Consider the following 44,908-nt stretch of genomic DNA (forward strand, 5'->3'; position numbering starts at 1 on the left):
TCGTGCGCGCCGACGGCGACGAGGTGGTGCTGCGCGGCACCCTCGGCGCCGCCGCGGCGTGGCCGCCGGCGCAGCAGACCGTGCGCATCGCCGATTTCTCCGCGTTGCGCACGCCGGGCCGCTACCGCCTGCAGGTCGTCGGCCTGCCGCCCTCGGATAGCTTCGCCATCGGCGAAGACGCCTACAACGCGCTGTCGCGCGCCGCGCTCAAGGCCTACTACTACAACCGCGCCAGCACCGCGCTGGACGGCACTTACGCCGGCCGCCACGCGCGCGCTGCCGGCCATCCCGACGACCACGTGCTGGTGCATGCCTCGGCGGCCTCGCCGGAGCGCCCGGCCGGGACCGTGATCGCCGCGCCCAAGGGCTGGTACGACGCCGGCGACTACAACAAGTACGTGGTCAGCTCCGGCATCACCGTCTATACCCTGCTGGCCGCCTACGAGCAGTTCCCCACCTACTTCAGCACGCACCCGGAAGGCATTCCCGACAGCGGCGGCGACGTGCCGGACATCCTGCGCGAGGTCGACTGGAACCTGCAGTGGCTGCTGGCGATGCAGGACCCGCACGACGGCGGCGTGTACCACAAGCTGACCAACCTGGACTTCGCCGGCATGCAGATGCCGGACCAGGCGCGCGCGCCGCGCTACGTGGTGCAGAAGAGCACCGCGGCCACGCTCGACTTCGCTGCGGTGATGGCCCAGGCCAGCCGCATCTACGCGCCGTACGACGCGCAGTTCGGCGGCATCTCCACGCGCATGCTGGAGGCGTCGCGGCGCGCGTGGACCTGGGCGCAGGCGCATCCGGACGTGGCCTACACGCAACCGGCCGACGTGCATACCGGCGCCTACGAGGACACCCGGTTCGACGACGAGTTCGCCTGGGCCGCGACCGAGTTGTATCTGGCTACCGCCGACGACGCCTTCTACGAGGCGGCGATGGCGCGCAAGGTGCCGGCCAGCGTGCCCGACTGGCGCCAGGTCGGCGGGCTGGCGTGGATGTCGCTGGCGCAGCACCGTGCGCGGCTGACCCCGCGTGCCGACCAGGCGCGCATCGCCGACGAGATCGAGGGCCTGGCCGATCACCTGGTGCAGGTGTGGCAGGGCTCGGCCTGGCGCGTGACCATGCGCGACGCCGATTTCCACTGGGGCAGCAACGCCACCGCGATGAACCAGGCGATGATGCTGCTGCAGGCCTACCAGTTGCAGCACAAGCCCGAATACCTGCAGGCCGCGCAGTCGCAGCTGGACTACGTGCTCGGCCGCAACCCGCTGGGCATGTCCTTCGTCACCGGCATCGGCGCGCGCTCGCCGATGCACATCCACCATCGCATCTCCATCGCCGACGGCGTCGCCACGCCGGTGCCGGGATGGCTGGTGGGCGGTCCGCAGCCGGGGCAGCAGGACGCCGACGCGTGCAAGCACGCCTACACGTCGTCGCTGCCGGCGCTGTCGTACCTGGACAAGGAATGCAGCTACGCCACCAACGAAGTGGCGATCAACTGGAATGCGCCGCTGGTGTACGTGAGCGCCGCGCTGCAGGTACTGCAGCGCTGATGCCGGACGGCGCGGATGGCGCCGCTTAGGGCGTGTCACCGATTCCCGAGTATGCCGCGTTGGGTCTGGCAGGCGCGCTGCCGGCGTTGCGTGGCGCAGCGCCTGACTGGCCGTCAGGTCAAGCCGCGCGGCGCCGGCCGCGCGCCTGCCAGGCCCAACCCGAAGGGCCGCGATTGCGCGCGCCCATGGCCGCGTTATCGCTCGGGCGTGGACGCGCATCCACTTCCTCGTTCTTCCTTGCCACAGGCATGCGTAACCGCGGCGCGGCATGCTCGGGGATTGATGACACGCCCTAGCCCAGACGGGTGCCGAAGATGCGGTCGCCGGCGTCGCCCAGGCCTGGCAGGATGTAGCCCTTCTCGTTGAGATGGTCGTCGATGGCGGCGGTGTACACCTCCACGTCCGGATGCGCCGCTTCCAGGGCCTGCAGGCCTTCCGGCGCGGCGACCAGGAAGATGCCCTTGATCCGCCGCGCACCGGCGCGCTTGAGCATGTCCACGGTGGCGATGAGGGTGCCGCCGGTGGCCAGCATCGGATCCAGGATCAGCGCGTCGCGCTCCTCCAGTCGTCCGGTGAGACGTTCGAAATAGGGCACCGGCTGCAGCGTCTCCTCGTCGCGCTGCAGGCCGACCACGCTGACCCGCGCCGCGGGAATCAGCGCCAGCACGCCCGGCAGCATGCCCAGTCCCGCGCGCAGGATCGGCACCAGGGTGATCTTGGCGCCGGCGATGCGCTGTACCTGGGTCGGGCCGGCCCAACCCTCCATGGTGTGGGTCTCGGTCTCCAGGTCGGCGGTGGCCTCGTAGCCGAGCAGGGTGCCCAGCTCGGTGACCAGTTCGCGGAAGCCCTTGGTGCTCAGCGCCGCGTCGCGCAACAGGCCGATCTTGTGCTGTACCAGCGGGTGACGGACTTCGACGATCTTCATGGGCGCGCTCGCAAGGGGGAGGCGCACAGTGTGCCGCAGCCGGCTCCGACGCCGCCAGGTGTGGGCGGCAGCGCACGGCCGGTGACGCGCCGGGAAGGCGCATCACCCGCCGTGCCGAGGCGACTCAGGCCGCGGGGTCGAGCACTTCGGCCGCGCGCGTGCGTGGCGCTGTTGCGCTGCGCGTCGCGGTACTGCGGGTGTCGATCTTGAACAGCGCCACCGCCTGGGTGAGTTGGCCGGCCTGGTCTTCCATCGAACGCGCCGCGGCGGTGGCTTCCTCCACCAGCGCCGCATTCTGCTGGGTGGCCTCGTCCATCTGGGTGACGGTCTGGTTGACCTGCTCGATGCCCGCCGACTGTTCCTGCGACGCCGCCGAGATCTCGCCCATGATGTCGGTCACCCGCTGCACCGAGCCCACGATCTCCTGCATGGTCTTGCCGGCCTGGTCGACGAGAGCGGACCCCTCGGCGACGCGGCCGACCGACTCGTCGATCAGCGTCTTGATCTCCTTGGCGGCGTTGGCCGAGCGCTGCGCCAGGGTCCTGACTTCGGTGGCGACGACCGCGAAGCCGCGGCCCTGGTCGCCGGCGCGGGCGGCTTCGACCGCGGCGTTGAGTGCCAGGATGTTGGTCTGGAAGGCGATGCCGTCGATCACCGAGATGATGTCTGCGATCTTCTTTGACGAGGCCTCGATGCCGCTCATGGTTTCGACCACCTGGCCCACCACCATGCCGCCCTGCGAGGCCACCGAGGCCGCACCGACCGCCAACTGGTTGGCCTGGCGGGCGTGTTCGGCGTTCTGGCGCACGGTCGAGGTCAACTCTTCCATCGAGGCCGCGGTTTCCTCCAGGCTGGCCGCCTGCTGCTCGGTGCGGCGCGACAGGTCGTCGTTACCGCTGGCGATCTCGCCGGCGGCTGCGCTGATGCTGCTGGCCGCGGTCTGGATGCGCGCGACGATGCCGGTCAGCTGGTCGGTGGTGGCGTTGGCGTCCTCGCGCATCCGTGCGAACACGCCGTGGAAGTCGCCATGCATGCGGGTGGTGAGGTCGCCGGCAGCGATGGACTGCAGCAACGCCGACAGCTTGCCCAGATTGACGTCGCTGACCTCCATCATTGCGTTGAGGTCCTGCACCATCAGCCGGAAGTCGTGCTGGAAACTGGTCGCATCGCCGCGGGCGCTGAAGTCGCCGGCCGCCGCTGCGGCGGCCAGGCGCTTGATCTCGGTATTGATCGCCAGCAGGCTGGCTTTGGCCGCATCCATCGACTCGTGCAGCACCGCACGGCTGCCGGGCAGCCGGCGCGCATCGCGGCGCAGATCGCCGTTGGCGTATTCGTTGAGGATCTCGACCGCCTCGACGATGGCGTCCAGGTGCTCGAACATCATGGTGTTGATGCCCTTGCTCAGTTCGCCGTACACGCCGGGGAAGTCCTGCGGCATGCGGTGGCTGATGTCCTTGTCGGCATGCAGCTCAATCATCAAGGCGGTTTCGCGGGAGAAGCGCTGCAACTGGGTCTGCATGCGGCCCATCGCGACCAAAAGGCGGCCGGGCTCGTCGCGCGCGTCGGTGGTCACGTCGTTGTCCAGGCGGCCCTCGGCGATGGCTTCGGCGGCGCGGGTGGCGCGGGCCAGCGGCACGGTCAGGCTGCGGGTGATCAGCCAGGCCAGCAGGCTGCTGACCAACACCACGGCCAGGCCGCCGGCGATCAGCAGGAAGCGGCCGCGCGCCATCACCGCGGTCGCATCGGCGTAGGCTTGTTCACCGTTGTTGCGTTGCCAGCTGGCGTAGGCGCTAATCGCCTCGCGCCAACGTTGAGTCGCCGGCGCGGCCTGCTGCAGCAGCACCTTCATCGCGTCGTCGGACTTGTAGGTCAGGCCCAGTTCCAGCACTTTCTGGTTGACCTCGCTCGCCTGCGCGTAGGTCCGGTTCATCTGCTCGCGCAAGGCGCGATCGCGCGCGCTGGTGGCGGGGATGGCGAACAGCTTGGTGCAGTATTCGCGATAACGGCGCAGTTCCGTCACCATGATCTTGGCGAAGGCGATGTTCTCTTCCTGCGTGGTCGGCAGCACGATGTTGCGCAACTGGATGCCGATGTCCGAACTGGCATCGAGCATTTCGTTGGTATAGACGATGCTGGACACGGTGCGGCGGGCGACGGTGTCCAACTGGCTGCGCGCCTGCGAAAGGGTGACCAGGCCGCCGACCACCAGCCCGCAGGACAGCAGGATGAGCAGGCCGAACGCGATGGAAAGGCGTCTGGAGACGTTAAAGCGGTGCAGAAGAGCGGTCATGCTCTGGTCCTAGCAAGGGGGATGGGAGTACCAGGGGTGTCGCTTAACTAACCGATACGAAATGCAATGGATATTTCACGTAATCGTGACGAAGTTGCATATTCGTCTACATGGTCTCCCCTTAGCGGCCGAGAAATCGGGATCTTGAATCGGATTGATCGAGATGGTCTTTCCATCCGGTTACCGCCTTGCGGACGCGCACGCGCAACGTGCCAGCAAGCGTTGCGCTTGCTGCAGGTAAGGGAGCTTGATGTGGCGATCGCCGTGAGCGGCGCTGCAGAGATGACGAAGGACGCGGTTAGCGCCGGTTCGCGACGAAGACGCGTGGCCTCAACCGCGGTCGTCGCGCGTCCACAGCCCGCCGTGTTCAGACTTCACCGGGAACTTCGGCACCGGGCCGTAGGCCGGCGCGCACAGGGCGCGGCCGTCGCGCACGTCGAAGCGGGCGCCGTGCAGCACGCATTCGATGCTGCCGGCAGCAGGGTCGAAGGTGCCGGGGGACAGCTCGTAGTCCTCGTGGCTGCAGCGGTCTTCCAGCGCATAGAACTGACCATCGAAGTTGAACACCACGATCGGCGTGTCGGTCACTTCGTCCCACACCGTCTTCATTTCGCCGGGCGCTAGTTCGCCGTCGGCGCAGACGAAGGTCCAGGTCTCGCTCATGCGGCACCGCCCAGCGGCTTTTCCAGCACCTCGAAACGCAGGTCGTCGCGCTTTGGTAGGCCGAAGCGCGCGTCGCCGTACGGAAACGGCTTCTTGATGCCGGTGCGACGATAGCCGCGGCGCTCGTAGAAGGCGATGAGTTCCTCGCGCAGGTCGATCACGGTCATCCGCATCAGCGGCAACCGCCATTCCTGCCAGGCGATGCGCTCGGCCTCGGCCAGCACGGTCTTGCCCAGACCGCTGCCCTGCGCCTGCGGCTGCACCGAGAACATGCCGAAATAGCCGGCACCGTCCTCGTCGGCGACATGCGCGCAGGCGATCAATTCGCCATCGCGCTCGGCCAGCAACACCAGGCTGCGCGGACGCAGGATGTCGGCGCGCAGCACCTCGCGGTCGATGCGGTTGCCGTCGAGCAGGTCGGCTTCGGTGGTCCAGCCGACGCGGCTGCTGTCGCCGCGATAGGCCGAGGTGACCAGCGCGGCGATGGCGTCGAGATCGTCGACGGTGGCGGTGCGGAAGGTGAGCGTGTGCATGGGCCGATTCTAGGGCGTACCGCCGGCAATGGGGAATGGTGAATCGGGAATCGAAATGCGCGCTCTCAAGGAGGCGAGGACACCTCTTGCCCGCTAGGCACAGTCCGTGCGTGGAGCGCTTTGCCGATTCCCGATTTCCTACTCCCGATTCCCAGCTTCAATCACCCCAACAGCGCCCGCACCTTCCGCAACGCCGCCACGAAACGCTCGATCTCGGCATGCGTGTTGTAGAACGCCAGCGAGGCGCGGCAGGTGGCGGCGACGCCGTAGAACTGCAGCAGGGGGTGCGCGCAGTGCTGGCCGGAGCGCACGGCCACGCCTTCCAGGTCGAGCAGGGTGGCCAGGTCGTGGGCGTGCGCGCCCTCGATCAGGAACGAGACCACCGCGGCCTTGCCCGGCGCGGTGCCGAACAGGCGCAGGCCGTCGATCCGCTGCAGTTCCTCGGTGAGGTGCGCGAGCAGTTCGGTCTCGCGCGCTTCCACGTGCTGCAGCCCGATCCCCTGCAGATAGTCCACCGCCGCGCCGAGGCCGACGAAACCGGCGATGTTGGGGGTGCCGGCCTCGAACTTGTGCGGCGGGTCGTTGAACACGGTGCCGTCGAAGCTGACTTCCTTGATCATCTCGCCGCCGCCCAGGAACGGCGGCATCGCCTGCAGGTGCTCGCGGCGCGCCCACAGCGCGCCGGTGCCGGTCGGGCCGCACATCTTGTGGCCGGTGATGGCGTAGAAGTCGCAGCCGATCGCGGCCACGTCCAGTGGTCGGTGCGGGGCGGCCTGCGACCCGTCGATGACGCTGACGATGCCGCGCTTGCGCGCTTCGCGGCAGATCTCGCGCACCGGGTTGACCGTGCCCAGCACGTTGGAGACGTGCGCCAGGGCCAGCAGCTTGACGTCGGCGGTCATCGCCGCGCGCAGCGCGTCCAGGTCCAGCGCGCCGTCGGCGGTGATCTCGGCGACCTTGACCGTGGCGCCGGTGCGTTGCGCGACCAGTTGCCAGGGCACGATGTTGGCGTGGTGCTCCATGCGCGACACCAGGATGGTGTCGCCGGCGCGCAGCCGCGGCAGTGCCCACGAGTACGCCACCAGGTTCAGCGCGAAGGTGGCGCCGCTGCACAGCACCAGCTCGTCGGCGCGCACGTTGAGGAAGCGCGCCAGCCGGGTCCGTGCGCCTTCGTAGGCCTCGGTGGCCTCGCTGCCGAGCGCGTGCACCGCGCGGCTGACGTTGGCGTTGTGGCGGCGATAGAACGCGTCGGTCGCCGCGATCACCTGCAGCGGCTTCTGCCCGGTGTTGGCGTTGTCGAAGTACACCAGCGGCTTGCCGTGCACTTCCCGCATCAGCAGCGGGAAGTCGCGGCGGACCGTATCCCAGTCCGGCGCCTGCGGCGCGGCGCTGTGCGCGGCGGGCCCGTTCATGCCACGCCCGCGTCGCTCAGCGCCCGCTCCAGCCGCGCCAGCAGGCCTTCGCTCAGCGCCGGCTCCAATGCGCGCAGCGGTTCGCGGCAGAACGCGGCGGTCAGCAGTTGCTGCGCGCGTTCCTGCGGCAGGCCGCGCGAGCGCAGGTAGAACAGCGCATTGGCATCGAGCTGGCCAACGGTGGCGCCGTGCGCGGCCTTGACCTCGTCGGCATCGATTACCAGCACCGGCTGGGTGTCGATCTCGGCGTCGGCGGAGAGCAGCAGGTTCTTGTTCGACAGCGCCGCGTCGGTGCCGTCGGCGCCGTGGCGGATATGAATGCCACCATGGAAGGCGACGCGGCTGCGCCCGGTGGCGACACCGCGCCACAGCAGCTCGCAGGCGGTGTCGCGGGCGATGTGCTCGATGCCCAGGCGGGTGTCGAGCTGGCGCCGGCCGTTGCCGAGCAGCACGCCGTTGGCGACCAGTCGGGCGTTGTCGCCCTCCAGGCGCACGTTGAGTTCGTGCCGGGCCAGCGCGCCGCCCAGTTCGAGGTCCACACGCCGGTACTGCGCGTCGCGCGCCAGCACCGCATCGGTACGCAGCAGCGCGGTGACGCCCGCCGCCTCGTCCTGCACGCGGGCGTGGGTCAGTTGCGCACCGGCGGCCAGGTGCACGTGCGCCAGGCTGTTGCTCAGGTGCGCGGCATCGCTGCCATGCAGATGATGCTCGACCAGTGCCAGCGTCGCGTCCTGGCGCAGTTCGATCAGGTGGCGGTGGTGCCAGGCCAGGTCGGCCTCGGCGGCGGTGGAAACGAAGACCAAGTGCAGCGGCTGCTCCACGCGCACGCCGGCGTCCACCCGCAGCACGCAGCCTTCGTCGGCGAGGGCGGCGTTGAGCTGGGCGAACACCTCGTCGCTGCGTTCGAAGCGGCGGCCGAGGAAGCGCATGGCATCGTCGCCGCTGCGCAGGATGGTCGACAGCCGCTGCAGCTCCACCCCGGCCGGCAGGCCGCTCAGATCCGACAGCGCATCGCTGGCGCGGCCGTTGACGAACACCAGGCGCGGCGCCGGGATACCGTCGAGCAAGGCCGCGTCCACCGCCGGCGCGTTCTGCGGTGCAGGCGCGAAGCTGCGCCGTTCCAGTGCGCGCAGCGAGGTGTACTTCCAGGCTTCGCTGCGCGTGCCGGGCAGGCCGTCGCGCAGCGCCTGCTCCAGCGGCGCGCGGCGTGCGGCATCGCCGTGGAACGCGGCGGCCAGCGAGTCGAGCAGGGCGCTCATTGCACGGCCGCCTCGGGCGCCACGCGCTCCTTCAGCCAGGCATAGCCGTGCGCTTCCAGCTCCAGCGCCAGCTCGGGGCCACCGGTCTGCACGATGCGGCCGTCGGCCAGCACATGCACCACGTCCGGCTTGATGTAGTCGAGCAGGCGCTGGTAGTGGGTGATCACCACGAACGCGCGCTCCGGCGAGCGCAGCGCGTTGACGCCTTCGGCCACGGTCTTGAGCGCGTCGATGTCCAGGCCGCTGTCGGTCTCGTCGAGGATCGCCAGCTTCGGCTCCAGCACCGCCAGCTGGAAGATCTCGTTGCGCTTCTTCTCGCCGCCGGAGAAACCCTCGTTGACGCCGCGATGCAGCAGTTCGTCCTTCAGGTGCAGCACCGCCAGCTTCTGCCGGACCAGCTTGAGGAACTGCATCGAATCCAGCTCGGCCTCGCCACGCGCCTTGCGCTGCGCATTGAGCGCGGCGCGCAGGAAGTAGGTGTTGTTCACGCCGGGGATTTCCACCGGGTACTGGAAGGCCAGGAACAGGCCGGCAGCGGCGCGCTCCTCCGGTTCCAGTTCGAGCAGGTCGGCATCGTCGAAGCGCACGCTGCCGGCGGTCACTTCGTAGCCGTCGCGGCCGGCCAGCACGTTGCCCAGGGTGGACTTGCCGGCGCCGTTGGGGCCCATGATGGCGTGCACTTCGCCGGGCTTCACCTGCAGCGACAGGCCCTTGAGGATGTCCTTGCCGGCGACGGAAGCGTGGAGGTTTTCTATGGTGAGCATGGGATGGTCCGTCAGAATTCTTTGATGTAGCCCCTCTCCCACCGGGAGAGGGGTTGGGGTGAGGGTGCGGTGCGAAGCATCTCGCGGGTTTGGGTGTGCGAGGTTGCGCACGTACCCTCATCCGGCGCTTCGCGCCACCTTCTCCCAGAGGGAGAAGGAAAGGCGTCAGCCGACCGAGCCTTCCAGCGACACTTCCAGCAGCTTCTTGGCTTCCACTGCGAACTCCATCGGCAGTTCGCGGAACACCTGCTTGCAGAAGCCGTCGACGATCATCGACACCGCGTTTTCCTGGTCGATGCCGCGCGCACGACAGTAGAACAGTTGGTCGTCGCTGATCTTGGAGGTGGTGGCCTCGTGCTCGACGGTCGCGGTCGGATGCTTGACCTCGATGTACGGGAAGGTATGCGCGCCGCACTGTTTGCCGATCAGCAGCGAGTCGCACTGGGTGTAGTTGCGCGCGCCCTCGGCACTGCGCTCCACCTTGACCAGGCCGCGGTAGGTGTTCTGCCCGCGGCCGGCGCTGATGCCCTTGCTGACGATCTTGCTCTTGGTGCGCTTGCCGACGTGGATCATCTTGGTGCCGGTGTCGGCCTGCTGGCGGTGATGGGTCAGCGCCACCGAGTGGAACTCGCCCACCGAATCGTCGCCCAGCAGCACGCACGACGGGTACTTCCAGGTGATCGCCGAACCGGTCTCGACCTGGGTCCAGGTGATCTTGCTGCGCGCGCCGCGGCATTCGCCGCGCTTGGTCACGAAGTTGTAGATGCCGCCGCGGCCTTCCTCGTCGCCCGGGTACCAGTTCTGCACGGTGGAGTACTTGATCTCCGCGTCTTCCAGCGCCACCAGCTCGACCACTGCCGCGTGCAGCTGGTTCTCGTCGCGCATCGGCGCGGTGCAGCCTTCCAGATAGGACACGTAGGCCTTGTCCTCGCACACGATCAGGGTGCGCTCGAACTGGCCGGTGTGGCCGGCGTTGATGCGGAAATAGGTGCTCAGCTCCATCGGGCAGCGCACGCCCTTGGGGATGAACACGAAGCTACCGTCGGAGAACACCGCCGAGTTGAGCGCGGCGAAGAAGTTGTCGCCGACCGGCACCACGCTGCCCAGGTACTGCCTGACCAGCTCCGGATGTTCCTTGATCGCCTCGGACATCGAGCAGAAGATCACGCCCTTCTCGGCGAGTTCCTTGCGGAAGGTGGTGCCGACCGAAACGGAGTCGAACACCGCGTCCACCGCCACGCCGGCCAGCTTGGCGCGCTCGTGCAGCGGCACGCCCAGCTTGTCGTAGGTGTCCAGCAGCTCCTTGGGCACCTCGTCCAGCGAGGCGTACTTCGGGCCCTTGGGCGCGGAGTAGTAGCTCAGCGCCTGGAAGTCGATCGGCGCGATGTCCAGCTTGGCCCAGTGCGGCATCGGCATCTTCAGCCAGTGCCGGTAGGCGGCCAGGCGCCAGTCGGTCATCCATTCCGGCTCGTCCTTCTTCACGGACAGGGCGCGCACGACGTCCTCGTTCAGGCCGGGCAGGAACGAATCGGATTCGATGTCGGTGACGAAGCCGGCGTCGTAGCGACGTCCCAGCCGTTCCAGGATTTCAGCGTTTTCGGTGGCCATGGGGCTGCCTACAGGTCAGGTGGTCGCGAACCGCACGGCAATGGAACGCCGTTTCGGATCGCCGGAGGGGGGGAGGGGATGGAGCATCTGCGCCAGGGTCACGCCGCGCAGCGCGTCGGCGACCACGTCGTTGATCAACCGCCAGTTGGAGCGCACGCCGCAGGTCTGGGCGATGCTGCACTGGCTGCCGTGGTGGCTGCATTCGGTGATCGCCAGCGGGCCTTCCATCGCCTCGACGATCTGGATCAGGGTGATGGCGTCGGCCGGGCGTGCCAGCCGGTAGCCGCCGCGCACACCGCGCAGGCCCTCGACCAGGCCGGCCTGGGCCAACGGCTTGAGCAGCTTGCTGACCGTGGGCGGCTCCAGCCCGGCCTGTTCGGCCAGTTCGGTCGCGCTCAGCACTTCGTTCGGACGCGCGGCGAGCACGGTCAGCACGACGGTGGCGTAATCGGTGAGCTTGGTGACGCGGAGCATGGCGACGCGGTGGTTTTTCAATGCGGACCGAAATTGTACTCTTTTGCGCCGCAGCGTCCAACCGGGCCATTCATCTTTTCTTTCGATCGCGGCGATTGGGCGATCGCGGCGGCCGCGGTCGCCGGACCGGGAGGCGCGGACTTGGGATCGCGGGCGATGTGCGCCAGAATCTAGGCTTTCCTGTCCGGATCGCCGCATGCCCCGCAAGATCGCCGCCCGCAAGTCCCGCATCCATGGCAACGGCGTATTCGCCGTGCTGCCGCTCAAGAAAGGCGAGCGGGTCATCGAGTACAAGGGCCGCCGCCGCAGCCATGCCGAGGTCGACCGCGACGAGGCCGGCGACGTCGAGACCGGGCACACCTTCCTGTTCACCCTCAGCGACGACTACGTGATCGACGCCAACTACGAGGGCAACGACGCGCGCTGGATCAACCACAGCTGTGCGCCGAACTGCGAGGCGGTGATCGTCGAGGCCGAGGGCGATGACCGCCGCAAGGACAAGGTGGTCATCGAGGCGCTGCGCGATATCAAGCCCGGCGAAGAACTCACCTACAACTACGGCATCACCCTGGCCGAGCGTCACACGCCACGGCTGAAGAAGATCTGGGAATGCCGCTGCGGCGCCAAGAACTGCACCGGCACCATGCTGCAGCCCAAGCGCTGAGGTCGCGTCCAGCCGTGCACGCCGCGCCGACGCGCGGTTCACGGCACTGCCACCGGCGCGTTTCTACGGTGGGACTCCCCCTACTCGAGGAGTGTCCCGTGAGCGCAATGCCTTCCCTTGCCGGCAAGCAGGTGGCTGTCCTGGCCACCGACGGTTTCGAACAGTCGGAACTGCAGGAACCCAAGCGCCTGCTCGAATCCTGGGGCGCCCAGGTCGACGTGATCGCGCCGGGCGACGCCAGCAGCATTCGCGGCTGGAACAAGAAGGACTGGGGCGACAGCGTGCCGGTGGACAAGCGCCTGCAGCAGGCCCAGGCCGGCGACTACGACGCGCTGGTGTTGCCGGGCGGCGTCATCAACCCGGACAGCCTGCGCACCGAGCCGACCGCGATCGCCTTCATCCAGTCCTTCGCGAGCGCCGGCAAGCCGGTGGCGGCGATCTGCCATGGCCCGTGGCTGCTGGCCGAGAGCGGGCTGGTGCGCGACCGCCAGGTGACCTCGTGGCCGTCGCTGAAGACCGACCTGTCCAATGCCGGCGGGCGCTGGGAGGATCAGGAAGTGGTGGTGGACGGCAACCTGATCACCAGCCGCAAGCCGGACGACATCCCGGCGTTCGCGCAGGCGGTGGCCAAGGCGCTGGGCTGAGGCCTGGCGATTCGCCTGCGCCGCTGCGATGGTGGCGGATGTGGGAGCACCTGGGAACAGAAACGGCGGCCGAGGCCGCCGTTTCGGTGTGCGCTGCTGGTGGCGGCTGCCGCCGCACCCCGGACGTCGCGTGGGTTACTGCGCGGGAAGCATGCCCGCCGGCACCAGCTTGCCGATGTCCTGGTTGAAACGCACCACCAGCGAACCGTTCTCCACGCCGGCCGACTGGATCTGCACGTCGCCCAGCATCGCGGTCAGGCGCGGATCGAGCTTGTAGATCGGCTCCTTGCGCGCGTAGTCCTCCAGCCAGGCATTGAGCAGCTCACGCGTATTGGCGTCGAGCTTGCCGCCATTGGCAGCCGGGCGGAAATCATCGATGGTCGGGGACTGCAGGTGGAAGCTCTGGCTCTGCTGGTCGTAGCGCAGGGCGCTGGTCAGCAGGACCTGGCCCAGTGGCGTCGGCGTGCCGCCGCCGGTGGCCATGCTCAGGTCGAACTGCATCTTCAGGCGATCGCCCGGCGGCAGGCTCAGCTTCGGGTCGCGGACGGTCATCTTGAGCAGCCCGCCCAACGCCTTGTGCGTCTGCGGGAAGCTGCTGTCCAGGTAATGCTGCACGTCGGCGGCACCGACGCTGACCTGGTGGCCCTGGATGGTCGGCTCGGCCTGGGCCTGGGTGGCGGTGGCGAGCGCCAGCAGCGCCGCAGCGCGCAGGGTGAACTTGCGGAAGATCATCGGGAAGCCCTGGGCGAACGAGAGGAATTCACCATAACGGTGGCCGGTGAATGCGCGATTAGCGGAACCGGCGGCGCGGGAGTCGTCGCTCAGGCGGCCGGCAGCGCCAGCCGTGCCAGTAGCGCGTCCAGCGCCGGCTGCAGCGGCGCCAGCAGTTCACGCGCCTCTCCCTCGCTGCGCTCGCCCAGGCCGCGCAGCAACTGCGTACCGACGATCAGTGCGGCGCGCTCGTCGCCGCGCAGTCCGGGCTGGCGCTGTGCCGCCTCGAGCAGGCGCATCCAGTCCTGCCGACAGCGCGCCTCCAGTTCGATGGTGCAGCGGCCCTGGCAGGGCAGGCCGTCGTCCTGGATCGGGGTGACGGTGACGCGGTAGCGTTGGGAGGCAGTCATGGCAGTGGCGCACGCGGGGTGTGCCTCCAAGATAGGCGCGCGCGAGCGGCACCACGAGCCTGTCGCTCGCGACGCTCTGTTCCAGTGCGTCCGTTCAGCGTGCCGCGCGCAGCAGCGGCAGCGGATCATAGGCGCCGCCCTCGGCGTAGACGCCATAGTGCAGGTGCGGCGGCGTGCCGCGCGCGTTGCCGCTGTCGCCCACCGCGCCCAGCGGGTCGCCGGGCTGCACCAGGTCGCCGACCTGCAGCCCCGGTGCCCACGCCTGCAGGTGCGCGTAGTAGTGCCGCTGCCGGGCTGGGCCCAGCACCCAGACCTGGCGGCCGCCGAGGCCGCGGTCGGCGATGGCCACGACGATGCCGCGTGTCGCCGACACCACCGGCGTGCCGCGTCTGGCGAAGATGTCCACGCCGGCGTGCTGGCGGTCGCGGCCGCGCGGCGCGCCAAAGGTGGCCGCGATGCGACGGGGATCCACGCCTTCGACCGGCATGTGCAGGGCCGTCGGCGCCGGCGCGCGCGCCAACTCCCAGCCGACGCGTAGGCGCTGCGCCCACGGATGCCGCCAGGCCCAGGCGGCGGCGAGCGCCAGCGCAGCCAGCAACGCCGCGCGCAGCACGTCGCGGCGCAGGCGCTGCGCTGGCGAAAGCGTGGGCGTCGCGGCCATGCGCTCAGTCCGCGTGCAGGGCAGCCGCCTGTTGTTGCAGGCGCTGCTTCAGGGCGTCGTCGATGCCGAGCTGCCGCGCCAGTTCGTCCAGGTAGCTGCGCTCCATGAAGCCTTGTTCGTCGGCGGCGAGCAAGCTGGCCAGGTACATTTCCGCGGCCATCTCGGGACTGGTCGACGCGCGCGCCACCTCGGCCGGATCCAGCGGCTTTTCCAGTTCCGCATGCAGCCACTGCTGCACGTCGGCATCGTTGCCGTGGAGGCGGGCGAACTCGCCTTCGATCAGGCGGCGCTCGTGCTCGTCCAGATGGCCGTCGGCCTTGGCCGCGCCGACCAGCGCGCGCAGCACCGCCTGGCTGTGCTGCTCGACTTCCAGTGGCGGCAGCCGGTCCAGGGTCTGCGGTTCGGGCGCGGCGGCGCCGAGTTGCTGACGGCGGTAGTCGCCGTAGGCGCGATAGGCCATCAGCCCCAACGCGGCCAGGCCGCCGTAGGTCGCCAGCTTGCGGGTGGTGCGGTGTTTGCCGAGCAGCAGGCCGAGTGCGCCGCCGCTGAGGGCTCCCTTGCCGAAGTCGGCGTTGAGCAGGCCGCCCAGGCCGCCGGCGCCGGCGTGCGCCGGTGCGGCAGGAGCGGCGGTGCCGGTCTTGCCCATGGCCTGGCCGGCGGCACCCTGCGCCGATTGCAGCAGTTGGTCGAGAAAGCCCTGTAGTTTCATGCAGGTGATCCTGTCGAAGGGAATCACCGGTATAGCGGCCGTCGCCTTAGCGGGCCGTCAACCCAAATGCGCAGCAGACACAAAAAAAACGAGACGGCCGGGGCCGTCTCGTCGGTGTGCTTGCCTGGATCAGGCGACGCTGCTCAGAGCGCGGCGTCCTTGAGCTTCTTCAGCGGGCGCACCTTGAGCTTGGTGGTGGCCGGCTTGGCGGCGAACCACTGCTCTTCCTTGGTGAACGGGTTGATGCCCTTGCGCTTCGGCTTGGCCGGCACGCTGACGGCGGTGATCTTCAGCAGGCCCGGCAGGGTGAACGAGCCAGCGCCCTTCTTGCTGACCGAACCGGCCACGGCGTGCTCCAGCGAGGCCATCACGGCGCGCACGTCCTTGGCGATCACGCCGCTGGTTTCGGCGATGTGGGCGACGAGCGCGGACTTGCTCAGCACGTCCTTGATCGGCTTGGGAGCGGCCGGCTTGGCGGCAGCCTTGGTCGCTACCTTCTTCACTGCCTTCTTCGGGGCAGCCTTTTTTGCGGTCTTTGCCATGATGTCCTGATTCCGTATTTGGTGGTTTGGGTCGCGCCGACCCCGTCGGCATGGCGAAATGTAGGGCATGTGCTACGCCGCGCCAATAGGCCGGAAGCAAAAAACGCGAATATTCGCCGCGACCGACGCCTTTTTTGCCGAGGACGGCGCCGATGCCGGCACATCCGCGGCGATGCGCCAGGGCATTTTCGCTGTCGCGCGCCGCCGCCGCCGCCTTCGCGCGGAAGCACAAGCCCGTAACGCCGCCTCCCCTATGGTCCGCGCTCCACTCACCGACAGGAGCCTCGCATGGGCATTTCGCGTCACGCCACCGCGCATTGGGAAGGCGATCTCAAGACCGGCCAGGGCCGGTTGAACACGCCGCAGAGCGGCCTGCTGGAGAACACCCGCTATGCGTTCAACAGCCGCTTCGGCGACGAGAAGGGCACCAATCCGGAAGAACTGATCGCCGCCGCGCACGCCGGCTGCTTCACCATGGCGCTGTCGGCCAAGCTGACCGAAGCCGGCTTCCCGCCGACCGCGCTGGACACCCGCGCCGATGTCGACCTGTCGATGGAAGGCGGTCCCCAGCTTTCGCAGATCCGGTTGAAGGTCAAGGCCGTGGTGCCCAACATCGACGCCGCGCGCTTCCGCGAAGTGGCCGACGACGCCAAGCAGAATTGCCCGGTGTCCAAGGCGCTGAGCGCGGTGCCGATCAGCCTGGAAGCGGAACTGGGCTGAGGAATCCCCGGCGCGGCCCGGCGGCATGCCGGGCCGCGCGTGTGCGGCGCACCTGCGGCGTCGCCGATGGCGGGCCAGGACGCGTTGCGCCTCTGCACCGTCCCGCGTGGCTCGATCGATCGCTAGCTGTCGCGCCACTAAATGCGCGCGCCACAGCCGTCCCTATTCAGTCTGGTTTCACCGCATCGGATCGAGCATGCAGTCGCGCGATCCACGCGCTTGGAACCATCGCCATGAACAAGCTCTCGACCCGTCTGTTGACCGCTGCGCTCGCTGTCGGCGTCATCGGCTCCGCCGCTGCGCAGGATTACGGTTACACCCGCTACGACGACTACCGCGACCGTGGCTACGCGTCCGGCACCTACGAATATGCGCGCGTGGTGCGCGCCGATCCGATCATGGTGCAGGTCAACGGCCCGCGCGAGACCACCGAGCGCTGCTACGACCGCCCGGCGTCGGGCAGCTACGCCAGCGACTACGGCTACCGCGGTACCGATGGCGGCCGCACCGCCTCGTCGGTGGTCGGCGGCATCGCCGGTGCCGTGCTGGGCAGCCGCGTCGGCGGCGGCAATGGCCGTTTCGTCGGCACCGCCGTCGGCACCATGCTCGGCAGCCTGGCCGGCCGCTCGATCTACGACAGCAATACCCGCGGCTACGGCGGCGGCTACGGTGGCGGCGTGGTCCGCGAATGCGACCCGGTGTCGTATCGGACCGAACGCTACGACCGCGTCGACGGCTACGACGTGACCTACGAATACGGCGGCCGCTACTACCACACCCGCACCGCCTCGCCTCCGGGCGATCGCATCCGCGTCCGCGTCGACGTCCTGCCCGACTAAAACAAAGGGCGCCTCCTTGCGAGGCGCCCTTTGTTGTTGCGCGTGCGTTCGCGTCTGCAGTGCCGGGCGGCGGCCGGCGATCAGGGCCAGTCGATGTGGCCTTCGATCACCGTCTGCACCTGTCCGCCGGACCACACCTCGCCGGCCTCGTCGACGCACAGCGTCAGCAGCGCATCGTGGCCGACTTCGCGGCCCTGGCTGGCGACGTAGCGGCCGCCGTGGCCGGGCAGGGCCTTGCTGTGATCCAGCCATGCCGCCAGCACTGCATTGGCCGCGCCGGAGGCCGCATCCTCGAAGCGCCGGCCGTTGCCGACGAAGGCGCGCACGGCCACTGCATAGGCCTGGCCGCTGGCGCGCGCGTAGGCGAACACGCCCATGCTGGCGGTGCTTTCGGCCAGGGCGGCGATCGCATCCCAGTCCGGCGCCAGCGCGCGCAGCGCGGCTTCGTCGGCCACTTCGACCAGCCACCAGCAGCGGCCGCCGTCCATGCGCACCGGCGGCAGCGCGCCCAGCGTCCAGCCGCGCAGCGCCGCCTGCAGGCGTGGATCCGCGGCATCGGCGATCTCGGCCACCTGCGCGCGCGGGGTGCGGATGGCGATGCTGCGCACTCCTGCATCCACGTCGACCCGCAGCGGCAGCAGGCCGGCGATGCCGTCCTGGGTCAGGACGCCGTCGCGCGGGCTGGCGATGCCCGCTTCCAGCGCGACGTGCGCGGTGCCGACGCTGGGATGGCCGGCGAACGGCACTTCCTTCTGCGGGCTGAACATGCGCAGGCCGTAGCTGGCATCCGGCCGCGTCGGCGCGAACACGAAGGTGGTTTCCGGCAGGCGCGTCCAGCGCGCGATGGCCTGCATCGTGGCGGCGTCCAAGCCATCGGCATCGAGCACGACGGCCAACGGATTGCCGTTGCCGGCGCGGGCGGAGAAGACATCGACCTGGAAGAAGCGGCGTGCGGCCATGAGGGGAAACTCCGGACTGCGGTGGGGGAGGCCGGAGCTTACCAAGCGATCTTGCCAGCGATCACCGCTTGCACCAGGCCGCCACTCCACACGTCTTCGCCATCGACCAGGAGTTCGACGCGGCTATCGCGCCCGAGTTCGCGTCCATGGCTGGCGACGTCGCGCCCGCCGCCCAGGCGGCGCCGACGCTGGGGTGGCCTGCGAATCGCAGTTCGCCCTGGGGGTGAAGATGCGAATACGGTGGTCCGCGCCCGCGTCCGGCGGCGGGAAGCTCACCGTCTCCGGGAGGTTCGGCCACGCCGCAAGGCGCTGCAGGCGCGGTGCGTCCTGGTCGGCGGCATCGAGCACCACGCCCTGGCGCCGGGCTGGTGGAAAAGACGTCCAGATGCAGGTAGCGGCGCTCGCTCATCGGCGCTCGGTTGGCAGTAGAATCGGGGGTTCCGCCCGCGCATGCAGGCGTTTTCCCCACCTTCCAGACACCCCCACTCCATGTCAGCTTCCTCTCCTGTCGATCGCTGGATCGTCCTCAAGTTCGGCGGCACTTCGGTGTCGCGTCGTCATCGCTGGGACACGATTGGGACGCTGGCGAAAAAACGCGCGGAGGAGACCAGCGCGCGGGTGCTGGTGGTGGTGTCGGCCTTGTCCGGGGTCACCAACGAACTGACCGCGATCGCCGACGGCAGCGCCGACAGCGCGCAGCGCGTGGCCGCGCTGGAGCAGCGCCACCGCGAGTTCCTGGCCGAACTGGAGCTGGATGCCGAGGCGGTGCTGGGCGAACGCCTGGCGGCGCTGCGCGGCCTGCTCGCCGATCCGCGCGCCGCCGAGCGCACGCTGGACTGGCAGGCCGAGGTGCTGGGGCAGGGCGAACTGCTGTCCTCCACCCTCGGCGCGGCCTACCTGCGCGCCAACGGCCTGGACATGGGCTGGATGGACGCGCGGCAATGGCTGGACGCGCTGCCGCCGCAGCCGAACCAGAGCGCCTGGTCGCGGCGCCTGTCGGTGTCGTGCCAGTGGCAGTCCGATCCGCAGTGGCGCGCGCGCTTCGTCGCCCAGCCCACGCGCATGCTGATCACCCAGGGCTTCATCGCCCGGCATGAGGACGGCGGCACCGCCATCCTCGGCCGCGGCGGCTCGGATACCTCGGCCGCCTACTTCGGCGCGCTGCTCGGCGCCAGCCGCGTGGAGATCTGGACCGACGTGCCGGGCATGTTCAGCGCCAATCCGCGCGAAGTGCCGGACGCGCGCCTGCTGACCCGCCTGGACTATTACGAAGCGCAGGAAATCGCCACCACCGGCGCCAAGGTGCTGCACCCGCGCTCGATCAAGCCGTGCCGCGACGGCGGCGTGCCGATGGCGATCCTGGACACCGAGCGCCCGGAGCTGCCCGGCACCAGCATCGACGGCAACGCCCGCACCGTGCCCGGGGTCAAGGCGATCAGCCGCCGCAACGGCATCGTGCTGGTGTCGATGGAAGGCATCGGCATGTGGCAGCAGGTCGGCTTCCTGGCCGACGTGTTCGCGCTGTTCAAGAAGCACGGGCTGTCGGTGGACCTGATCGGTTCGGCCGAGACCAACGTCACCGTGTCGCTGGACCCGAGCGAGAACCTGGTCAACACCGACGTGCTGGCCGCGCTGTCGGCCGACCTGGCGGAGATCTGCCGGGTCAAGATCATCGTGCCGTGCGCCGCGATCACCCTGGTCGGGCGCGGCATGCGCTCGCTGCTGCACAAGCTCTCGGACGTGTGGGCCACGTTCGGCAAGGAGCGCGTGCACATGATCTCGCAGTCGTCCAACGACCTGAACCTGACCTTCGTCATCGACGAGACCGACGCCGACGGGTTGCTGCCGATCCTGCACGCCGAACTGATCGACAGCGGCGCGATGCCGGTGGAAGAGACCGAGGTGTTCGGCCCGCGCTGGCGCGAGATCGCCGGCACGGTGCGGCCGCGGCCGGTGCCGTGGTGGCAGGGCGAGCGCGCGCATCTGCTGCGTCTGGCCGAGGCCGGCACGCCGCGCTACGTCTATCACCTGCCGACCCTGCGCGAGCGCGCGCGTGCGTTGAAGGCGATCGCGGCGGTGGACCAGCGCTACTACGCGATCAAGGCCAACGCGCATCCGGCGATCCTGCAGACCCTGGTCGAGGAAGGCTTCGGCCTGGAGTGCGTCTCGCACGGCGAACTGCGCCGGGTGTTCGAGATCGTGCCGGAGCTGTCGCCGCGCCGCGTGCTGTTCACCCCCAGCTTCGCGCCCCGCGCCGAGTACGAAGCCGCGTTCGCGCTGGGCGTGACCGTGACCGTGGACAACGTCGAGGCGCTGCAGCGCTGGCCGGAGCTGTTCCGCGGCCGCAGCCTGTGGCTGCGCATCGACCTGGGCCATGGCGACGGCCACCACGAGAAGGTCAACACCGGCGGCAAGGCCTCCAAGTTCGGCCTGTCGGCGACCCGCGTCGACGAGTTCGTGGAGGCCGCGCGCGCGCTGGACATCCGCATCGTCGGCCTGCACGCGCACCTGGGCAGTGGCGTGGAGACGGCGCAGCACTGGCGGCGCATGTGCGACGAGCTGGCCGGCTTCGCGCGGCGCATCGGCAGCGTGGAGATCATCGACATCGGTGGCGGCCTGCCGATCCCGTACAGCGCCGACGACGAACCGTTCGACCTGGAGACCTTCGCCCAGGGCCTGGCCGAGGCCAAGGCCGTGCATCCGGCGTTCCGCCTGGCGATCGAACCGGGCCGCTACCTGGTCGCCGAGTGCGGGGTGCTGCTGGCGCGCGCCACCCAGGTGATCGAGAAGGACGGGATCCGCCGGGTCGGCCTGGATGCCGGCATGAACACCTTGATCCGCCCGGCGCTGTACGACGCCTGGCACGACGTGGCGAACCTGAGCCGCCTGGAGCAGCCGGCCGAGACCGTGTTCGACGTGGTCGGGCCGATCTGCGAATCCAGCGACGTGTTCGGCAAGCGCCGGCGCCTGCCGGCGGGCACCGCGCCCGACGACGTGATGTTGATCGCCGACACCGGCGCCTACGGCTACAGCATGGCCAGCACCTACAACCAGCGCGAATTGCCCCGCGAGGAGGCGATCGATGCGCGCACGGACTGAGTTCGTCGCGGGCAGCGCCGCGGCTGGCGCGCTTGCGATGGTGGCTGCCACCGCGGTGGATCAGTCCGGCACGTCGCTGCCGTGGACCGACAGCCTGAAGTGGGCGTTGCCGGCGTTGGCCGCCGCTGCCATCGGCGCATGGCTGGCGGTGCGCTGGCAGCGCCGCGGGCCCGCGGCGAGCACCGGCGCGCTGGCCCTGCGCACCTCGCTCCTGGCCGCGTTGGCCTACCTGCCGGCGCTGGCGCTGTATGTGCTGGTCGCCGTGCTGGCCTCCGCCGCGTCGGTGCCGGCCGGACAGCACTGGCAACTGCTGCTGATGGCCTTCGTGTTCGGCTGCCTGCCGCTGCTGTGGGCCGCCTTGCCGTTTTCGATGCTCGAATTTCTTCTGTGCCGCCGCTATCTGCGGCACACCCGTGTGCTTGCAGGACGTCCATGACCGCTTTCGACAAACAGCAGATCGCCACCTTCCGCTTCGTGCGCTGCGGCTTCGACGCCGACAGCGGCGTGGCGCGCCTGGTCTATGCGTTCGACGACGGCCCTGAGCTGGTGGAGACCATCACCGTGCCCGGCGCGCCGTTCGCGCTCGACCCGGCGCGCGCGCAGGCGGCGCAGCGCGCCCTGCGCCTGCTGCACCTGATCGCCGGCGTCAGCTACTACAAGGCGGCGGTGCCGCCGCGCATCGTCATCGACGACTACGCCATCGATGCCGAGACCGCCGCGTTGCTGGACAGCGTGTACCTGCATGGCCTGGGCGAGTTCGCCTATCGCAACGGCCTGGACCTGCGCGGGCGCATCCGCTTCCCGGCCGCGGACGCCGAGGCGGCCGACGCCACGGCGCTGGGGCTGCGCGACCAGGCGCTGGTGGCGATCGGCGGCGGCAAGGATTCGCTGGTCAGCATCGAAGCGTTGCGCGCGGCCGGCGTGGCGCAGACGGTGACCTGGATCGGCGGCTCGCAGTTGATCCGCGCCTGCGCCGAGCGCACCGGCCTGCCGACCTTGAACATCGGCCGCACGCTGGCGCCGGAGCTGTTCGAGCTGAACCGGCAGGGCGCGTGGAACGGGCATATCCCGGTGACCGCGGTGAACTCGGCGATCCTGGTGTTCACCGCGGTGCTGCACGACGCCGGCCAGGTGGTGTTCTCCAACGAGCACTCGGCCAGCTATGGCAGCCAGATCGCCGGCACCGGCGAGGTCAACCACCAGTGGTCCAAGGGCTGGGCCTTCGAGCAGGCGTTCGGTGAGCAGGTGCAGCGCTACGTGGCCGCGGACCTGCGCTATTACTCGCTGCTGCGTCCGCTGTCGGAACTGGCGGTGGCGCGGCAGTTCGCCAAGACCGATCACTACGACGCGCATTTCTCCAGTTGCAACCGCAATTTCCACATCCTCGGCGAGCGCCCGGCGCACCGCTGGTGCGGGGTCTGCCCGAAGTGCCATTTCGTGTTCCTGGCGCTGGCGCCGTTCATGCCGAAGACGCGGCTGGTGCGGATCTTCGGCCGCAACCTGCTCGACGACGCCGGCCAGGCCGGCGGCTTCGATGCGCTGCTGGAGTTCCAGGACCACAAGCCGTTCGAGTGCGTCGGCGAAGGCCGCGAGTCGCGCGCGGCGATGGCGGCGCTGGCGGCGCGCGCGGAATGGAAGGAGGACGCGCTGGTGGCGCGCTTCATCCGCGAGATCCAGCCGCAGCTCGACCCCGCCGACCTGCGCGTGGAGCCGCTGCTGGAACTGGACGCGCAGCACCGCATCCCGGCCGACCTGTGGGAACGCGTGCGTGCGAATTTCGCAGCTTGAGTCGCAGCGCGTCGCGCTGTGGGGCTGGGGTCGCGAGGGCCGCGCGGCGTATGCGGCCGTGCGTGGCTGGGAAGCGGGAATCGGGAACGGGGAATCGCCACGCGCGCTGCCGCTGACGGTGTTCTGTTCGGCTGAGGAGGCCGCGGAGATCGCCGCGCTGCACGATCCTGCGTTGCATGTCGAGACCGAGGCCAGCGCCGAGCGCCTGGCCGCGTTCGATGTGGTGATCAAGTCGCCCGGGATCAGTCCTTACCGGCCCGAGGCGCAGGCTGCCGCGGCGCGCGGCACCCGCTTCATCGGCGGCACCGCGCTGTGGTTCGCCGAACACGCCGGTGCCGACGGGGAGGTACCCGGCAGCGTCTGCGTCACCGGCACCAAGGGCAAGAGCACCACCACCGCGCTGCTGGCGCACCTGCTGCGCGCCGGCGGCCACCGCACCGGCCTGGTCGGCAACATCGGGGTGCCGCTGCTGGAAGTGCTGGCGCCGATGCCGCCGCCGCAGTATTGGGCGATCGAACTGTCCAGCTACCAGACCGGCGACGTGGCCCGCAGCGGCGCACGGCCGCAGCTGGCGCTGGTGCTGAACCTGTTCCCCGAGCATCTGGACTGGCACGGCAGCCAGGCGCGTTACATCGCCGACAAGCTCGAGCTGGTCACCCATGCGCAGCCGCGCATCGCCCTGCTCAATGCCGCCGATCCGCAACTGGCCGCCCTGCAGCTGCCCGACAGCGAGGTGCGCTGGTTCAACCGCGAGGACGGCTGGCACATGCGCGGCGAGGTGGTCTACCGCGGCGACAGCGCGGTGTACGACAGCGCGCAGGCGCCGCTGCCGGGCCGGCACAACCGCGGCAACCTGTGCGCGGTGCTGGCCGCGGTGGAGGCGCTGGGCCTGGATGCGGCGGCGTTGGCGCCGGCGGCCGATCGTTTCCGGCCGCTGCCGAACCGGCTGCAGACCCTGGGTACGCGCGACGGCGTGACCTATGTGAACGACTCGATCAGCACCACCCCGCATGCCAGCCTCGCGGCGCTGGAGTGCTTCCGCGGGCGGCGCATCGCGCTGCTGGTGGGCGGCCACGACCGCGGCCTGGACTGGCAGGACTTCGCCGACCATATGCGCGATGGTGGCGCACCGCTGGAGATCGTCACCCTGGGCGCCAACGGCCCGCGCATCCACGCGCTGCTGGCGCCGCTGGCCGCCGACGCCGGCTTCGGCCTGCATGCCGCGGCCGACCTGGCGGAAGCGGTGGCGCTGGCACGCGCGGCGCTGGGCGAGCAGGGCGGCGTGGTGCTGCTGTCGCCCGGTGCGCCCAGCTTCGGCGCCTATCGCGACTACGTGGCGCGCGGCCGCCATTTCGCCGCGCTGGCCGGGTTCGACCCGGATGCGATCAGCGCCATTCCGGGGTTGGGCATCGCCTGAGCCTCGGCGCGGCGTCGGCGCACGCGGTGCGCTGATGTCGCTGTCCGTCGTGGGTGCGGCGGAAAGAGCATGCCCGGAAGCACTCGCCGGGCCGCCATGCGACGGCGCTGTGCGCCTTGTCCCATCGCCATCGCCGGCCGCCGTCGCCCTCACCTCGACGTGCATGGCAGGTTCTAGACTGCCGCCTGGTTTCCACGGGAGAAGGGCGATGCGCATACGATCGATGCTGCGGTGGACCGGTCTGCTCGGGCTGGCCTTGGCGCTGCCGCTGCCGGCCTGGGCGGCGATGCAGGCCAAGCCGGTGGAGTGGCAGGTCGGCAAGGACACCTTCAGCGGCGTGCTGGTCTACGACGATGCCGACCACGACAAGCGCCCCGGCCTGGTGATGGTGCCGAACTGGCGCGGCGTCAACGACTCCGCGGTGGAGAAGGCCAAGCGCCTGGCCGGCGACGACTACGTGGTGCTGGTGGCCGACGTCTACGGCAAGGGCAAGCGACCCGCCAACGATACCGAGGCCGGGCAGTTCGCCGGTGCGTTGAAGAAGGATCCGGCCACGCTGCGCGCGCGGGCGCTGGCCGCGGTGGCGGCGCTGAAGGCGCAGGCCGGCAAGGCGCCGCTGGATCCCGCCCGGATCGGCGCGGTCGGCTTCTGCTTCGGCGGCACCACGGTGCTGGAACTGGTCCGCGCCGGTGCGCCGCTCGCCGGCGTGGTCAGCCTGCACGGTGGCCTGGCCACGGCGGCACCGGCAGCCGCAGGCAGCGCCAAGGCACCGGTGCTGGTGCTCAATGGCGCCGACGACAAGAGCGTGAGCCGCGACGATATTGCCGCCTTCGAGCAGGAAATGAACGGCGCTGGCGCCGACTGGCAGTTCGTCAACTTCAGCGGTGCCGTGCATTGCTTCGCCGAAGCCGACGCCAACAGCCCGCCGGGCTGCCAGTACAACCCGCGTGCGGCCAAGCGTGCCTACCGGATGCTCGAGGATTTCTTCGAGGAGCGGTTCGGGCGGGAGTAGGGAGGTGCCTCGCGCTGCGCGCTTGGCGGGATTGGGGATTGGTAAAAGCGGACCGGCGGCGCCGCCCAACTGATCGGTTGGTGTGGCGAGCCCATAGCGCTTCAGGCGTCAACCAAGCCGCCGTTGCGAATCCCCAATCCCGAATCACCAATCCCCTCCGGCGCGCGGCTGCGCGCCGATGGCGGCTAAATGGGCCCAATAGGCCCTTAAGGTGTCTTGGCGGAGTGCTTGAGCAAGTGCGCCTGCGCCGCGGCGATGGCGCCGCTCATGGCCGCGCGCGCTTGCGGGCTGTTGCGCCAGCAGGTGGAGCCGAGCAGCGCCGCGGCCTGTTCGGTGAGTTGCCGTGCATCGCAGGCGGCTAGCGCCTGCAGCGAGTGCACGCCCAATTGTTCCAGGCGCGCGACCACGGTGGGACCGACGCCTTTCACCGCCAGCAGTACGGCGCGGTCCTCGGCGTCAAAGGCGATCATGCCCGGGCAGCGCTCAGTGTCTGCGCTCGACCGCGTAACGCGCCAGGCCGCGCAGGGCGGCCACCGCCTCGTTCTCGGGCAGGCCGTCCAGGGCGCGTTCGGCGGCGGCGGCGTAGTCCGCCGCGCGGCGGCGGCTGTAGTCGATGCCGCCGCTGGCTTCGATCGCGGCCAGCACCTCTGGCATCGCGCTGGCGTCGCCCTGTTCGACGATCTGGCGCAGGCGCGCGCGGGTGGCGTCGTCGGCATGCGCCATGGCGTGGATCAGCGGCAGCGTGGCCTTGCCCTCGGCCAGGTCGTCGCCCAGGTTCTTGCCCAGGTCGGCGGCGTCGGCGGTGTAGTCGAGCACGTCGTCGGCGATCTGGAACGCATAACCCAGCTGCATGCCGTAGTCGTACAGCCGCTCCTGCACGTCCTCGCTGGCGCCGGAGGCCAGCGCGCCCAGGCGGGTGCCGGCGGCGAACAGCACCGCGGTCTTGCGCTCGATCACGCGCAGGTAGGCGGCTTCGTCGGTGTCGGGGTTGTGTACGTGCAGCAGCTGCAGCACTTCGCCCTCGGCGATGCGGTTGGTGGTGTCGGCCAGCAGGCGCATCACCGCCATGCTGTCCAGCTCCACCATCAGCTGGAAACTGCGCGAATACAGGAAGTCGCCGACAAGCACGCTGGGGGCGTTGCCCCACAGCGCGTTGGCGGTGCTGCGGCCGCGGCGCAGGTCCGACTCGTCCACCACGTCGTCGTGCAGCAGGGTCGAGGTGTGGATGAATTCGATGATCGCCGCCAACTGGTGCTGCATCGGCCCGCCGGCGCCGCAGGCGCGGCCGGCCAGCACCACCAGCATCGGCCGCAGGCGCTTGCCGCCGGCGGAGACGATGTGGTCGGCGATCTGGTTGATCAGCACGACGTCCGAGGCCAGGCGGCGGCGGATCAGGGCGTCCACCTCGGCCATGTCCGGCGCGGCGAGCATCTGGATCTGGGGCAGGCCCAGGGCGGAGCTGGGGGATTCGGCGATGCTCATGCGGACAGGAGTGGAAACGTGCGCAAAGTATAGGCTGCGCGGCCACATCCGTCCCGTTGTGGGCCGGGGCAGGGGGCGGAGAGCTTGCCACGCCTGGGTTTGCAGCGCCCGGCGGGAGGCGTGCCGGCAGGATTCCGACAGCCCAATGCGGCGTTTTCCGGGGTGCCCGCGGGCGCCTGGCGCAGGCCGGCCCAGCCCGGCGATGTTAGGATTGCTCCCCGAAATCTTCTTTACCGCTCTGCGTGCCCCCTGGCCGCGGAGACCCCAGACGGAAGCAGCTCATGGCCCGCGGCATCAACAAAGTCATCCTCGTCGGCAACCTCGGCAACGATCCCGACACCAAGTACACCCAGGCCGGCATGGCCATCACCCGCATCAGCCTGGCCACCACCAGCGTGCGCAAGGACCGCGACGGCAACCAGCAGGAACGCACCGAGTGGCATCGCGTGGTGTTTTTCGGAAAGCTCGGTGAGATCGCCGGCGAGTACCTGCGCAAGGGCAGCTCGGTCTACGTCGAAGGCTCGATCCGCTACGACAAGTACACCGGCCAGGACGGCATGGAGAAGTACTCCACCGACATCGTCGCCGACGAGATGCAGATGCTTGGCGGCCGCGGCGAGGGCGGTGGCGGCGGCATGGGCGGCGGTGACCGTCCGCAGCGCTCGGCGCCGCCGCGCCAGGAGCGCTCCGGCATGGGCGGTGGCGGCGGTGGCGGCGGGCAGGATTACGCGCCGCGTCGCCAGCAGCCGGCGCCGCAGCAGTCCGCGCCGATGGACGACTTCGCGGATGACGACATCCCGTTTTAAGAACGACGATAGTTAGATTCGAAGGGCCTTCCGTGAGGAAGGCCCTTTTTTATTTGGGCTGGACCTGTGTCGATAGATGCGGAGGCGAATTGTCAGGTGCCTTTGTATTCCATGAGGTGGCACCATGTTTTCATTCAGCGCTACCATCGCCCTCAGCTCACTTGGTCATTTTGATGAGGTCTTGATGGACGCGACGCTGGACATTGACGAAACCGAGTTACTCCAAAACGCCCGGCCCGTCGCGCCGCTGTCTCCTCTGCCGATGCCTAATCCCTCCCGAGCAGGAGCTAGAGAAGTGGTGCACGCAGGTGTCGTCGTAATCGTTGGTGCGAACGGATCCGGGAAGAGTCGGCTCGGGACGTGGATCGAAGCACCAGATGCAATCAACCAAAGTACGGACCCGCCCAGCTATACTTTGAACAAGCAAGCGCGTGCCTACAGGGTCAGTGCACAGCGCCAGCTCTCGCTTCCCGATGACGCAGTTCGTTTGAGTGCTGCCATAGCGGACGAGCAACTCAAGCGTGGTTCCGAGCATGGAGGACCAGCCAATCACTCAAGCAGGGTCAACTACATAGATCCTGCCGTAGGCACACTAGACGACTTTAGGTTTCTTCTCAATGCGATGTTTGCAAGACGCGCAGAACTCGACAGAGACATTGCAAATCAAGTTCGAGAGGGTAAGGCACCCGAGGAAATATCACTTGGCAAGGATCCTATTTCACAGCTAGATCGCGTTTGGTCCGCTGTATTTAGCGAGAGATCGTTGCATTGGGGAGATCACAAGGTGCTCGCAAGAAGTGCTGATCAAGGCGAGGACTACCCTGCAAGTAGGATGAGTGATGGAGAGCGTACAGGGTTCTACCTTATTGCCCACGTTTTGCTAGCCCCGGATAATATGGCGCTTGTGCTTGACGAGCCAGAGTTGCATCTGCATCGAAGCGTGCTTTCGAAACTTTGGGATGCTCTTGAGGCTGAGAGGCGGGATTGTACCTTCATTTACATCACCCACGACTTGAATTTCGCGTCCAGTCGTCACGATGCTGCCAAAGTTGCAGTCTACGAGTACGCGGCGCCTACAAAAATCTCTCCTGTGGGATTTTGGGACTGGGAGGTTGTGAAGCCAAGTGAGGATATTCCTGAAGATATGGTGCTCAAGATACTGGGATCCCGTCGACCTACACTTTTCGTCGAAGGGTTGAGTGGGAGTCGAGACGTAGCAATCTATGAGGCAGTTTTTCCTGAGTTCTATATTATTCCTTGTGGAGGCTGTAGCGAGGTTCGCAATGCGACGCAATCCTTCGCCAAGCACTATGCCCAGCACCACGTCTTGCCGAGGGGGGTCGTGGATCGCGATGACTTGGATGAAGAAGAGATAGGTGCTCTATCTCGTGTTGGAGTTCATGCCCTCTCTGTAGCTTGCGTTGAGAATCTTTTGTTGCTTCCTGAATGCGTGGATGCCTATGTTGAAGAGTGGCTCGCTAGCAATCCAAAGAGGTTGGAGTTGGTCTCTAAAGCGCAAAGTCTTGCATTGGCAGCAATGAAAAGAGTTAAGAATAGTGCGGTCAGTAAGCGCGCGCAGTATCGGCTGAGGTATCTTCTTGGGAAGGTTGCTGCAAAAGGGGTTGCTAGGGAGGATATGGTGGTTGCTGTTGATCAATGCGTTTCTTCGGCTAATGCTGGAGATTGCTACGATCAAGCTGAGAAGTTGTTTAGCGCTGCGCTTTGCGAGGCGGAGCGCAGTGGCATAAGTCCTTTGTTAAAGGTATTTCGTAATAAGGCGCTGCTGTATGAGTTCTCGTCCGGCCTTCGTGTAGATGTTGCTACGTATCAGAAGCGCATCATCGAACTTCTTCGCAAGGATCCGGAGTTGGTGGCGCAGGTCCGGATGAGTCTAGGTATCGCCTGACAGCGGGCAAAGCTCAGAGCTAGACCGAAGCAGTATTGCTGGACCGAGGGCTTAAGTTCTTTTCCTTTCTCAACAGGGATGCCAGCCGTGTTAGTGCGCGGGTATCTAGGGTCACCCCGCACTAGGCTTTCTGCAGGGCTTTGAGCTGCCGTTCGTACTTCTCGCGCACCTCCACGGGCTTTGTCCGCAGGGCGGTTTCCACGCCCAACTTGCCGTCATCGATGCAGCTTTCAGTCTCCGCCAGCGGTACGGCGCTCGCTTGTTTGTTCCGTCACTTCGCCATCGGTGCCTCCTTCATCAGGGAAGTGGCGCCTTTGCCGGTTTTCAGTTGGCCACGACAGTCTCGTCGGCTCAGCAGGCGTTGTGCCCTGCAGCATGGGTTTTCTTGCACTGCGGCTTGCAAAAATGCGATTCACTCCTCTATGGTTCAATCGATTGAATTGCCGCGATTCGTCAGCGTTTGACACCGGTTGGGAGGCCGGAAGGTGGATGTCTATCCATTCGATCGGACCGGCGCCGGCCTCGGGCTTCACGAGGCGCGACGCGCTGCGCATGGCGGTCGCCGGGAGCCTTGGCCTTGGCGCGATGGGCATGCTGCCAGCGCTTGCGGCGGCCACGCCGCTCAAGGGCAACCTGAAGCAGTCCGTCGCTCGCTGGACGTTTCCGCAGCTGTCGACCGCCCAGCTTTGCCAGGTGGTGAAGGGCCTCGGGTTTGCCGCCATCGATCTGGTAGGGCCGGCGGATTGGCCCACGCTGAAGGCGCATGGGGTGTACAGCGCGATGTGCAACGGCGCGGAACTCGGCCTGGACAAGGGCTTCGCCGGCAGCCAGTTCCACGATGCGCTGGTCGCGCGCTACACGCGGCACATCGACCTGGTGGCCGATGCCGGCTATCGCAACCTCATCTGTTTTTCCGGCAATCGGAATGGCATGGATCCCCAGGAGGGCATGGCCCACGCCGAAGTCGGGCTCAAGCGCATCCTCGGCCATGCCGAGAAGCGCGGGGTCGTGCTGGTGATGGAGCTGCTGAACTCCAAGGTCGATCATCCCGACTACCTGTGCGACCACTCCGCCTGGGGCGTGGAGCTGTGTCGGCGGATCGGCTCGGACCATTTCGGCCTGCTGTACGACATCTACCACATGCAGATCATGGAGGGCGACATCATCGCCACCATCGGCAAGCATCACGCGTGCTTCAAGCATTACCACACCGCCGGCGTCCCGGGCCGGCACGAGATCGGGGACGATCAGGAGCTCCACTATCCCGCCATCTGTCGCGCGATCCGCGATACCGGTTTCGATGGCTATCTGGCGCAGGAATTCGTTCCCACCGCGCCGGATCCCGTCGGCTCGCTGCGCGAGGCGATCCGCCTCTGCGACGTCTGAAACGCTATCCACCGAGGTGAAGTAGAACCCATGGCAGACAATCATTACGACGCCATCGTCGTTGGCTCGGGCATCAGTGGCGGTTGGGCGGCGAAGGAGCTGACCGAGAAGGGACTCAAGGTCCTGATGCTAGAACGCGGACGCAACATCGAGCACGTCAAGGACTACGTCAACGCGATGAAGGAGGCGTGGGATTTCCCGCACCGCAACCGCCCGACCCAGGCGATGAAGGCCGATTATCCGGTGCTGATGCGCGACTACGCCCTGGTCGAGAACCTGCAGGGGATGTGGGCCAACGAAAAGGAATCGCCCTACACCGAGATCAAGCGATTCGACTGGTTCCGCGGCTATCACGTGGGCGGCCGCTCGCTGATGTGGGGACGGCAGAGCTATCGCCTGTCGGACCTGGATTTCGAGGCGAACCTCAAGGACGGCATCGCCACCGATTGGCCGATCCGTTACGCCGACCTCGCACCCTGGTACGACCACGTGGAGAAGTTCGCCGGCATCGCCGGCACGCGTGAGGGACTGGACGTGTTGCCGGACGGCGAGTTCCTGCCGCCGATCCCGTTGAACATCGTCGAGAAGGACGTCGCCGCGCGGATCAAGAAGGCCTTCGGCGGCACCCGGCACCTGATCCACTCGCGTACCGCCAACATCACCCAGCCCAAGGTCGAGCAGGGCCGCGTCAACTGCCAGTATCGCAACAAGTGCATCCTGGGCTGTCCCTTCGGCGCCTACTTCTCGACCCAGGCGGCCACGCTGCCGGCGGCGATGAAGACGGGCAACCTGACCCTGCGGCCGTTCTCGATCGTCAAGGAGGTGCTCTACGACAAGGAGCGCAAGCGTGCGCGCGGCGTGGAGATCATCGATGCCGAGAGCGGACAGACCTACCAGTACACGGCCAATGTCATCTTCCTCAATGCGTCCTCGTTCAATTCGACCTGGCTGCTGATGAACTCGGCCACCGACGTCTGGGATGGCGGCCTAGGGTCGTCGTCGGGCGAGCTCGGGCACAACGTGATGGACCATCATTTCGGTGCCGGTGCCTCCGGCCGGGTCGAGGGCTACGAGGACAAGTACTACTTCGGTCGCCGTCCCTGCGGCTTCTACATCCCCCGGTTCCGCAATGTCGCCATGGACAAGCGCGGTTACCTGCGCGGCTTCGGCTACCAGGGCGGTGCGAGCCGCACCGGCTGGTCGCGCGAGATCGCCGAGCTGAACATCGGCGCCGACCTGAAAGAGGCGCTGACCGTGCCGGGCGACTGGAGCATCGGCATGACCGGATTCGGCGAAATGCTGCCGCACCACGACAACACGATTCGCCTGGACCCGCAGCGCAAGGACAAATGGGGGCTGCCGGTGCTGGCGATGGACGTTGCCATGCGCGAGAACGAAAAGGCCATGCGCAAGGACATGGCCGCCGATGCCGCCGAGATGCTGGAGGCGGCCGGCGTCAAGGACGTGAAGATGCACGATGGCGACTACGCGCCGGGCAAGGGCATCCATGAGATGGGCACCGCACGCATGGGCCGGGATCGCAAGAACTCCGTGCTGAATCAGTACAACCAGGTGTGGGACGCGCCGAACGTCTACGTGACCGATGGCGCCTGCATGACCTCCAGCGGCTGCGTGAATCCTTCGCTGACCTACATGGCGCTGACCGCACGTGCCGCCGATCATGCCGTGCGCGAACTGAAAGCGGGGAACCTGTGATGGAACGTCGCGAACTGCTGAAGATGATCTTCGCCGCCACGGGCGCGGCGATGGTCGGCCTGCCCGCGCTCGCCCCGGCACAGGCGTCGGCCGCGGGGACCAAGGTGCTGTTCTCCGCCGCCGAGATCGGCACGCTGGACGAGATCGCCGAGACCATCCTGCCGCGGACCAAGACGCCGGGGGCGAAGGACGCCGGTGCCGGTGCATTCATGGCGAAATTCGTCACCGACTGCTACACACCGCGGCAGCAGGCGACGTTCCGCGCCGGCCTGGCCGAGATCGACAAACGTGCCGGCGGCCGATTCGTGTCGCTCACCCCGCAGGCGCGCGCCGAACTGCTGCGCGCCCTGGATGCGGAGGCCAGGGCAAAGGCCGTCGACGTGACCGACACCGGCACCGCCGACGCGGCGGACGCGATGCCGCATCCCTTCACCATGATCAAGCAGCTGACCATCTTCGGCTTCTTCACCTCCGAGGTCGGCGCGACCGAAGTGCTGCGCTACGTCGCCGTGCCGGGCCGCTATGAAGACATCACCTACGTTCCCGGCACGCCCGCCTGGGCCACCGGCTGATGGAGCGCCACGCTTCGCCCTTCCTCCTTTTCCTGGAAACACGATGACCAGATCCCTGCTGATGGCGGCCTGCCTGCTGGCCGTGGCGCCTGCGGTCGCGCAGGCCGACGGCGACCCCGCACGCGATCCTGCCAAGACCGAAGTGTGGAAGCCCCTGCCCGCGACCGTGGCCACGCCCCCGGGCGGCGCCCCCTCCGACGCGATCGTGCTGTTCGATGGCAAGGATCTGTCGGCCTGGGAGTCGGAGCAGGGCGGACGCGTGCCCTGGAGCGTCGCCGACGGCGCAATGACCGTGGTGCCGGGCAGCAAGGGCATCCGCACCAAGCAGCGCTTCTGCGACATCCAGTTGCATGTCGAGTGGCGCACGCCCACCACGACCGGTGGCTTCGACGGCCAGCAGCGCGGGAACAGCGGCATCTTCCTGCAGGAACTGTATGAGTTGCAGGTGCTCGACAGCTACAACAACCCGACCTATGCCAATGGCCAGGCCGGTGCGATCTACAAGCAGGCCATTCCGCTGGTGAATGCCTCGCGTGCGCCGGGCCAGTGGCAGGTGTACGACATCATCTGGACGGCGCCGCGTTTCTCGCAGGGCGGCGGGCTCACGTCACCCGCCCGCATCACCGTCCTGCACAACGGCGTGCTGGTGCAGAACGACACCGTGCTGGCTGGCAAGACCGAATACATCGGCGCGCCGTCGTATGCGCCGCATGGATGCGCGCCGATCTTCCTGCAGGAGCACGATTCCAAGGTCAGCTACCGCAACATCTGGGTGCGCGAGCTGTAGCGCCGGCGCGCAGTCGGCGCCGATCGCCCGGGGCGTGTCGGCGATCCCGGGTATGCCGCGCCCAACGCGGCATACTCGGGAATGGAGGGCGCGCCCTACTGCGCCAGGAAGCTGGCGAGGTCGTCGACCTCCTGTTGCGACAGCTGCGAAAACGGCGGCATCAGCCCGCCGCCGTTGCGGATCTTCTCCTTGATCTGCGCGGGCTGCAGGCGCTTGCCCACGTCGGTCAGCGCGGGGAAGGTGGGCGGGACGCCCGCGCGATTCGCGCCATGGCAGGCCGTGCAATGGTTCGCGTAGAGCTGCGCGCCGGCCGCCGGGTCGTCCTTGGACCAGGCCTTGGGCGCAAGCGTCGCCCCCAGCAGCACCACGGCCATCGTCGTGATCGTTTTCAAGCGGAACTCCTTTGCGTGCTAGCGCTGCGTGCTGGCGGGCAGATGTTCGCGCAGGTACTCCGCCCCGGTCCGGATGACGCTGGCCGGGTCGCGCGGCTGGTCGTGCTCGATGATGTACCACTGCACGCCGCTCGCCGCCGCGGCAGGCAGGATCGCGTTCCAGTTCAGCACGCCCTTGCCGACCGCGGCGAAGCCGCCTTCGTCTTGGGCCTGGCCTTTCGGTGCGTTGTCCTTGGCGTGGACCGCGAACATGCGGCCCTTGAACTTGCCCAGCATCGTCGCCGGGTCGTAGCCCGCGCGCGCGACCCACGCCAGGTCCAGCTCGGTCTTGAGATCGGGGCCGGCCGCGGCGAACAGCAGTTCCAGGCCGGTCTTGCCATCGAAATCGACCAGCTCGAAATCGTGGTTGTGATAGGCCAGGCGCATGCCCTTGGCGCGTGCCCGCGTCGCGAGCTGGCCCAGCTCCTTGCCCAGTGCGGTCCAGCCTGCGGCATCGGTGGGCCGCTCCTTCTGGTCCAGGTAAGGCACCACCAGCGTCGTGTTGCCGATCGAGCGGTTGAAGGCCACCGCACCGTCCAGGTCCTTGCGCAGGTCGGCCAGCTGCACGTGCGAGGAGATCGCCTTGATCGAATACTTGTCCAGCAGTTGCTTGAGTTCCACCGCGCTCATGTTCTGTGTGCCGACCGTTTCCACCGCGCCCACGCCGGCGTCATGGACGATCTTCAACTGTTGGTCGAGCGTGCCGGCGTTGCGCAGCGAGTACATCTGCACTGCGATGGGGGCCTCCTGGCCGGCGGCGTCGCGTGCGAAGGCGGGCAGGGCCGCGAAGAGCAGCAGTGCGAGGGTTGCGGTTCTGCGTGTCGCTGTGTTCATCAGGAAGTCCTCCCGGAAGTCAGTCGATGGATGTCCAGCCGCGTGTCCTGGCCGATGCGATGACGCGATCGACGATCAGCGCCGAGCGCAGCCCGTCGTCGAAGGTGGGCAGGCCGTCCGGCCGCTCGCCGTCGATGGCGTGGTAGGTGTCGGCGACGAACGCCTCGAAGCAATCGCCGTAGCCCTGCGCGTGCCCGGCCGGCAGCGTCGCCAGCCGGCGCTGTTCGGCGCTGCCGGCACCCGGTCCGCGCACGAAGATTTCCTCGCGCTGGTCGGGCCGGCCGATCCACAGACGTTCGGCGTCCTCCTGGTCGAACGCCACGCTGGCTTGGGCGCCATCGATCTCGAACCAGAGCCGATTGCGGCGCCCCGCCGAGACCTGGCTGACCGTCAACGAGGCCAGCGTGCCCGCGCCGGTTCGGAGCATCGCCATGGCCACGTCCTCGCTGGAGACCGCCTGCATCGCGCCGCCCGCCGCCGGCGTGGTGAAGCTCTGTCCGGTGTTGGTGCCGCGTTCGGCGATCACCGTCGCGAGTGCCGCGCTGACTTCGGCGAAGCGCTCGCCGCTCACCCATTCCACCAGGTCGCACCAGTGCGAGCCGATGTCGGCGAACACGCGCGACGCGCCACCCAGCGCCGGGTCCACACGCCAGTTGTTGCTGGCCGGATCCAGCAGCCAGTCCTGCAGATAGCTGCCGTGGATCAGGCGCAGCGGCCCCAGTTCGCCCTGGGCGATGCGGGCGCGCGCCTCGCGGACCACCGGGTGGTAGCGGTAGACGAAGGGCACCGTGGCGACCAGCCCGGTCGCGCGGGCCAGGGCCGCCAGCGCCCGCGCATCCTCCAGCGTGGTGGCAAGCGGCTTCTCGCAGATCACGTGCTTGCCGGCGTCCAGCGCCGCCTGCGCCATGGCGCGGTGCAGATGGTTGGGCGTGCACACGTGCACGACCTGCACCTGCGGATCGGCGACCACCTCCTCGATATCGCGATACGCCTGCGGGACATCCCACGATTGCGCCACCGCGCGTGCGCGCTGCGTGGACGAAGCGGCGACGCCGCGGACCGAGGCGCCGGCCAGCAGTGCCGCGCGACGGTGTACGGCGCCGATCATGCCGGTGCCGACGATGGCGATTCCAAGCTTGGGCATCGGGGGGATCCTCAAGGTGCGGAGCGTGCGGCCGCGACGGCGGGCCGGTCGCGGAACAGCAGCAGGAAGGCGACCAGCACGAGCAGCGCGACGCCGGCCGGGAACAGCCAGATCTGCCGCCAGTCCGGGCCCGCCGCGGTGGTGTAGTGCTCCACCACCGCGCCGGACAGGAAGGTGCCGATCAGCATGCCCACGCCGTATGTGGCCAGGGTGATGAAGCCCTGTGCGCTGCTACGTGCGGCGGGGCCGGCATGCGCATCGGTGTAGATCTGGCCGGTGACGAAGAAGAAGTCGTAGCAGATGCCGTGCAGCACGATGCCGATCACCAGCAGGGAAAAGCCGCCGCCCGCATCGCCGAAGGCGAACATCGCATAGCGCACCACCCACGCCGCCATGCCCACCGCCAGCATCGTCTTGACTCCCAGCCGCACGAACAGGAACGGCATGGCCAGCATCAGCAGGACTTCGGACACCTGGCCCAGCGACTGCAGGCCTGCCGCGCCGCGCACGCCCAGGTCGTTGAGATAGGGGTTGGTGAAGTTGTAGTAGAACGCCAGCGGAATGCAGATGGCGATGGACGCCAGGAAGAACACCAGATAGGAGCGCGACTTCAGCAGCCGCAGCGCGTCCAGCCCCAGGATCTGCCCCAGCCCGGCATCGCGCTGGCGCGCCAGCGGCGGCGTGTGCGGCAGGGTGAAGGCGTACAGGCCCAGGGCCAGCGAGGCCAGCGCCGCCATCCGGAAGGTCAGCTCGAGCCGATGCGCCTGTTCCCAGCCCAGCCAGCCGATCAGCACGCCGGCCACGATCCAGCCGACGCTGCCGGCCACGCGCACCGGCGGGAACTGCTTTTCCGGCGCTTGCATGTGCCGCATCGCCACGCTGTTGGCCAGCGCCAGCGTCGGCATGAACAGCAGCATGTAGCCCATGACGCAGGCGAAGAACACGCCGAAGCTCGTCGCCGTGGATGCCAGCCACATGAGTACCGCGCCGGCGAGATGCAGCACTCCCAGGATGCGCTGCGCCGCGAAGTAGCGATCGGCGATCAGGCCGACCAGGAACGGCGCGACGATGGCGCCGATGGACTGGCTGAGGAACGCCGTCGCCACCTGGCTCGCGCTGGCGTGCAGCGGCCCCTGCACCAGATAGGTTCCCAGGGTCACGAACCAGGCGCCCCAGATGAAGAACTGCAGAAACATCATCGCGCCCAAGCGCGACATGGTGTGCGTCATGGCGTCCCCTCCCAGGGCGGTAATGACTCAGGTTCCCAGCATGCGGCGCAGCGATGCTGGATCGGCGCCGCTATCGGCGAAATCGTCGAAGGCGCGTTCGGTCACGCGGATGATGTGGTCGCGAATGAACGCGGCCCCCTCGCGTGCTCCATCTTCCGGATGCTTCAGGCAGCACTCCCACTCCAGCACCGCCCAGCCCGGGAAATCGTATTGCGCGAACTTGGAGAAGATCGCCTTGAAGTCGACCTGGCCGTCCCCGAGCGAGCGGAACCGCCCCGGACGATCGATCCAGTCCTGGTAGCCGCCATAGACGCCGCTGCGCGCGCTGGCGCGATACTCCGCGTCCTTGACGTGGAAGATGCCGATGCGCGCGTGGTAGCGATCGATGAAACCCAGGTAGTCCATCTGCTGCAGCAGCAGGTGGCTGGGGTCGTACAGGATCTTGGCGCGGGGGTGCTGGTCGACCACGTCGAGGAAGCGCTCGAAGGTGGCGCCGTCGTGCAGGTCCTCGCCCGGGTGGATCTCGAAGCACAGGTCCACGCCGCAGGCGTCGAAGGCATCCAGGATCGGACGCCAGCGCCGGCCGAGCTCGGCGAAGGCTTCTTCCACCAGTCCGGGCGGGCGTTGCGGCCAGGGATAGAAGTAGGGCCAGGCCAGCGCGCCGGAAAACGTGGCATGCGCGGTCAGTCCCAGGCGCTGGCTGGCCTTGGCGGCCAACTGCAGCTGCTCCACCGCCCAGGCCTGGCGGGCGGCGGGGTTGCCGCGCTTGTCCGGCGGTGCGAAGCCGTCGAACAGGCCGTCGTAGGCGGGGTGGACGGCGACCAGCTGTCCCTGCAGGTGGGTGGACAGCTCGGTGATCTGCAGGCCATGCCCGGCCAGCATGCCGGCGAGGTCGTCGCAGTACGCCTGGCTGTGCGCGGCCTGGGCCAGATCGAACAGGTGGGGCGCGCTGGTCGGTACTTGTAGGCCAGAATAGCCCAGGCCCGCGGCCCATTCGGCCAGCGTGTCCAAGCGATTGAAGGGAGGTGTGTCGGCGATGAACTGTGCCAGGAACAGCGCTGGACCCTTGAGCGTCTTCAACGTGATTCGCCCTCATGCAATCGATTGAATCATCCTAGCATGGGCCTCCCGCAAGACCCGTTGTGCACTGCACAGCAGACACAAGAGTTCAGTTCATGGCGACAACCATCTACGACATCGCAAAGCACGTCGGCGTCACCGCGGGCACGGTGTCGCGGGCGCTTTCCCGGCCGGAAAAAGTCCTGCCCGCCACACGCGCGCGCATCGAGCAGGCCGCCGCCGCGCTGGGCTATGTCCCCAACGCGGTGGCCAGGACGCTCAAGACCCAGCGCAGCGGCAAGCTCCTGGTCACCGTCCCGGACATCGCCAATCCCTTCTTCGCCCAGATCCTGCAGGGCGCGGAAGACGCCGCGCAGGCGGTCGGCTACGCCGTGCTGCTGGGCGATACCCAGCACCAGCCCGACCGCGAGGAGCGCTACGCGCAGATGCTCCCACGCAACGAGGCGGACGGCCTGATCGTGCTGGGGCACCGTTTGCCGCCGACGGCGCGTGAGATCGTCAAGCAGCAGGGCGGCGCCGCGCCGGTGGTCAACGGCTGCGAGTTCGACCCGGCGCTGGGGATTCCCAGCGTCCACATCGACAACGCGGCCGCCGCGCGCGCCGTGATGGACCACCTGTATGGACTGGGGCACGTGCGGATCGCCGTGGTGGGCGGTCCGCCCGACAATCCCCTGCATCAGCAGCGACTGGAAGGAGTTCGCGCCTGCGCCAAGGCGCGCGGTCGCTTGCGCAACCTGACCGTCGTGCCGGGCGACTTCTCCGTGGAATCCGGCCATGCGGCGGCGATGACGCTGTTGGGTCGTACACCCGCGCCGACCGCGATCTTCTGCTTCAGCGATCAAATGGCACTGGGCGCCCTGGCGGCCTGCCGGGACCTGGGAGTCCGCGTGCCGGACGACCTGTCCATCGTCGGCTTCGACGACCTGGCCTCGTCCCGTTACCTCACGCCGCCATTGACGACCATCAGGCAGCCGATGCGGGAGATCGGTGTCCGCGCGGTCAACCTGCTGCTTGCCATCATCGAACGGGTGGACGTGCCGCTGCAGCAGACGCTGGACTTCAGCTTGATGGTGCGCGGGTCGACCGGCGCGCCGAGAGAGTAGGCGACGGCAGGGCGGCGGCGATGCGCCTGATCGGTGCGCGCCGCCGTTTCCGCGGCTGGTGACGGGCGTGCGGCCTCCGGGCAGCGCGCTTTTTCAGTTTCCAGCCCCGACGTCGCCGGAGGTTGGCGCCCAGCTTCCGGTAGGCCATCGGACAAGCGCCTGGATTAGACTTCACGCGCACGTCACGCCAGCAGGAACAGGGGAACAGGGAATGAAGAGGGGACTGCGCGCAGTCGCGTTGTTGTGTTTGCTGGGAGCGGGGAATGCATAGGCGCAGGTGGATCTGGCGCCGTATCTGGTCAAGGAGCAGGTCGAAACGCTGAAGTTGTCGCCGACCGGCGAGTACTATGCGGCTACCGTGCCCTTGACGGATCGTACCGCGTTGAGTGTGATGCGGCGCGCCGATAACAAACTCGTCGGCAGCTTTTCAATGGAGAAGAACAGCCATGTTGGCGACTTCGAGTGGGTCAACGACACGCGCCTAGTGTTCGCCATGACCAAAAAACTGGGCGCGCTGGATCAACCGGTACCGACTGGCGAATTGTTCGCGATCAACGCTGATGGCGGCTCGGCGCAGTTGCTGGTCGGCTATCGGGTGACCGGCAACGGCGTGGGTACGCGTATCCAGCCGAAGAAAGTGGAAGCGGTCGCGGCTTACCCAATCGGCACCTTGCCAGGAGACGATCGCAGCATTGCCATCACTGTGTGGCCATTGGGAATCAATGAGCAGTACACCCGTGCCGAGATCCTGGATGTATATAGCGGACATCGCAGGCCCCTGGTAAGCACGCCGAAGGTGAAGCGTGCGACCTTCTACAGCGATGTTCAAGGCAAGATTCGCTTCGCCCCGGGCGCCGATTCGGACAACGACAACAAGCTTTTCTATCGCGAGCCGCAGGATGGCGATTGGCGCTTGTTAAACGACGAAAACCTCAGTCACCGGATCGAGGAGCCGCTGGGCTTCTCGGAAGACGGGCGTACAGCCTACCTGAAGGTTGAGCAGGCTAGCGGCAGCGCCGCTGTCGAAGCCTGGAACGCGGACAGCGGTCAGCGCAAGATCGTCGCGCGCGACAGCCTGGCTGATCCGCACCGTATCATCTACCGCAACGGGACCCAGATTCCTATCGGTATCGAAGTATTGGGCGATGCGCCACGCAGCTTGTTCTTCGATCCCGACTCGCCCGAGGCAAAGATCCAGCGGTCCCTTGAGGCAGCGTTTCCGGGGCAGTCGGTCTATGTGACGTCCAGCACCCGTGACGGCCGGTTGACTCTGGTGCAAGTGCAGTCCGGACGAAATCCCGGCGAGTTCTATCTGTTCGATACAGTGACGAAGAAGGCCGAGTTCGTCTTTGCGCGCCGTGCCAGCGTGCAGCCAAACACACTTGCCGAGGTGCGGCCGATCGCACTGCGGGCACGAGATGGAACACAATTGCACGGCTTCGTCACCCTGCCCGCCGCCGCTGCGTCCGGCAAGGTGCCGATGGTGGTGATGCCGCATGGAGGACCGTTCGGCGAATTTGACACGGGCATGTTCGATGGTGACGCCCAAATCCTGGCCGCTGCTGGCTATGCGGTGTTGCAGGTCAACTATCGCGGTTCCGGCAACTACGGCCGGGCGTTCGAACACGCGGGCGCGCTGCAATGGGGCGGTACCATGCAGGACGACGTGACCGATGCCACGCGCTGGGCGATCGCGCAGGGCATTGCGGACCCTGGTCGCATCTGCATGTACGGCGCCAGTTATGGCGCCTATGCATCGTTGATGGGCGTGGCGAAGGAGCCTTCGCTGTACCGATGCGCGGCAGGCTATGTGGGTGTCTACGATCTGCCGATGATGTACGCCAAGGGCGATATTCAGCGGAGACGGTCTGGCGAAACCTACCTGCGAGAATGGCTGGGTCCAAGCGATGCGCTGACGGCGGTATCGCCGGTGAATCTTGCCGACCGGATCAAGGTGCCGGTGTTCCTGGCCGCGGGCGGCGAGGACGAGCGCGCGCCGATCGAACACACCCGAAAGATGGAGGCCGCCCTGAAGCGGGCGGGCGTGCCGGTGGAAACGCTGTATGTGGCGACAGAGGGTCACGGCTTCTACACCGAGGAACATCGTCGCGAGTTCTACACCCAGTTGCTGGCGTTCCTGAGCAAGTCGCTGGGCGGTGCGCAGGCGGCTCCGGCGGCGAAGCCGTAAGCAGCGGTCGCATGACGATGCGGCCGAGGCGCCATGCGCCACGGCCGCGCGGCATCAGTGCTATCCGGGGCTACTCCGGACAGCGCTGATACCCGTTTGGGCTTAGTAGGTCAATGCGACCAGCTGGTACTTGGAGGTCTTGCCGCCGACGTAGTCGTAGATGACGGGCAGATTCGCCCCCTTCGAATTGACCAGCGGCAGCAGGATCTGCCAGCCGTTGGGCGTGCCTTCCGGCTCTTCGCTGACCTTCTTGAGGATTTCCGACTCCAGATCCGACGGTGTGTTGATGCCGTCGGTTGGACCGCGATCCCGGACCCGGCTGTAGAAATGGAAGCCGTTATCGGTCCATTGCGGCGGCAGCATCCTGTTCCAGGCCGAATTGGTCACCTGCTTCCACGGCTGGTCGATCTTGCCGCTGAGCCGCAACGGGTAGGGGCATGCAGCCTGAATCGATGCGCAGCTGCCGCAGAGTAGTGCGATGCCGGCCAGGCCCCGTGCCGCCAGGCGTTTCCAGTGTGTCTTCATTGCGATCTCCCTCGTGAGCACGGACGTGATGCGCCGGATCCTGATCGGACCGGGCGCCTGCAGGTCGCACCTGCCATTGCATGACGCGGGAAAGGCATCGGTAGTGAATCGCGGCGGTGCGGGCTCGGTCGCGCGTTTGCGGCATTCGGCTCAACGCACCCCGTGCATCATCCGCCGCAGCAGCGGCGCGGCGAGGAAGGCCAGCACCGCGCAACCCACGCCGATCCACAGCAGCAGCCAGAACAGGTGCGCGTACTTGGCCGCGGCGTCGGCGATGTTGAGGGTCTGGCCATCCGGCACCTCGATCGCGGCCAGCTTGCCGAACAGCGCCGCCAGCGCCTCGGAGAACGCCGTGGCCAGGAACCAGGTGCCCATCATCAGGCTGACCACGCGCGGCACCGCGAGTTGGGTCACCGCCGACAGGCCGACCGGCGACAGGCACATTTCGCCGGCCTCCAGCACGAAGTAGGCCAGCACCAACCACCACACGCTCGCCATCTGTCCGGTCGTGCCGACCTGTTGCGCGGCCAGTGCCAGCGGCACGAAGGACAGGCCGGCCAACAACAGTCCCATCGCCGACTTGGCCGGCTTGGACGGCTCGCGTCCGCGCCGCGCCAACCACGCCCACAGCGCGGCGAACAGCGGCGCCAGCAACACCAGGAACAGCGCGCCCAGATAGGTCAGGGAGCCGGCGGTCTGCGGCAGCACCAGGCAGTCGCGGATCAGGAACAGCAGCATCAATGCGCTGACCGCGACGAACAGCCGCCGCGGCGCCGACGAGCCGGGGCGGCGGTCGGACAGCGAGGCAGCCAGCACGAAGCCCAGCGGCGCCAGCAGCAGCGAGGCGATCGACCAGGGCAGGGGCGTACCGCCGCGGATCACCAGCGACGGCACGATGTCCTTGGTCATCAGCCGGTCGGTGAAGGTGACCCACGAGCCGTAGGTCTGCTCGTACAGGGTGAAGTACACCAGCGCCATCGCGATCAGCACCATCAGCGCGATCATCTGCTGGCGCTGCACCGGGGTGCACTGGGTGCCGGTGAACCAGGCGAACCACAGCAGCACCGCGCCGAGCACCAGCAGCATCAGCAGCAGGGCCAGGGAGATTTCCCCGCCCAGGCTGAAGGCGCCGTTGGCTGCGGCCCACATCAGCGCGGCCACCGGCAGCACGCCCAGCACGGCGCACAGGTAGATCGCCCATTCGCGCGGCACGCCCAGCACGCGCTCGCGCAGCAGCGCCGGCTGCGCCGGTTCGGCGTGGCCGTGCAGGTATTTCTGGCCCCACAGGAACATGCCCAGGCCGAGCAGCATGCCGATGCCGGCCGCGCCGAAGCCGTAGCGCCAGCCGTAGGCCTCGCCGAGGAAGCCGCAGACCAGCGAGGCGAACAGCGCGCCGAGATTGATGCCGGCGTAGAACAGCGAGAAGCCGGCGTCGCGGCGCGGGTCGTCGGCCGGATACAGCTTGCCGACGATGGTGGAGATGTTGGGCTTAAGGAAGCCCACGCCCATGATGATCAGCGCCAGCGACAGGTAGGTCACGCCCAGGGATGCGGTGTCGCGCACCACCTCGCCGTTGACCCGTGTGGCGGCGTGACCCTCGAAGGCCATGCCGATGTGGCCGAGCACCAGCAGCAGGCCGCCGAACACCACCGCCTTGCGCATGCCCAGCCAGCGGTCGGCGAGCAGGCCGCCTAGCACCGGCACGCAGTACACAAGGCCGCCGTAGGCGCCGAGCAGGTCGAGTCCGGCGTCGTCCCCGAACAGGTGGTACTTGGTCAGGTACAGCAGCAGCAGCGCCTTCATGCCGTAGAAGGAGAAGCGCTCCCACATCTCGGTGAAGAAACAGACGTAGACGCCCTTGGGATGGCCTAGGAAATCGTCGCGCGCGTCGCGCAGCGGCAGGGAGGACACGGACACGGCGACTCTCGGCGCAGGAAGGCAGCGGCGGAGTATAGGCGCGCGGGCGTCCGCTCGAATGGCGGCACGCGGCATGGGCGGTTCGGCGGCGGGTGTACCCTCACCCCAACCCCTCTCCCGGTGGGAGAGGGGCTAACGCCGTT

42 protein-coding genes and 1 pseudogene are annotated in these 44,908 nt (G+C 67.9%); 18 read left to right on the forward strand and 25 right to left on the reverse strand.

The annotated features are described in order from the left end of the window. A partial coding sequence (locus CEK68_RS08700) for a glycoside hydrolase family 9 protein (RefSeq protein ID WP_152239148.1) occupies positions 1–1,556 on the forward strand: 1,556 nt, incomplete at its 5' end. 292 nt (positions 1,557–1,848) lie between these two features. Here CEK68_RS08700 and upp read toward each other — a convergent pair. The 9 genes from upp to CEK68_RS08745 form a co-directional block, all read right to left on the reverse strand. Then, positions 1,849–2,481 (reverse strand): uracil phosphoribosyltransferase, encoded by a 633-nt coding sequence (gene upp / locus CEK68_RS08705; protein WP_017910423.1) that lies wholly within the window; start codon positions 2,479–2,481, stop codon positions 1,849–1,851. Between the two features lie 124 nt (positions 2,482–2,605). Continuing rightward, entirely contained in the window at positions 2,606–4,771 is a 2,166-nt protein-coding gene (locus CEK68_RS08710; RefSeq protein WP_152239149.1) for a methyl-accepting chemotaxis protein, read from the reverse strand. A gap of 330 nt (positions 4,772–5,101) precedes the next feature. Next, a complete protein-coding gene (locus CEK68_RS08715) occupies positions 5,102–5,434 on the reverse strand; it encodes a non-heme iron oxygenase ferredoxin subunit (protein WP_017909656.1) in 333 nt (110 codons plus the stop codon). Beyond that, complete coding sequence (locus CEK68_RS08720; RefSeq protein ID WP_017909657.1) at positions 5,431–5,967, reverse strand: GNAT family N-acetyltransferase; 537 nt, start codon at positions 5,965–5,967, stop codon at positions 5,431–5,433. Before CEK68_RS08720 ends, CEK68_RS08715 begins: the two co-directional genes overlap by 4 nt. Positions 5,968–6,128: 161 nt before the next feature. Further along, positions 6,129–7,379, reverse strand: coding sequence for a cysteine desulfurase (locus tag CEK68_RS08725; RefSeq protein WP_152239150.1), 1,251 nt, complete (start codon positions 7,377–7,379; stop codon positions 6,129–6,131). Then, positions 7,376–8,638: a Fe-S cluster assembly protein SufD gene (gene sufD / locus CEK68_RS08730; RefSeq protein WP_152239151.1), complete on the reverse strand. Its 1,263-nt coding sequence runs from the start codon at positions 8,636–8,638 to the stop codon at positions 7,376–7,378. Before sufD ends, CEK68_RS08725 begins: the two co-directional genes overlap by 4 nt. Further along, positions 8,635–9,402, reverse strand: a complete 768-nt coding sequence (sufC, locus tag CEK68_RS08735) for a Fe-S cluster assembly ATPase SufC (RefSeq protein ID WP_152239152.1) — start codon at positions 9,400–9,402, stop codon at positions 8,635–8,637. The genes sufD and sufC overlap by 4 nt, the downstream gene beginning before the upstream one ends. Positions 9,403–9,567: 165 nt before the next feature. Continuing rightward, a complete protein-coding gene (sufB, locus tag CEK68_RS08740; protein WP_017909661.1) occupies positions 9,568–11,010 on the reverse strand; it encodes a Fe-S cluster assembly protein SufB in 1,443 nt (480 codons plus the stop codon). Positions 11,011–11,025: 15 nt separating this feature from the next. Then, positions 11,026–11,484 carry an SUF system Fe-S cluster assembly regulator gene (locus CEK68_RS08745; protein WP_017909662.1) on the reverse strand — a complete coding sequence of 153 codons (459 nt, stop codon included), beginning with the start codon at positions 11,482–11,484 and terminating at the stop codon, positions 11,026–11,028. A 196-nt stretch (positions 11,485–11,680) separates the two neighbouring features. On the opposite strand from CEK68_RS08745, the gene CEK68_RS08750 reads away from it, so the two are divergent. Both CEK68_RS08750 and CEK68_RS08755 read left to right on the forward strand, forming a co-directional pair. After that, the gene (locus CEK68_RS08750; RefSeq protein WP_010342011.1) at positions 11,681–12,148 is read left to right on the forward strand and encodes an SET domain-containing protein-lysine N-methyltransferase; all 468 of its coding nucleotides are present in this window, start codon (positions 11,681–11,683) and stop codon (positions 12,146–12,148) included. A 107-nt stretch (positions 12,149–12,255) separates the two neighbouring features. Then, entirely contained in the window at positions 12,256–12,792 is a 537-nt protein-coding gene (locus CEK68_RS08755) for a type 1 glutamine amidotransferase domain-containing protein (protein WP_152239169.1), read from the forward strand. Positions 12,793–12,927: 135 nt separating this feature from the next. Here CEK68_RS08755 and CEK68_RS08760 read toward each other — a convergent pair whose 3' ends face one another. The 5 genes from CEK68_RS08760 to CEK68_RS08780 form a co-directional block, all read right to left on the reverse strand. Then, the gene (locus tag CEK68_RS08760) at positions 12,928–13,524 is read right to left on the reverse strand and encodes a DUF1439 domain-containing protein (RefSeq protein WP_017913835.1); all 597 of its coding nucleotides are present in this window, start codon (positions 13,522–13,524) and stop codon (positions 12,928–12,930) included. Positions 13,525–13,613: 89 nt separating this feature from the next. Next, positions 13,614–13,913 (reverse strand): DUF3861 family protein, encoded by a 300-nt coding sequence (locus CEK68_RS08765; RefSeq protein WP_010342007.1) that lies wholly within the window; start codon positions 13,911–13,913, stop codon positions 13,614–13,616. 94 nt (positions 13,914–14,007) lie between these two features. After that, positions 14,008–14,574, reverse strand: a complete 567-nt coding sequence (locus CEK68_RS08770) for a M23 family metallopeptidase (RefSeq protein WP_152239153.1) — start codon at positions 14,572–14,574, stop codon at positions 14,008–14,010. A 4-nt stretch (positions 14,575–14,578) separates the two neighbouring features. Further along, entirely contained in the window at positions 14,579–15,283 is a 705-nt protein-coding gene (locus CEK68_RS08775) for a tellurite resistance TerB family protein (protein WP_017913929.1), read from the reverse strand. A gap of 143 nt (positions 15,284–15,426) precedes the next feature. After that, positions 15,427–15,825: an HU family DNA-binding protein gene (locus CEK68_RS08780; protein ID WP_026143706.1), complete on the reverse strand. Its 399-nt coding sequence runs from the start codon at positions 15,823–15,825 to the stop codon at positions 15,427–15,429. Positions 15,826–16,113: 288 nt separating this feature from the next. Here CEK68_RS08780 and CEK68_RS08785 point away from each other — a divergent pair, with 288 nt between their 5' ends. Further along, the gene (locus tag CEK68_RS08785) at positions 16,114–16,545 is read left to right on the forward strand and encodes an OsmC family protein (RefSeq protein ID WP_017910837.1); all 432 of its coding nucleotides are present in this window, start codon (positions 16,114–16,116) and stop codon (positions 16,543–16,545) included. 233 nt (positions 16,546–16,778) lie between these two features. Beyond that, positions 16,779–17,384: a glycine zipper 2TM domain-containing protein gene (locus CEK68_RS08790; RefSeq protein ID WP_017916410.1), complete on the forward strand. Its 606-nt coding sequence runs from the start codon at positions 16,779–16,781 to the stop codon at positions 17,382–17,384. Between the two features lie 80 nt (positions 17,385–17,464). On the opposite strand, the gene CEK68_RS08795 is transcribed toward CEK68_RS08790, so the two are convergent. Both CEK68_RS08795 and CEK68_RS08800 read right to left on the reverse strand, forming a co-directional pair. Beyond that, on the reverse strand, positions 17,465–18,343 hold the full coding sequence (locus CEK68_RS08795; RefSeq protein WP_152239154.1) for a PhzF family phenazine biosynthesis protein: 879 nt from the start codon (positions 18,341–18,343) through the stop codon (positions 17,465–17,467). A gap of 166 nt (positions 18,344–18,509) precedes the next feature. Beyond that, positions 18,510–18,752, reverse strand: a pseudogene (locus CEK68_RS08800) (PhzF family phenazine biosynthesis protein); the annotation flags it as partial. 80 nt (positions 18,753–18,832) lie between these two features. Here CEK68_RS08800 and CEK68_RS08805 point away from each other — a divergent pair. The 5 genes from CEK68_RS08805 to CEK68_RS08825 all read left to right on the forward strand — a co-directional run bounded on the left by CEK68_RS08805 (position 18,833) and on the right by CEK68_RS08825 (position 25,659). Further along, entirely contained in the window at positions 18,833–21,442 is a 2,610-nt protein-coding gene (locus CEK68_RS08805) for a bifunctional aspartate kinase/diaminopimelate decarboxylase (RefSeq protein WP_152239155.1), read from the forward strand. After that, positions 21,426–21,878, forward strand: a complete 453-nt coding sequence (locus tag CEK68_RS08810) for a hypothetical protein (protein ID WP_010341996.1) — start codon at positions 21,426–21,428, stop codon at positions 21,876–21,878. Before CEK68_RS08805 ends, CEK68_RS08810 begins: the two co-directional genes overlap by 17 nt. Next, entirely contained in the window at positions 21,875–23,230 is a 1,356-nt protein-coding gene (murL, locus tag CEK68_RS08815) for a UDP-N-acetyl-alpha-D-muramoyl-L-alanyl-L-glutamate epimerase (protein ID WP_152239156.1), read from the forward strand. The genes CEK68_RS08810 and murL overlap by 4 nt, the downstream gene beginning before the upstream one ends. After that, positions 23,211–24,647: a UDP-N-acetylmuramoyl-L-alanine--D-glutamate ligase gene (murD, locus tag CEK68_RS08820; RefSeq protein ID WP_152239157.1), complete on the forward strand. Its 1,437-nt coding sequence runs from the start codon at positions 23,211–23,213 to the stop codon at positions 24,645–24,647. Before murL ends, murD begins: the two co-directional genes overlap by 20 nt. Positions 24,648–24,855: 208 nt before the next feature. Further along, entirely contained in the window at positions 24,856–25,659 is an 804-nt protein-coding gene (locus CEK68_RS08825; RefSeq protein WP_152239158.1) for a dienelactone hydrolase family protein, read from the forward strand. Between the two features lie 206 nt (positions 25,660–25,865). On the opposite strand, the gene CEK68_RS08830 is transcribed toward CEK68_RS08825, so the two are convergent. Continuing rightward, complete coding sequence (locus tag CEK68_RS08830; RefSeq protein ID WP_017913939.1) at positions 25,866–26,129, reverse strand: helix-hairpin-helix domain-containing protein; 264 nt, start codon at positions 26,127–26,129, stop codon at positions 25,866–25,868. 13 nt (positions 26,130–26,142) lie between these two features. After that, positions 26,143–27,141, reverse strand: a complete 999-nt coding sequence (locus CEK68_RS08835) for a polyprenyl synthetase family protein (RefSeq protein WP_152239159.1) — start codon at positions 27,139–27,141, stop codon at positions 26,143–26,145. 281 nt (positions 27,142–27,422) lie between these two features. On the opposite strand from CEK68_RS08835, the gene CEK68_RS08840 reads away from it, so the two are divergent. The 6 genes from CEK68_RS08840 to CEK68_RS08865 all read left to right on the forward strand — a co-directional run bounded on the left by CEK68_RS08840 (position 27,423) and on the right by CEK68_RS08865 (position 34,314). Then, entirely contained in the window at positions 27,423–27,947 is a 525-nt protein-coding gene (locus CEK68_RS08840; RefSeq protein ID WP_152239160.1) for a single-stranded DNA-binding protein, read from the forward strand. A 124-nt stretch (positions 27,948–28,071) separates the two neighbouring features. Continuing rightward, entirely contained in the window at positions 28,072–29,853 is a 1,782-nt protein-coding gene (locus tag CEK68_RS08845; protein ID WP_152239161.1) for an AAA family ATPase, read from the forward strand. Positions 29,854–30,342: 489 nt separating this feature from the next. After that, the gene (locus tag CEK68_RS08850) at positions 30,343–31,239 is read left to right on the forward strand and encodes a TIM barrel protein (protein ID WP_152239162.1); all 897 of its coding nucleotides are present in this window, start codon (positions 30,343–30,345) and stop codon (positions 31,237–31,239) included. 30 nt (positions 31,240–31,269) lie between these two features. Then, positions 31,270–32,955, forward strand: a complete 1,686-nt coding sequence (locus CEK68_RS08855) for a GMC family oxidoreductase (RefSeq protein WP_152239163.1) — start codon at positions 31,270–31,272, stop codon at positions 32,953–32,955. After that, entirely contained in the window at positions 32,955–33,527 is a 573-nt protein-coding gene (locus tag CEK68_RS08860; protein ID WP_043095702.1) for a gluconate 2-dehydrogenase subunit 3 family protein, read from the forward strand. The genes CEK68_RS08855 and CEK68_RS08860 overlap by 1 nt, the downstream gene beginning before the upstream one ends. 43 nt (positions 33,528–33,570) lie before the next feature. Beyond that, positions 33,571–34,314, forward strand: coding sequence for a DUF1080 domain-containing protein (locus CEK68_RS08865; RefSeq protein ID WP_193314141.1), 744 nt, complete (start codon positions 33,571–33,573; stop codon positions 34,312–34,314). Between the two features lie 95 nt (positions 34,315–34,409). Here CEK68_RS08865 and CEK68_RS08870 read toward each other — a convergent pair whose 3' ends face one another. From CEK68_RS08870 to CEK68_RS08890, 5 genes are read right to left on the reverse strand one after another with little or no spacing between them, the layout of a single operon-like run. After that, positions 34,410–34,688 carry a cytochrome c gene (locus CEK68_RS08870; RefSeq protein ID WP_017913243.1) on the reverse strand — a complete coding sequence of 93 codons (279 nt, stop codon included), beginning with the start codon at positions 34,686–34,688 and terminating at the stop codon, positions 34,410–34,412. Positions 34,689–34,724: 36 nt separating this feature from the next. Beyond that, positions 34,725–35,579, reverse strand: a complete 855-nt coding sequence (locus CEK68_RS08875; protein ID WP_017917446.1) for a sugar phosphate isomerase/epimerase — start codon at positions 35,577–35,579, stop codon at positions 34,725–34,727. Between the two features lie 19 nt (positions 35,580–35,598). Next, on the reverse strand, positions 35,599–36,723 hold the full coding sequence (locus CEK68_RS08880; protein WP_152239164.1) for a Gfo/Idh/MocA family oxidoreductase: 1,125 nt from the start codon (positions 36,721–36,723) through the stop codon (positions 35,599–35,601). A gap of 11 nt (positions 36,724–36,734) precedes the next feature. Further along, positions 36,735–37,952, reverse strand: a complete 1,218-nt coding sequence (locus CEK68_RS08885) for a nucleoside permease (RefSeq protein ID WP_148829047.1) — start codon at positions 37,950–37,952, stop codon at positions 36,735–36,737. Between the two features lie 27 nt (positions 37,953–37,979). Next, the gene (locus CEK68_RS08890) at positions 37,980–39,032 is read right to left on the reverse strand and encodes a sugar phosphate isomerase/epimerase family protein (RefSeq protein ID WP_017913247.1); all 1,053 of its coding nucleotides are present in this window, start codon (positions 39,030–39,032) and stop codon (positions 37,980–37,982) included. 95 nt (positions 39,033–39,127) lie between these two features. Between CEK68_RS08890 and CEK68_RS08895 the strand changes: the two genes are divergently transcribed. Further along, entirely contained in the window at positions 39,128–40,135 is a 1,008-nt protein-coding gene (locus CEK68_RS08895; RefSeq protein WP_152239165.1) for a LacI family DNA-binding transcriptional regulator, read from the forward strand. Between the two features lie 430 nt (positions 40,136–40,565). Next, positions 40,566–42,323 carry a S9 family peptidase gene (locus tag CEK68_RS08900; protein WP_226977818.1) on the forward strand — a complete coding sequence of 586 codons (1,758 nt, stop codon included), beginning with the start codon at positions 40,566–40,568 and terminating at the stop codon, positions 42,321–42,323. Between the two features lie 102 nt (positions 42,324–42,425). Here CEK68_RS08900 and CEK68_RS08905 read toward each other — a convergent pair whose 3' ends face one another. Both CEK68_RS08905 and CEK68_RS08910 read right to left on the reverse strand, forming a co-directional pair. Next, positions 42,426–42,848: a hypothetical protein gene (locus tag CEK68_RS08905; RefSeq protein WP_152239167.1), complete on the reverse strand. Its 423-nt coding sequence runs from the start codon at positions 42,846–42,848 to the stop codon at positions 42,426–42,428. A gap of 150 nt (positions 42,849–42,998) precedes the next feature. Beyond that, positions 42,999–44,759, reverse strand: coding sequence for an oligopeptide:H+ symporter (locus CEK68_RS08910; RefSeq protein ID WP_193314142.1), 1,761 nt, complete (start codon positions 44,757–44,759; stop codon positions 42,999–43,001). Positions 44,760–44,908: the final 149 nt, after the last annotated feature.

This window comes from Xanthomonas sp. LMG 12461, assembly GCF_009192935.1.
In the GTDB taxonomy this organism is placed as follows: Bacteria; Pseudomonadota; Gammaproteobacteria; order Xanthomonadales; family Xanthomonadaceae; genus Xanthomonas_A; species Xanthomonas_A sontii.

Bases quoted from the DNA above. Each gene is read 5' to 3' on its own strand.
- CEK68_RS08865 (WP_193314141.1), top strand. From the start codon at position 33,571: ATGACCAGATCCCTGCTGATGGCGGCCTGCCTGCTGGCCGTGGCGCCT.
- CEK68_RS08835 (WP_152239159.1), bottom strand. From the start codon at position 27,141: ATGAGCATCGCCGAATCCCCCAGCTCCGCCCTGGGCCTGCCCCAGATC.
- CEK68_RS08900 (WP_226977818.1), top strand. From the start codon at position 40,566: ATGGAGAAGAACAGCCATGTTGGCGACTTCGAGTGGGTCAACGACACG.
- CEK68_RS08830 (WP_017913939.1), bottom strand. From the start codon at position 26,129: ATGATCGCCTTTGACGCCGAGGACCGCGCCGTACTGCTGGCGGTGAAA.
- CEK68_RS08810 (WP_010341996.1), top strand. From the start codon at position 21,426: ATGCGCGCACGGACTGAGTTCGTCGCGGGCAGCGCCGCGGCTGGCGCG.
- upp (WP_017910423.1), bottom strand. From the start codon at position 2,481: ATGAAGATCGTCGAAGTCCGTCACCCGCTGGTACAGCACAAGATCGGC.
- CEK68_RS08795 (WP_152239154.1), bottom strand. From the start codon at position 18,343: ATGGCCGCACGCCGCTTCTTCCAGGTCGATGTCTTCTCCGCCCGCGCC.
- CEK68_RS08710 (WP_152239149.1), bottom strand. From the start codon at position 4,771: ATGACCGCTCTTCTGCACCGCTTTAACGTCTCCAGACGCCTTTCCATC.
- CEK68_RS08855 (WP_152239163.1), top strand. From the start codon at position 31,270: ATGGCAGACAATCATTACGACGCCATCGTCGTTGGCTCGGGCATCAGT.
- CEK68_RS08895 (WP_152239165.1), top strand. From the start codon at position 39,128: ATGGCGACAACCATCTACGACATCGCAAAGCACGTCGGCGTCACCGCG.
- CEK68_RS08770 (WP_152239153.1), bottom strand. From the start codon at position 14,574: ATGGCCGCGACGCCCACGCTTTCGCCAGCGCAGCGCCTGCGCCGCGAC.
- CEK68_RS08840 (WP_152239160.1), top strand. From the start codon at position 27,423: ATGGCCCGCGGCATCAACAAAGTCATCCTCGTCGGCAACCTCGGCAAC.
- CEK68_RS08760 (WP_017913835.1), bottom strand. From the start codon at position 13,524: ATGATCTTCCGCAAGTTCACCCTGCGCGCTGCGGCGCTGCTGGCGCTC.
- CEK68_RS08715 (WP_017909656.1), bottom strand. From the start codon at position 5,434: ATGAGCGAGACCTGGACCTTCGTCTGCGCCGACGGCGAACTAGCGCCC.
- sufD (WP_152239151.1), bottom strand. From the start codon at position 8,638: ATGAGCGCCCTGCTCGACTCGCTGGCCGCCGCGTTCCACGGCGATGCC.
- CEK68_RS08850 (WP_152239162.1), top strand. From the start codon at position 30,343: ATGTCTATCCATTCGATCGGACCGGCGCCGGCCTCGGGCTTCACGAGG.
- CEK68_RS08720 (WP_017909657.1), bottom strand. From the start codon at position 5,967: ATGCACACGCTCACCTTCCGCACCGCCACCGTCGACGATCTCGACGCC.
- CEK68_RS08870 (WP_017913243.1), bottom strand. From the start codon at position 34,688: ATGGCCGTGGTGCTGCTGGGGGCGACGCTTGCGCCCAAGGCCTGGTCC.
- CEK68_RS08755 (WP_152239169.1), top strand. From the start codon at position 12,256: ATGCCTTCCCTTGCCGGCAAGCAGGTGGCTGTCCTGGCCACCGACGGT.
- CEK68_RS08885 (WP_148829047.1), bottom strand. From the start codon at position 37,952: ATGACGCACACCATGTCGCGCTTGGGCGCGATGATGTTTCTGCAGTTC.
- sufB (WP_017909661.1), bottom strand. From the start codon at position 11,010: ATGGCCACCGAAAACGCTGAAATCCTGGAACGGCTGGGACGTCGCTAC.
- sufC (WP_152239152.1), bottom strand. From the start codon at position 9,402: ATGCTCACCATAGAAAACCTCCACGCTTCCGTCGCCGGCAAGGACATC.
- CEK68_RS08745 (WP_017909662.1), bottom strand. From the start codon at position 11,484: ATGCTCCGCGTCACCAAGCTCACCGATTACGCCACCGTCGTGCTGACC.
- CEK68_RS08860 (WP_043095702.1), top strand. From the start codon at position 32,955: ATGGAACGTCGCGAACTGCTGAAGATGATCTTCGCCGCCACGGGCGCG.
- CEK68_RS08785 (WP_017910837.1), top strand. From the start codon at position 16,114: ATGGGCATTTCGCGTCACGCCACCGCGCATTGGGAAGGCGATCTCAAG.
- CEK68_RS08750 (WP_010342011.1), top strand. From the start codon at position 11,681: ATGCCCCGCAAGATCGCCGCCCGCAAGTCCCGCATCCATGGCAACGGC.
- CEK68_RS08905 (WP_152239167.1), bottom strand. From the start codon at position 42,848: ATGAAGACACACTGGAAACGCCTGGCGGCACGGGGCCTGGCCGGCATC.
- CEK68_RS08790 (WP_017916410.1), top strand. From the start codon at position 16,779: ATGAACAAGCTCTCGACCCGTCTGTTGACCGCTGCGCTCGCTGTCGGC.
- CEK68_RS08765 (WP_010342007.1), bottom strand. From the start codon at position 13,913: ATGACTGCCTCCCAACGCTACCGCGTCACCGTCACCCCGATCCAGGAC.
- CEK68_RS08725 (WP_152239150.1), bottom strand. From the start codon at position 7,379: ATGAACGGGCCCGCCGCGCACAGCGCCGCGCCGCAGGCGCCGGACTGG.
- CEK68_RS08875 (WP_017917446.1), bottom strand. From the start codon at position 35,579: ATGAACACAGCGACACGCAGAACCGCAACCCTCGCACTGCTGCTCTTC.
- CEK68_RS08780 (WP_026143706.1), bottom strand. From the start codon at position 15,825: ATGGCAAAGACCGCAAAAAAGGCTGCCCCGAAGAAGGCAGTGAAGAAG.
- CEK68_RS08825 (WP_152239158.1), top strand. From the start codon at position 24,856: ATGCGCATACGATCGATGCTGCGGTGGACCGGTCTGCTCGGGCTGGCC.
- murL (WP_152239156.1), top strand. From the start codon at position 21,875: ATGACCGCTTTCGACAAACAGCAGATCGCCACCTTCCGCTTCGTGCGC.
- CEK68_RS08775 (WP_017913929.1), bottom strand. From the start codon at position 15,283: ATGAAACTACAGGGCTTTCTCGACCAACTGCTGCAATCGGCGCAGGGT.
- CEK68_RS08805 (WP_152239155.1), top strand. From the start codon at position 18,833: ATGTCAGCTTCCTCTCCTGTCGATCGCTGGATCGTCCTCAAGTTCGGC.
- CEK68_RS08845 (WP_152239161.1), top strand. From the start codon at position 28,072: ATGTTTTCATTCAGCGCTACCATCGCCCTCAGCTCACTTGGTCATTTT.
- CEK68_RS08880 (WP_152239164.1), bottom strand. From the start codon at position 36,723: ATGCCCAAGCTTGGAATCGCCATCGTCGGCACCGGCATGATCGGCGCC.